Source organism: Bacteroidales bacterium (assembly GCA_013314715.1).
Taxonomy (GTDB): Bacteria; Bacteroidota; Bacteroidia; order Bacteroidales; family GWA2-32-17; genus Ch61.
Window position 1 is genome coordinate 1 of sequence record JABUFC010000029.1, and the last position, 42,121, is coordinate 42,121.

Annotated in this window: 31 protein-coding genes; 8 read left to right on the forward strand and 23 right to left on the reverse strand. The window is 36.0% G+C overall.

The genetic code is table 11. From position 1 onward, the window contains the following. Positions 1-294: 294 nt before the first annotated feature. The 9 genes from HPY79_07995 to HPY79_08035 all read right to left on the reverse strand — a co-directional run bounded on the left by HPY79_07995 (position 295) and on the right by HPY79_08035 (position 7,117). Positions 295-600 carry a hypothetical protein gene (locus HPY79_07995; protein NSW45738.1) on the reverse strand — a complete coding sequence of 102 codons (306 nt, stop codon included), beginning with the start codon at positions 598-600 and terminating at the stop codon, positions 295-297. A gap of 68 nt (positions 601-668) precedes the next feature. Beyond that, positions 669-1,730 (reverse strand): RHS repeat-associated core domain-containing protein, encoded by a 1,062-nt coding sequence (locus tag HPY79_08000; GenBank protein ID NSW45739.1) that lies wholly within the window; start codon positions 1,728-1,730, stop codon positions 669-671. Further along, positions 1,717-2,274 (reverse strand): hypothetical protein, encoded by a 558-nt coding sequence (locus HPY79_08005; protein NSW45740.1) that lies wholly within the window; start codon positions 2,272-2,274, stop codon positions 1,717-1,719. The genes HPY79_08000 and HPY79_08005 overlap by 14 nt, the downstream gene beginning before the upstream one ends. An 11-nt stretch (positions 2,275-2,285) precedes the next feature. Then, positions 2,286-3,284: an RHS repeat-associated core domain-containing protein gene (locus HPY79_08010; GenBank protein ID NSW45741.1), complete on the reverse strand. Its 999-nt coding sequence runs from the start codon at positions 3,282-3,284 to the stop codon at positions 2,286-2,288. A 153-nt stretch (positions 3,285-3,437) separates the two neighbouring features. After that, on the reverse strand, positions 3,438-3,635 hold the full coding sequence (locus HPY79_08015) for a hypothetical protein (protein ID NSW45742.1): 198 nt from the start codon (positions 3,633-3,635) through the stop codon (positions 3,438-3,440). 7 nt (positions 3,636-3,642) lie between these two features. Beyond that, on the reverse strand, positions 3,643-4,530 hold the full coding sequence (locus tag HPY79_08020; GenBank protein NSW45743.1) for an RHS repeat-associated core domain-containing protein: 888 nt from the start codon (positions 4,528-4,530) through the stop codon (positions 3,643-3,645). A gap of 202 nt (positions 4,531-4,732) precedes the next feature. Continuing rightward, positions 4,733-5,590: a deoxyribose-phosphate aldolase gene (gene deoC / locus HPY79_08025; protein NSW45744.1), complete on the reverse strand. Its 858-nt coding sequence runs from the start codon at positions 5,588-5,590 to the stop codon at positions 4,733-4,735. A 45-nt stretch (positions 5,591-5,635) separates the two neighbouring features. Further along, entirely contained in the window at positions 5,636-6,895 is a 1,260-nt protein-coding gene (locus HPY79_08030; protein ID NSW45745.1) for a mechanosensitive ion channel, read from the reverse strand. Between the two features lie 6 nt (positions 6,896-6,901). Beyond that, the gene (locus HPY79_08035) at positions 6,902-7,117 is read right to left on the reverse strand and encodes a hypothetical protein (protein ID NSW45746.1); all 216 of its coding nucleotides are present in this window, start codon (positions 7,115-7,117) and stop codon (positions 6,902-6,904) included. A 92-nt stretch (positions 7,118-7,209) separates the two neighbouring features. Here HPY79_08035 and HPY79_08040 point away from each other — a divergent pair, with 92 nt between their 5' ends. Genes HPY79_08040 through lnt form a run of 3 tightly spaced genes read left to right on the forward strand, consistent with a single transcriptional unit; the run spans position 7,210 to position 12,113 of the window. Continuing rightward, the gene (locus HPY79_08040) at positions 7,210-9,624 is read left to right on the forward strand and encodes a transketolase (protein ID NSW45747.1); all 2,415 of its coding nucleotides are present in this window, start codon (positions 7,210-7,212) and stop codon (positions 9,622-9,624) included. 7 nt (positions 9,625-9,631) lie between these two features. After that, positions 9,632-10,528: a DMT family transporter gene (locus HPY79_08045; protein NSW45748.1), complete on the forward strand. Its 897-nt coding sequence runs from the start codon at positions 9,632-9,634 to the stop codon at positions 10,526-10,528. Continuing rightward, a complete protein-coding gene (gene lnt, locus HPY79_08050; GenBank protein ID NSW45749.1) occupies positions 10,518-12,113 on the forward strand; it encodes an apolipoprotein N-acyltransferase in 1,596 nt (531 codons plus the stop codon). The genes HPY79_08045 and lnt overlap by 11 nt, the downstream gene beginning before the upstream one ends. Here lnt and HPY79_08055 read toward each other — a convergent pair. After that, a complete protein-coding gene (locus tag HPY79_08055) occupies positions 12,097-12,798 on the reverse strand; it encodes a Crp/Fnr family transcriptional regulator (protein NSW45750.1) in 702 nt (233 codons plus the stop codon). The genes lnt and HPY79_08055 overlap by 17 nt on opposite strands. Positions 12,799-12,978: 180 nt before the next feature. Here HPY79_08055 and HPY79_08060 point away from each other — a divergent pair, with 180 nt between their 5' ends. Next, positions 12,979-14,982, forward strand: coding sequence for a T9SS type A sorting domain-containing protein (locus HPY79_08060; GenBank protein ID NSW45751.1), 2,004 nt, complete (start codon positions 12,979-12,981; stop codon positions 14,980-14,982). Between the two features lie 52 nt (positions 14,983-15,034). Here the strand turns inward: HPY79_08060 and HPY79_08065 are convergent, their stop codons facing one another. The 5 genes from HPY79_08065 to HPY79_08085 are packed head-to-tail and all read right to left on the reverse strand — an operon-like array spanning position 15,035 to position 28,851. Then, the gene (locus tag HPY79_08065) at positions 15,035-16,165 is read right to left on the reverse strand and encodes an amidohydrolase family protein (GenBank protein ID NSW45752.1); all 1,131 of its coding nucleotides are present in this window, start codon (positions 16,163-16,165) and stop codon (positions 15,035-15,037) included. Then, entirely contained in the window at positions 16,162-16,491 is a 330-nt protein-coding gene (locus tag HPY79_08070) for a DUF4296 domain-containing protein (GenBank protein NSW45753.1), read from the reverse strand. The genes HPY79_08065 and HPY79_08070 overlap by 4 nt, the downstream gene beginning before the upstream one ends. Positions 16,492-16,511: 20 nt before the next feature. Then, positions 16,512-17,435, reverse strand: coding sequence for a type IX secretion system membrane protein PorP/SprF (locus HPY79_08075; GenBank protein ID NSW45754.1), 924 nt, complete (start codon positions 17,433-17,435; stop codon positions 16,512-16,514). Between the two features lie 3 nt (positions 17,436-17,438). Continuing rightward, complete coding sequence (locus tag HPY79_08080; GenBank protein NSW45755.1) at positions 17,439-28,079, reverse strand: gliding motility-associated C-terminal domain-containing protein; 10,641 nt, start codon at positions 28,077-28,079, stop codon at positions 17,439-17,441. 52 nt (positions 28,080-28,131) lie between these two features. After that, positions 28,132-28,851, reverse strand: a complete 720-nt coding sequence (locus tag HPY79_08085) for a Crp/Fnr family transcriptional regulator (GenBank protein NSW45756.1) — start codon at positions 28,849-28,851, stop codon at positions 28,132-28,134. 97 nt (positions 28,852-28,948) lie between these two features. On the opposite strand from HPY79_08085, the gene HPY79_08090 reads away from it, so the two are divergent. Genes HPY79_08090 through HPY79_08105 form a run of 4 tightly spaced genes read left to right on the forward strand, consistent with a single transcriptional unit; the run spans position 28,949 to position 31,622 of the window. Then, positions 28,949-30,184, forward strand: a complete 1,236-nt coding sequence (locus tag HPY79_08090; GenBank protein ID NSW45757.1) for an NAD(P)/FAD-dependent oxidoreductase — start codon at positions 28,949-28,951, stop codon at positions 30,182-30,184. Between the two features lie 3 nt (positions 30,185-30,187). Then, positions 30,188-30,763, forward strand: coding sequence for a DUF1641 domain-containing protein (locus tag HPY79_08095; GenBank protein NSW45758.1), 576 nt, complete (start codon positions 30,188-30,190; stop codon positions 30,761-30,763). Between the two features lie 29 nt (positions 30,764-30,792). Next, on the forward strand, positions 30,793-31,104 hold the full coding sequence (locus tag HPY79_08100; protein ID NSW45759.1) for a TusE/DsrC/DsvC family sulfur relay protein: 312 nt from the start codon (positions 30,793-30,795) through the stop codon (positions 31,102-31,104). A 17-nt stretch (positions 31,105-31,121) separates the two neighbouring features. Further along, positions 31,122-31,622, forward strand: a complete 501-nt coding sequence (locus HPY79_08105) for a DsrE/DsrF/DrsH-like family protein (protein NSW45760.1) — start codon at positions 31,122-31,124, stop codon at positions 31,620-31,622. 165 nt (positions 31,623-31,787) lie between these two features. On the opposite strand, the gene HPY79_08110 is transcribed toward HPY79_08105, so the two are convergent. From HPY79_08110 to HPY79_08145, 8 genes are all read right to left on the reverse strand, one after another. Further along, positions 31,788-32,549, reverse strand: a complete 762-nt coding sequence (locus HPY79_08110; protein NSW45761.1) for a DUF3108 domain-containing protein — start codon at positions 32,547-32,549, stop codon at positions 31,788-31,790. Between the two features lie 88 nt (positions 32,550-32,637). Continuing rightward, positions 32,638-33,336 carry a tRNA (adenosine(37)-N6)-threonylcarbamoyltransferase complex dimerization subunit type 1 TsaB gene (tsaB, locus tag HPY79_08115; protein NSW45762.1) on the reverse strand — a complete coding sequence of 233 codons (699 nt, stop codon included), beginning with the start codon at positions 33,334-33,336 and terminating at the stop codon, positions 32,638-32,640. After that, positions 33,333-34,670 (reverse strand): efflux RND transporter periplasmic adaptor subunit, encoded by a 1,338-nt coding sequence (locus HPY79_08120; protein ID NSW45763.1) that lies wholly within the window; start codon positions 34,668-34,670, stop codon positions 33,333-33,335. Before HPY79_08120 ends, tsaB begins: the two co-directional genes overlap by 4 nt. 3 nt (positions 34,671-34,673) lie before the next feature. Next, complete coding sequence (locus tag HPY79_08125) at positions 34,674-36,098, reverse strand: TolC family protein (protein ID NSW45764.1); 1,425 nt, start codon at positions 36,096-36,098, stop codon at positions 34,674-34,676. A 123-nt stretch (positions 36,099-36,221) separates the two neighbouring features. Then, entirely contained in the window at positions 36,222-38,774 is a 2,553-nt protein-coding gene (gene xdh / locus HPY79_08130; GenBank protein NSW45765.1) for a selenium-dependent xanthine dehydrogenase, read from the reverse strand. Positions 38,775-38,780: 6 nt separating this feature from the next. Then, positions 38,781-40,007, reverse strand: a complete 1,227-nt coding sequence (thrC, locus tag HPY79_08135; GenBank protein ID NSW45766.1) for a threonine synthase — start codon at positions 40,005-40,007, stop codon at positions 38,781-38,783. Between the two features lie 38 nt (positions 40,008-40,045). Continuing rightward, positions 40,046-40,855: a hypothetical protein gene (locus HPY79_08140; GenBank protein NSW45767.1), complete on the reverse strand. Its 810-nt coding sequence runs from the start codon at positions 40,853-40,855 to the stop codon at positions 40,046-40,048. Positions 40,856-40,924: 69 nt separating this feature from the next. Further along, on the reverse strand, positions 40,925-41,605 hold the full coding sequence (locus HPY79_08145) for a zinc metallopeptidase (GenBank protein NSW45768.1): 681 nt from the start codon (positions 41,603-41,605) through the stop codon (positions 40,925-40,927). Positions 41,606-42,121 lie beyond the last annotated feature (516 nt).

Sequence of the window (42,121 nt, forward strand, 5' to 3'; positions counted from 1 at the left end):
TAATAAAAAAGTAATATTTTTAGAAGAATAAACTCTACACCCACCGTCATACCGAGCCTGTCGAGGTATAACCATACGCAAAACAAAATGGGCAATGGGGTCATTCTTCGACAAGCTCAGAATGACGAGAGAAAGGTTGGACTCGACCAAAAAAGAAGTTTTGCAAAGGTCTCGATATTGAAAAACTCGACGATGAAACTAAAAATAAATTATTCTTCCTGATTGATAACGTAATTCAGAACTTTAAAAACAAACAGGCTTTCGCTAAATAAAGAATTAGGTGCACTTATTTGACTAATACATTTTACTTAAAGCCAATCCAAAAAATGATATTGTTGCTATCAAATAAATAACTATAAAAATTCCTTTCATCTGCCTTTTACTATTTTCTTCATTATCCCATTTTTGTTGATACTTCTTTAATTTCTTACGATTAAAAAAAAATATCCAGTTTAGTAGCATAAGAGGAACAGCCAAATAAATCCATGAATATGGTGTCATCTTTATTGAAAACAAAAAATATATAAGGGCTATAATATTAAAGCCCTGAAAAAGAGTAACTAACCCGCTTGCAAAAATGTCAGGTCTTTGTGTTTCCAAACCTGTTTTTACATAAATGCTACTTATTCTATAAAAAATATAATCAAATAGACACATAAATCGACAGGCTACTTAGTTGGCATTAGATTAATACTATGAAAACCCATTCCAAATTCGCTAAAACCAGATGTGGCTTGATTAACATACGGTGCTTGCAATTTAATAAGAGGCTTTGCGCCAAAGTACAAGCCAGATACAGCCGCACCTGGTAAACCTGCAAAACCAACAAGGCCCATTCCAAAATCAAAACCAGTTTCAAGTTTTACAGCAGGGTCATCCGACATCATAAATTGTGCAGCAGATACTCCAGTTCCCAAAATTGAAAATCCTGTACCTGCATACTTAAAACCAGGCCAACTTAAAACTTTCATCCCAGTTAAAAACCTAGATTTTTGCGCTGCGACTAATGTAGATGGTACTGATTTATTGCCATAGAAATTCATGCTCCATTCATAAGGATTCCCTTTATAATTTGCAAAAAATTTACCATCATTTAATAAGTTTGAACCATATTTATTTAATGACATTGCACTGCTTGTTCCTATTGATCCTGCACTTAAAGCATAACCTATATTATTCATGGTGTTGGAATATAAAAATGGGGTAGTATTTTTATTTGCAGAAATTGAAATTTCAGGTAAAGACATCGAAAGGTTACCTTTTGCGTCACCAGAAACTCCCCATCCGTTAGACATTGTGCCAGAAAATGTTTGACCAACATAAGAACCTTTTATTCCAGCAGAATTTAAATCTGCTTGGCTATTAATATTCGCGTCATAGGTAGTTGTACCGTTTTCATCATTATACCAACCATCTAAAGCCCCCGTTGGATCAATCCTTCCAATCGGGTTATTTTGGCAATAAGAGTATGGTGATACCCAACTTCTTTCACTTGCCATCGGGTCAACGCTCAGCCAAAAGCTCAAATCGCTGTCGTAGTAGCGGGCACCAAAGTAATCGTAGCCGGTTTCTTCGTCACGCTCTTTGCCGGTAAACTTGTAGCGGGCATCGTAGCCGTTTAAGCTCTGCGATACAAACAGCTCGCCGTAGGGGAGGTACTGCTCTTTTTCGAGATTTATACTTCTTTTAGTGATAATGAAATGCAAGTTACAAAATTTATTTTTCAACATCAGAGTAATTTATATTTACATGAATTATTACTCTACCAAAATATTCGTATTCCCTGCCTTTATCATCTATAACCAAAGGATGTATTTCTACTCTGAATTGTTTAGGTTTACTTATGGACGAAGATTTATTAATATAATAATTTATTTTAATAAAGTTTCTGTGTTCATTTCCTAAACAATTGCCTTTTTCCCAATAGCCTGGTGGTTCAAAATTATGTATTATAACGCCAACATCACTTATAACTAATTTTTTTACGTATTCAATTTTTTTTAAATCAAATAATTGGATTTTATCTATTATTATATTATCGTAATACACTGCTTTTCTATCTTTAAACTCTCTTGCAAAAAACATATTAATTGTGTCTATTTTAAATTCAACACATATATCATTATTCAACCAAGCTGTATCGTTAACAGTTAATTCACTTTGTCCATTAATTGTTGGATATACATATAATTTTGGTTGATATAAAGGTTGTACATATGATTCTTTACTAATTATTAAAATTACTATTATTAGAAAAAATTTTTTTAAAATCATAAATACATTTTTTAATAACTTGTTCGCAAATATGAAGGAATTTTCCAAAGATAATTACGGTCATTTTCGTTTAAACCATGAGAACCTATTCTTCCTTTAATGCCAGACCTCATTAAGGATGAATTTCCGTTATTTCTAATTCTATTATAAATATTTTCAGTTTGTATGATTTGTAAATCTGTTGCATGTTGAAAATCTTTATTACTATTTGAATATTTGAAGAAATCTCCGCTTAGTCCCTTAACTAATCCTTCTCCCAATACTTCATGAACAAAACGTTGGGTTCTTGTAGAATTAACTATTTCATTATTTATTGTTGAATATTGTGTATTATCACTTCCAATGTATGCGATTGCGTATGAACTATTAATAACTTTAAGGTTTGAATATGTCTCGTTAAAGTTTACTTCAATAGTAAAACCAGGAGCAGCAACTCCTTCATATCCAGCATTAAATACCTTTAATAATCCATTGGCTATTGCTATTTGGTCATTTGTAAATCCGTTCTTTCTATTGTTAATAAACTTATTATACTCATAAGTATTTATTTTTTCATAGGTATTATCAGCACCAAGCTTAAAAAAACTCATAAATGCATCTCGTATATCTTTATTCTTAAACTTACCCATAGAATTTTCAATTTCAGCTTGGGTTTCATCTTCATTACCAGGAGTAGGTTTCAATTTCCTCCCATCGGGGTCGACCAGAATTACCGGGTTCCACGCTGTATAGTTGTACGGGCTAAGGTTGGGATACTTATCGCTCATCGGGTCAACACTTAGCCAAAAGCTCAAATCGCTGTCGTAGTAACGGGCACCAAAGTAATCGTAGCCGGTTTCTTCGTCACGCTCTTTGCCGGTAAACTTGTAGCGGGCATCGTAGCCGTTTAAGCTCTGCGATACAAACAGCTCGCCATAGGGGAAATAAAGCAAATGCTGCTCTAAATTGCCATTGGTATTGGTTATAAAGCTGCTGCTGCCTAAGTGGTCGGGGTGGTAATCAAATTTCATGCAATAAAATTACAAATTTATTTTTTACAAACAACACGTCTTCGCTATCATTGATGCTTTTATCGTCAAAACAAAATTAAAAAGATTTTCGATTTATAAAACTTTTCGGAGCTTCTCTTATTAACAGCATTGCATAAAATAGATTTTTTTTAATTATATAAAAAAGAGTAAAATAATTATTGCTATAATGATGATAGCTGTAATTATTCCAATGATATAGTTTTCAATTTCGTAAGAACCGCCCCAAGTTGCATCGAAGTTGCCTTCTGTTTCGTCCTTTAGACTGGTTTTACAACCTTTTAATAACCAGCGGATAAAACCGCCTAACCATGCTGTTAATGCTGTTGACATATCAATATTATTTATCTAATTCTTTTTGAGTATTTGTAATTATTGTACCTATTTTTAAACCCATATTAAAATCTTTTAAAGCTTGCTGATTAACTTTATTTGACTTAAAAAGTTGACTTGCCCTTTGTTGCCATGTTGTACCAGTAGGTAAACCATTTGTTGTAGTAATTCTTGGTGTTCGTTTTATAAATTGATTAAATCCTTGCAAGCCTTTCTTTGTTGTATTTACTACTTCACCTGTCTTTGTTAAACCAAATGATAATAAGCCAGGCACAACATCTATGAATGCGTCCGTTTTTTCTTTTGAATTTAAAGGAGTACCGCCTATTGTTTTTCCGATAAGTAGAGAATACGGTGAGTTTGCCATGCTATAGACAATATTAGAAGCTATTTTTGCAGTTGCTTCGACTTTTGTTTCTGATGGAGCATTAAGCCACATTTCAAAAGTTGTTAAATTGTCTGTCTCTGTAATTTGTACCTGATTTGTTGTAGTAGGCATATTGTCTAACATTCCTGATTTAGCCATTTCAAAAATGGTTTTGTTATCAGATACCTTTGTCCAAAGCCTGTCGTCTTTCATTATTATATTACTATGTTCGCTGTCAAACCATTGATAATTGCCAAACAAATCTCTATAGCCATCATCCCAAGCTCCGTCAGGGTCAGTTTTTCCAACAGGGTTCCACGAACAATAATTGTAAGGCGACAAATCGGTATGAGCTCCAAACAATGGTTCGGATGAAATCCACGTGCTCCCGTCACTGTCGTAGTAGCGAAAACCAAAGTAATCGTAGCCGGTTTCTACATCACGCTCTTTGCCGGTAAACTTGTAGCGGGCATCGTAGCCGTTTAAGCTCTGCGATACAAACAGCTCGCCATAGGGCAAATATTGCAAGTACTGGATTTTATTGAAAAACACGCTAAACTATAAAATATGTGCAAGTTACTAAATATTTTTGAAAAATATAGAATAAAACATTTTTTTACTCTAATAATCAATATTCACTATTGATTAAATTTATTTTTATAGTAAAGAAATCTCTTAGATAAATTTAAATGGCGGTAAAAATGCGATATCTCCTGCGGATTCGTATCTATTAAAAATATTTAACTTCTTCTTTAATTCCTTTGAGCTCGTTCATACGAGTTAAAAGATTGTTGGCAAGGCGGCTGGCTCCAATTCTAAAATAATGATTATTCAACCACTTATCGCCTAAAATATGTTTAACAATAGCGTAATATACCAATGCCTGCTTAACAGTAACAATGCCTCCAGCAGGTTTAATTCCTACCATTCTTCCTGTTTTTTGGTAATAATCTTTTATAGCGTTTACCATAACAAATACAGCCTCGTAGGTAGCTGCTGGCTCTTGCTTACCGGTAGAGGTTTTAATAAAATCGGCACCGGCTTCCATGCTTAACATACTGGCATTGTATATGGCTTCTTCGTTGGGTAAAGCACCGGTTTCAAGTATAACTTTTAAGTGTGCATTGCCACAAACAGATTTAATCAACGATATTTCGTTAGCTACATCTTGGTATTCTTTATTAATAAATTTGCCAACTGACATTACAATATCAATATCGTTAGCTCCTTTTTCAACAGCTAAGTTTGTTTCAGCTAATTTAACAGCTAAAAAAGTCTGCGACGAAGGGAAACCTGCCGATACAGCTGCAATTCGAACATTTTTATCTTTTAAATGTTTTTTTACGGTGCTTACAAAATTAGGATATACACACAAAGCAGCTACATTGGGACAATCGGTATAGTGTTCGTTAACATGATTCACTTTTTCAACCATGGCAATTATTTTATCGTCATGGTCAACCGTATTTAACGAAGTAAGATCGATGAGATTAAAAATCTTTTTTATTACATCTATATTGGTTTCTTGTTCGGCAATTTTTGCCATTTGCATAATTTCAGCAGCAATAGTTTCTTTTGAGTAATCCATATGATTTATTTTTATACAAATTTATAATTTTTTACTATGAATACCTTATTTTGTATCAACATTTTTTAAAAGCTTCGCAAAATCATTACCCGTAGGGTTTTGATAAATTCTAAGATGAAACATGGGCAATACGGCCATTAAATGGTCGAAAATATCAGCTTGAACTTTCTCAAAATTTTCCCATTCTATAATACTACTAAATGCATAAATTTCTATGGGAATGCCATTTTGAGATGGCTCTAACTGTCTTGCCATGTGCGACAAGTCTTTTCGAATAAACGGCAGGCTTTTAATGTATTCAAAGGCATACATTCTAAAAGTTCCGATGTTGGTTAACCATCGTCCATTAATGGGGTGTTGAATATCAAAAGGTAAATTTTTGTTGTGTTCTTCTATTTCCTTCATTTTTTGCTCGATATAACCTCGTATCAGTTGAATGCTTTTTAACTGTTCAATTTCATCCAAAGTTAAAAACCGCACCGAATTTATATCAACAAACAACGAGCGTTTAATGCGTCTTGCTTTTGCCTCTTCCATTCCGCGGTAGTTGATAAACGACTCCGAAACCATGGCATACGATGGAATCATCGAAATGGTTTTATCCCAATTTTGAACTTTAACGGTATGCAGTGTAATTTCAGTTACAACTCCATCGGCATTTTTCGAGGGCATAACGACCCAATCGCCCAATTTAACCATATCGTTTGCCGATAGCTGGATACCGGCAACCAAGCCGAGAAGTGTGTCTTTGAAAACTAACAATAAAACGGCTGCAATAGCACCTAATCCTGTAAGAAAATAACTTGGGTCTTTATCTAGAACAATAGAAAGAATAAGAATACTTCCAATAGAGTAATTGAAAATATTGATAACTTGCAAAAATCCCCGAATAGGCCTGTCTTTCGACGAAGGCATAGACATGTATATCTCATTCAGCGATTTTAAAAATGCCGATATAATGAGCATGGCCATCACTATCATGTATATAAAAACCATGCTTTTTACTACCGAAATCCATTCTGGATAACCTTTCAATACAATATTAGATGAGTGATAAATAATTAATGCCGGCACAATGTGCGAAAAACGATGAAATACTTTATTCTTCAATAGTATATCATCCCATGTAAAAGTCGTTTTTTTGACAATACGACTTACAATAACCGATATAAACTTCTTTGTTAAAAAATTAGCAAGGTATGAAATGATAAAAACAACACCGATAACAATGACTAATTTTAAAATTTCTGCCCAAAAAACGGACAAACCTAAATCCATTAACCAATGTTTAACTTCTGTAATCATAGGCTATTATTCTTTTTCGTAATTATCGCATGAACTACAACCACAAGTATTACAACCTAAGTCTTCGTGCGAAGCACATTGTATTCCCTGCTTACGCAACGCTTTATTTTGACTGATGTGCGTATTAGGAAACTTGCCGTTTTTTTTAAGTAAAATGGTAATCGCCATTCCGGCAAAAGCCAAAGCCATTAAGCCAAGAGCTAAAAAAATAAGTTTAAGCATATATTAAATTTTGCTACAAAGTTACAAAATATTTTACGACTTCCTGCTTATTTAGAATTATTCTTATTAAATTTGCAAAAAAATGTTTTTTTATGGAACTCGATAGAAAGTTAAGTTTTGAAGACTTTAAAAAAGAAGTACTTCATGATTATTATATTTGTCATTTAAGCCGTAAACTCAGCGTACTAGGGCGTAAAGAAGTTTTAAGCGGCAAAGCTAAATTTGGCATTTTTGGCGATGGAAAAGAATTGGTTCAGGTAGTTATAGCAAAATTTTTTGAAAATGGCGACTGGCGTTCGGGCTATTATCGCGACCAAACATGGATGTTAGCATCCGGATTACTCACTGCCGAACAATTTTTTGCTCAATTATACGGCGATACCGATATCAAAAATAACCCCCATAATTCGGGAAGGGTTTTTAACAACCACTTTAGCACACCCAATACGAATCCCGATGGAAGTTGGAGAAATTTAATGGCACAAAAAAACTCTGCAGCCGACATTTCGCCAACAGCCGGACAAATGCCTCGTTTGTTGGGTTTGGCTTATGCATCCAAGTTATACCGTAATCTGCCCGAATTAGCTTCTTTTATTCAATTCTCAAATAAAGGAAACGAAGTTGCTTTCGGCTCCATTGGCGATGCAAGCACTTCCGAAGGACATTTTTGGGAAACCATCAATGCAGCAGCAGTACTCCAAGTTCCATTAGCCGTTTTTGTATACGACGATGGATACGGCATTTCTGTCCCTAAAAAGAACCAAACCGCCAAACAAAGCATTTCTGAAGCATTAAAAGGATTTGAAGACGAATATGGAAACGGAATAAAAATATTTAAAGCCAAAGGATGGGACTACCCCGAACTCGTTAAAACCATTAAAGAAGGCATTTCGTTATGCCGCACAAAACACAAACCCGTTGTGTTTCATATCGAAGAAGTAACCCAGCCCTTGGGACACAGTACCAGCGGTTCGCACGAACGATATAAAAGCCCTGAACGCTTGCAATGGGAAAAAGACTACGACCCCATCGCCCAATTTCAAAAATGGATCGAAAATAACCGCATAGCATCTAAAACAGAATTAGAAGAAATTGAAAATAAAGCCGATGCTGATGCCAAAAACGCTAAACAAAAAGCATGGGAAAATTTTACAGAACCCATAAAAAGAGAACGCGATGCGTTGCTTAAAATTATTGAAAACCGTTCGTGCCAATGTAAACGAGAACATATTGATAAAGTAGGTATTATAGCTAACGATTTAAAGCAAATATTAACTCCTATTCGAAAAGATATTTTTAGCGCTGCCAAAAAAATTTTAAGACACGTTTGTATGGATTGCTCCATTCGCAAACAATTACAAAGCGATTTACATCAATGGCTTGAGCGTAATTACGCCGATGCTCATCAACGCTATAGCTCCAATTTATATATCGAAACCGAAAAATCAGTACTCAAAGTAAAATCCAATCCTGCCCTATTTGCAAACCCTGAACAATTAGTTGCCGGCAGAGAAATTATTCGCGACAATTGGGATGTTCAACTCAAAAAGCATGCTAATTTAGTTATATTTGGCGAAGATGTGGGTTATATCGGAGGTGTAAATCAAACCTATGAAGGACTTCAAAAAAAATATGGAGAATTAAGAGTAAGCGATACCGGTATTCGCGAAGCTACCATTTTAGGACAAGGTATTGGTCTTGCTTTGCGTGGCATACGCCCTGTTGTCGAAATTCAATATTTCGATTATCTTTTGTATGCTTTACAAACACTGAGCGACGATTTAGCCACTTTATTGTATAGAACTAATGGTCAACAAAAAGCTCCCGTCATTATTACCACACGCGGACATCGCTTAGAAGGTATATGGCATTCGGGATCGCCATTAAGCATGGTCATTAACTCTATTCGCGGTGTATATGTGGCTGTTCCACGCAATATGACACAAGCTGCTGGTTTTTACAATACATTATTAGAATCAGACGATTCGGCTTTAGTTATTGAACCCCTTAATGGCTATCGATTAAAAGAAAATAAACCCATAAATATAGGTGAATATAAAGTTCCTTTTGGAGTTCCTGAAATCATGAAAACAGGCAACGATATTACGCTTGTTACTTACGGTTCCAATGTTCGAATTGCTCAAGAAGCCGTAAAACAACTCGAAGAATTTGGAGTATCGGTTGAGCTAATTGATGTTCAAACCTTATTGCCTTTTGATATAAACAAAATAATACTCGAATCTGTTAAAAAGACCAATAAAATTGCCTTTTTCGACGAAGATGTTCCAGGTGGTGCTACCGCCTTTATGATGCAAAAAGTATTAGAAGAACATGGTGGATTTGCCTATTTAGATGCTGAACCTATAACAATAACAGCAAAAGAACATCGCCCAGCCTACTCCACCGATGGCGACTATTTCTCGAACCCCAATGCCGAAGATGTATTTGAAAATATTTATTCGCTTATGCACCGATACAACCCTAAAAAATATCCACAAATTTTTTAATTCATAAATGGCATCATTACAAAATAAGCAGTTTCAAATTGCAATATTACTCTTTTTAGGCTTTATTTGGGGTTCATCGTTTATTTTAATGAAAAAAAGCCTTATACTCTTTTCTGATTTAGAGCTTGGGGCTATTAGAATATTTTGTGCTGGCTTGGTTTTATTACCATTTGCTATAAAAAGAATAAAAAACATCAATCGAAAACAATTTTATTTTATTGCCCTTTCTGGTTTTTTAGGCAGTGGTATTCCGGCTTTTCTATTTACAATAGCTCAAAAACACATTACCAGCACCGAAGCGTCTATTTATAACTCACTTACACCTTTATTTACTTTAATTGTTGCTGTTTTTTTGTTCAAGACAAAAATCAATCGCTTAAATATATTAGGTGTATTGATAGGATTAGCCGGCAGCATTTTTTTAATTACTCAGCGAAGCAAAGGAATTATTGGCACTTCCGATCATCCTGAATACGGCTTATTACTTGTCTTAGCCACCATTATGTATGGTTTCAACACCAACCACGTAAAAAATAATCTTAAAGAAGTAGAAGGTATAACCATTACTTCAATTGCGTTTATGTCTATGATGATTCCGGTTCTCCCTTTTTTCTTTCATCATGGTTTTATAGAAAAGTTTCAATCACCTATTTTTGGCATTTCGCTATTATATGCACTTATTCTTTCTGTTGTTGGAACCGCCTTTGCACTTATTATATGGAATAAACTTATCAAACATATAACGGCTATATATGCCAGCTCCGTAACGTATATTATTCCCATTTTTGCCTTTGGTTGGGGACTTTTAGATGGCGAAGTTTTTAACTTGAATCATATTATCGCAATTTTCTGTATTTTTACAGGCATTTATTTAGTTAATTTTAAAACCAAAAATGGAATTTAATCGCTTACAAAGATGGTTTCTTTCTATATCATCGGGCTTACTACTTTTTGGAGGTTGGGCAGGTGGTATATGGCAATGGCTAACCCTTGTGGGATTTGTGCCTTTATTGCTTAACGAACACTACTTCTACGTTCATAAAGAAAAATTTAAAAGTCATCACTTCTTTTTTCATGCTTTTATCGCTTTTTTCGTTTGGAATGCCTTTTCTACATGGTGGATTTTAAACGCAACTTGGGTGGGTGCATTTTTAGCCGTTTTCTTTAATACACTTTTTATGTCCATTGTAACCTGGACTTTTCATGTCGTTAAACGGAAAACAAGCTTTAGAATGGGTTACATTTTCCTCATTTTTTCTTGGATTGCCTTTGAATACCTACACTACAACTGGGAGCTATCGTGGACTTGGATGACGTTAGGGAATGCTTATTCTGAACAAGTTCCCTTTATTCAATGGTATGAATACACCGGTGTTTTAGGTGGCAGTTTATGGACCTTATTAATTTCTGTTGTAATTACGGTTATTAACATCGAATGGATTATTGATGCCTACGTAAAGCGACGTTTAATTGTATTTATCATTTTATTATTAGTCGTGCCTATCGTCTTTTCATTAATTCGCTATTACACCTATCAGGAAGAAGGGCAAGCAATAAATGTAACTGTTGTGCAACCCAATATAGACCCATACAACGATAAGTTTTCGGGCATGTCGGTCGATGAGCAATTAAATCGTATTTTGACGTTAGCTGAAAACGAAGTCAAAGCAAATACCGACTATGTTGTTGGTCCCGAGACTGCTTTACCACAAGGAATCTGGGAAGAAGACTTCGATGTGCATCCACATATTACTCGCATTAAAGACTTTTGTAAAAGGCATCATGTATCGTTTATTTTAGGTGCTTCTACTTACAAAATGTTTCAAAATAAAATTTCTCCTATTGCCCGACCTTATAACAATGGCGAATCGTTTTACGAAACGTATAATACCGCACTTCAAATCGATAGCCAACAAGTACAATCGTATCATAAATCACAGTTAGTTTTAGGTGTTGAGCGAATGCCCTTTCCAAAACTTTTAGGTTTTTTAGAAGACTTAGCTTTAGAATTAGGAGGCACTTCCGGAAGCTTAGGGGTGCAAGCAAGTCCTTCTGTGTTTAACGGGAAATCTTCAGTTGCTCCGGCCGTTTGCTATGAATCTATTTATGGCGAATACTTGTCAGAGTTTATCAATAAAGGAGCCCAATGGATAGCAGTAATTACCAATGATGGATGGTGGAAAGACACGCCCGGCTATAGACAACATTTATCTTTCAGCCGACTAAGAGCTATTGAACTTAGAAAAGACATAGCTCGATCTGCCAATACAGGTATTTCGGCTTTTATCAATCAGCGAGGAGATATTTTAGAACAAACATCATGGTGGGTTCCCGCGGCAATATCACTTACCGTAAAAGCCAATTCAAAAATCACATTTTATGCTGTTTGGGGAGATTATATAGGCAGAATAGCGTCTTTTATTAGCCTTTTGCTTCTACTTTGGACTATAAGCAAAAGCACTTACCAGCGACTTAACCCAAATCGCTAATACGTTCGAGTTTTGCCATATTCATAATTTTTATTCTTCGGCCTTCAATGGCAATAACATTTTCTTGCTCAAATTGACGTAATGTGCGAATGGCATTCGAATTGGTCATATTGCTCAAACTTGCAATATCTTCGCGCGATAAATAAGCACTGATAGTTTGTCCATCTTCTTCGAAACCATAGGTTTCTAAAAGCACTAATAACGACTCGGCTAAACGACCACGAACATGTTTTTGTGTTAAAGTAACACACCGACTATTCGAAAAACCTAATTCGGTTGCTAACGATTTAATAATTTGCATAGATAAATCGGCATTTTTTCGAAGTACTTCAAAAAATGCCTCACGTTCTATTACACAGATAACCGAATTTTCGAGAGCCATTGCCGACGCCAAGTAATTTTCTTCGGCAAACAAAGCCCTATAACCAATAAAACCCACCGGCTTAGCAAGGCGAACAATTTGCTCTCGTCCACCAAAACCTTCTTTGTATATTTTAACTTTTCCTTCAGATAAACATATTAATCCCGACGGACGTTCGCCTTCTTTATAAATAACCTCATTCTTTTTTACATGTAAACATGCGTGATGTTGCGATAAAAAATCTAATTCATCATCGCTCAACACAGTAAATAAGGTTCTAATATTGTCGAAACAGTTACAAATCTTTGCTCTATGGTCTCTCATATTTAAACAATCTGTTAAATAACATTGCTTTATAGCACAAAAATATACATTATTTAAATAACTACCACTATTTTTTTAATAGAATTTGCAACCAACGTATTTTTTTTTTCGTCATTAGTTTGTTAGTTTTAAAATAAATATCTAATTTTGCTTTATAATGTCTAACTAAAATTAAGTACTATGAAAAAAGTGTTACTAGTTCTTTCAGTTGCATGCTTTGTATTGAGTGTAAGCGCTCAAAAGTATGCTTTTAAAAACCTTCAAAACCTAAAATCTGCTTCTATTCATGCAAAAGCAGATAACGGCCTAAGTGGACCAATGCTACCCCTTAACAAACCAACCAATGCTCATAACAAATCCATTAATGCAGTAGTTATTGGTACCAGCGGAAATGCTTATAGTTTCATTTATGAACCCAACTATCAAGTAGATGCCAATCCCGAATTAAATGCAATTATGCACACTCATCGTGCTGGTGGTCCTTGGGGCGGTTCTAGCGGTGATATTCGTTGCAAAATCAGCTACGATTTGGGTCAAACATGGAATGACTCTGTTGTATTTACCGTACAAAATGGTAATCATTACTATCGTTATCCCAATGGTATTATTTACAATCCTGCTGGCAATACAACACCTGCCAATGCTTTCGCTTTAATCAATGGTCCTATTACCGATGGTAGTGGTTGGAATTTCATGTATTTTGACTCAAAAACTCTTGATGGCAACAATCCCGTTATCAATCATCCATCACCATTGTTCACCAACGCTTTAGAAAGAATTAACTTAAGCGGTGGCAATGGCAAATACTACACTATGACCCTCGAAGATGATGGAACCTGGTATATTGATGCTAAAGTTCGTCAAATTAATTTTGACTCACAAATTAACGGTTTTACTCCAAATCCTAATGTTTCTACTTTAACCCGCAACTGGTTAATGCGTGCATTTGGAAACGATACTGTACAATTTAATTCAAACTGGTACAATATTTTTGATAACGATGGTTTACATGGCTATGCATTTTGCTTAGGTGCTGAAGTAGAATTTGATCCTTACAACTTAACAGCTACTCCTTTAGTATGGGAAACTTGGGATGGTGGTCAAACATGGACTCAATATTTTGCAAGTGGTTGCTGGCATACTTTAAGCAACTTAACTGACCAAATTTGGCCTGTACGTCAATCACTAATTGATCATCCTAACAATCCTGAATTGTGGGAATATCGTCCTTTCTTCGAAGGTGGTTCAACTGTTGACGAAAACTTCAGCCCTGCTGTAATTGACTATCAAGGTAATCTTCATATTTTAACTACTGTAACCGGAAGATATTCAAATCATCCCGACTCATTGTATTATAGCTATGCTAATGAACCTGTTTTCTTATTCGATGTATATCAAACCGGACAAACCGATGCTAACGGTCAGCCTGCTTGGGATGTTCAATTTGTTGATACCCTTAGAACACAAGTTATGCAAGATGCCAATTCACCTTTCACCGATGGCAGCGATCCAATCGGTTGGGGACATATGTTAAATATTGCTACTAGCCCCGATAGAAAAGTAGTTGTTGCTGTATGGGCTGATACCGATCCAACTTTTGATACCGTTAATACAATGCCAGAATTAAAAGCTCGCGCTTTCAATTATGAAACTATGACAGCCACTCCAGTTATTAACTTTACTCCTGGTGAAGGTGGTATGTATTTCTTTGGAAACGTTTCGCACACTGTTTTAAAAGATGGCAACGATTTTATTATTCCTTTAGTTTATGTTGATGTTTTTGAAACAGGTAACCCTGTATCAGCACAAAAATATTATTTTGCACAAGATTTACGCATTACTCCAGCTATGTTTACAGAAACTATTACACCTTCTACAATTAACGGTACATGTGTTTTAGGTATGAACGAAACAAGCGTTAATAATAATTTCAGTGTATCACAAAACAATCCTAACCCTGCTAAAAACAACACCGAAATCGCTGTTAAATTAACTGAAAATTCTAATGTTAATATTGTAATTACTAACTTAATGGGTCAACGTGTAATGGAAATCAATAAAGGTATGTTAACCGCAGGTAAACATAATATTTCTATTAACACCAGCAACCTATCAAGTGGTATTTACTTCTATACTGTTACAGCTAACAACCATTCTGTAACCAAGAAAATGGTTATTGAATAATCAATAAATCATATTTTAGAAAAAGGCTGTCAATTTTTGACAGCCTTTTTTTTTATAATATTCGTTTTATATATGTTTCATCAGTCAATTTTAGATTAAGCAAGTCCATCTCCATTAATGCCAAAACCCCGGGATTTGTTCCATTTTTAAAAGATCCGAATTTATCCTGAATATTCAACGCCTTTGCTCCTTGAATCGTTGCCATCTTTAACCAATCTATTAATTCAATTTCTGGGAAATTGCTTGAAAGTAATTTTAATTCGTTTAATATAGACAATCGACGATTGGATGCATAACTATCTGTTCCGATGCAAATATTTTCCTTGTCTTTAATTAAAAGGTGAAGCGGCGGCATCGTGTTTTCAATAAACAAATTTGAAGATGGACAAAGCACCCATGCTCTTTGCTTAAAGCGATTGCAAATAAAATTAAATGATTTTTCGTCGATAAAGGTATTATGTACAAAAAGCACTCGATTTTCGTATGGAATTTGCTCTATAATAGTCCACGTTGGATGATGACTCCATTGCCAGTTACCGGACTGCCATTGTTGTAATAACTGTTCTTCGCGTTTGGATTCATAAAAGTGAATAGAACATAAATCGTTGCTAACATTATTAAACTCAGAAATTTTTTGAAATAAGGCATAAGAAACTGAATAAGGAGCATGATACGTTATACTTTTGCTATACTTCTCCCATAACTTATATAACTGCAATCCATGCTGAAACACTTCATCAGCTTTAGAATCAATTAGGGAATATAATTCAATAAAATTATGGTAAAAAATAGCAGACTTTTCTTTAATCGGTAACGTCAAGTCAGTATTAACAATATCACCACAAGCAACGATACCCTCGTCGAACATTTCACTATCGGCAAGTTTAGCTGCTTCTATCTTTTGTGAATCTACCGAGCGGTTAACCTGTTTCATTTGCTGTATAAAGTGTTCCAATCCTCCCGAAGGTTTAAGTTTCCCCTTCAGAAACGACAATTCCAGATGTGCATGCACATTAATAAAACCCGGACAAAGCACTCCATTAATAAACTCCACACCGGCTAATTCCTTTTGCGGAAGAAAAGGCTCTATGGAGCATATCTTTCCATCATCAGAAACGATAAGAACACTGTTTTTTATCAGTTTAAAACCATCGAAAATGTAATGAGCCGCAATTTTTCTCATTTTTTTTGCAAAGTATCGCTATAGCCCATGCTTTCAATAAGACTTAAACGCTCAATAACTTTATCATATAAAGAATCTAATAAGCGTGGATTTTCGGCATAAAAATTAATGCTTCTATTGAATCTTTCTCTTGTAATATTATACTTATCTAAAACCGTTTTATATAAACGATTGCTCGAAATATCAGATATCTTTGACTGTACATTAGTATTTAACAATATAGCATCGGCTAAATGTAAATCGGCAATTATAGAAACCATGCTATCTTTAGAAATGACATCGGTAGTTATTTTACTCGATGAACGATTGCATGATAGTAAAACCATTAAAATGAAAAATAAAACAATTATTCTACTTTCGCTCTCCATCGACTTTGTTTGATTTTGTTAAACCTAGCACCTATCATTAACTCATGGGTTCCAGAGCTGTATTTTCTTAAATCAGTAAAAGTAATATCGTATGAATAGCCAAATATCAATTGATCTTGATAATTATATCCCACTAAAATAGAGGCAGCATCCTTGGTTCTATAACCCAAACCAGCCCAAACCATATTGCGGTATATAACTCTCGCATTGATGTCGGCTTGAATTGGAGCAGGAGCAACAAACTTAAGCATAAGCATCGGTTCAACAGAAAAATCATCGTTGATATCAAAGATATACGAACCATGCAACATTATGTGGCGTTTAAGCTTGTTTATCCCTAATTGTTCTAATTCTTTAAATTTTATATTTGAACTAAATAACTGTGCAACCGATATTCCAACAGCATATTTCATAGCATAAAAATATATACCCATCGATGCATCGGGCATATAATCGGTGTACATATTACTTCCCAACGAAGGATCGCCTTCATCGTGCAAAGTAATTTTTGAACCATCGACTTTATATTGCAATAAACCCAAGCTTAGTCCCGATGAAAAACGCAAATCGTCTTTTATTCGAACATTGTACGCATACGAACCATATACTCCTAAACGAGAAGTGGGACCGGTAACATCGTTAAATACCATGCCACCGAAACCCATATCAAACTTTCGATGTGGTCCATACACACTAAGAATATAGGTACGAGGAGCATCGGTAATCCCAATCCACTGATAACGATTGTTCGATTTCGCCTGATAATATTCTTTTGTGCCGGCAATTGCGGGATTATATGCAAAATCATTCAACATATACTGAGTGTACATGGGAGTTTGCTGAGCTAACAATTCATTGAAAGCTAACAGCATTATGGCTATAATTAAAACTCTTGTTCTCATATCTTACCTCATTATAGTTATTGGTCCGGTAATGGGATCGGGATAAGCCTCATCATGTAAATTGATGATGTAGTAGTATGTTCCGCTAGGTAAATCTTTCCCTTTATATTTCCCGTTCCATCGTTCTGAAGGCGGATAACCTTTGCTGTAGTATAATTTTTCGCCCCAGCGATTATAGATATAAACTTCGCAATTGGGGAATAATTCTATTAAATCAATTACCCATTCATCATTTATACCATCACCATTAGGAGTAAAGCCCGAAGGTATTCGTATCTTTGGTATAACGGTAATTGTTACAGAATCTATTACTGTACAACCATTAACATTAGTAGCAAGTAAATAATACGTTGTGGTTTCTAACGGGTGAGCAATCGTAACTGCACTCGCAGAATCTTCTAATCCTGTAGATGGAACCCATAAGAAAGTAGCATTCGCATCTGAACATGTTCCATTTAATGTAGTAGTATGATCGTATAAAATAGTTTGATTTGGTCCTGCATCTACTGTTATTTGCGGATAAACACCAATAGTAACCGAATCTACATCGAAGCAAATACTATCAAATACAGTAAAGTAATAAGTAGTTGTTATTGTTGGTTTAGCAAATGGGTTAAATACCGTACTATCACTTAATCCTGTAGAAGGAGTCCAGAAATAAACAGCCCCCCCAAATCCGAATATTTGAACAGAATCGCCGTAGCAAATAGTGGTATCGGTCTTGGCAGTAGCATGAACTACAATCATGGGCTGAACATTAACTGAATCTTGTTTTATACATCCATGAGCATCGGTAATGGTGTAGTAATAAGTTCCAGAAGATAAGCTATCAAGCTGTGTAAGTGTATCGCCGGTATTCCATAAAACCTGATAAGGTGGTGTGCCTCCATTTATGGTGAGGGTTACTGAACCATCGTTGCTACCTTGAGCACATAAAGAGGTAATAACAGATGTCGAATCGTTAATAGCTGTTGGTTGCGATACAATATACTTAATGCTATCCGCGCAATTATGAGCATCAGTCAACGTTGCTGTGTATAAACCTGCACACAATCCAGTAGCAACGGTATCAATTTGAGCATTGCTCCATAAAAGAGTATAAGGCATGGTTCCGCCTATTGGCGAAACGGTAACACTTCCGTTGCAATCGCCATAGCAGCGTATTTGAGTGCTATCTACAACACGTAAATATAAACTGTCGGGTTGTGTAATGGTAACCATTCTAACACGCGAACATAAACTATCGTCCGTTACGGTAACTAAATATGTACCAGCACATAAGTCAACAGCTTGAGCATTGTATTGAGCTGGGACCGTATTCCATTCGTATGTATATGGTATATAGCCATTCTGTGCTTGAGCTAAAGCCCAACCATCGCAACGTCCATAGCAAGTTACCATGCTCGAATCGATAATATGCAATTCTAAGTGCGAGGTATCGGTAATTTCAAACATCGAAGTTAAGCTACAACCATTTTGATCGGTTACGGTTACAAAATATAAGTTTGCACAAAGTGAATCAATAGTAGGTGTAGTAGCATTACCGGCATTGGCATCCCATTGTATCGTATAAGGAGGAGTACCACCGGTTACTAAAGCTGTAACTCTTCCACTACAATCGCCTCCGCAAGCAACTTGTAAAACATTGGTAAACGTTAACTGTAACGAATCAGGGTTCATCAATGTAAAATTAGCAACTGCCGAACACCCTCCTACACCTGTTACGGTAACTTCATAGAAACCTGCACATAATCCTACTAAAACGGAATCGGTTATACCATTATTCCATTGATAGTTATAAGGACCTAATGCCCCGTTGACCGTTACACCCAAACTGCCATTGCAATCGTTATGACAAAGCAAATTCTGCAAAACATTAATACTTACAGTCATCGTTCCCGGATCAATAATAGTAACACTATCACTTACCACACAATTATTGGCATCGGTAACAGTATAATAATACGTTCCAGAACATAAACCTGAAGCAATCGAATCGGTTTCACCGATAATAGACCATTGATAAGAAATATAAGGTGGAGTTCCACCCGTAGGAGTTAAAATAATACTTGCATCGCATAATCCTGGACATGAAATCGGAACAATCGAATCGTTTACCGCTAATACATCCGCATCGGTAATATCTACCATAGCAACACGTGAACAAAGGCTATCATCGACTACTGTAACAAAGTAAGTCCCTACACATAAACTTGTTGCGATAGAATCTGTTTGAGCGGGTGTTGTACTCCACAAGAATGTATAGGGAGGATAACCACCCGTAACACTAGCCGTAGCAGACCCGTCACAAGATCCAGCACAACTAATATGATGAATATTAGTAATATTAATAACTAAATTCGATGTGTCTATTACGCTTACAGACCCCACCTTTGTACAACCATTTCCGTCAGTAACGGTTACAAAATAAATATTTACACCCAAAGAAGTTGCTGTAGCCGTAGTTTGATTTGCTGCGTTAGCATCCCATTGATAGGTATATGGAGCGGTACCTCCCGTAACTGTAACCGTTGCTGTTCCATTTGTTCCACCACACGATGCAGCTGTTGAACTAAACAACAAATTAAGAGAATCGGGTTGTATAAATTCAATGGAATCTACTACCTGACAAAGATTAGCATCGGTAACAGTTAAATAAACCCAACCGGCACATAAACTATCAGCCGTAGCAGCATTGTCGCCATTCGACCATGCAAACGAATAAGGCAAGGTTCCACCCGAAATAGTAGCAGTAGCCATTCCGTTGCATGTTCCATAACATGAAATCGCTTGTGTTATTGCCAACGATGATGTAAGTTGGGGAGGATTAACTAAACTTACTGAATCAGTTACAACACAACCATTAGCATCGGTAATAGTAACATGATAATTGCCGGCACATAACCATTGTAATGTATCATTATGCGAAAGGAACGAATCGTCCCAATCAAAAACATAAGGAGCTGTTCCGCCATAAGGGAAAGATGCTACAGCACCATTACAATCGTTAAAACAAGAAATTGACTGTAAAACATTAATCGAATCTTGTAAGGCAGGAGGATTAGTCAAAGTTATGGTTGCCCAACGTTTACACAAACTATCGTCAGTAAGCGTTACCGTATAACTTCCGGCACAAAGATTTATTTGATTGGCTTGTGATGGTAAACCATTATCCCAAGCATAAGTGTAAGGTGGATAACCTCCACTTCCACCAACCGTTATGGCACCATTGCATTGACCAAAACATAAAGGATTTTGTAGTAATAATGTATCGATTTTCAAGTTCGACGTATCTATAATAGAAGCAGTTCCTACCTTTATACAACCATTGGCATCGGTAACCGTAAACGAATAAATATTAGCACACAACGAATCAACAATTGGAGTGGTAGCATTACCTGCATTAGTATCCCATTGATATGAATAAGGAAGCGTTCCTCCAAGTACAAAAACAGAAGCAATACCCGAACAATTTCCACTACACGAAACAGGAACGGTATTTACAATAATGGATAAACTATCGGGCTGACTAAGTTCAATCGAATCCACACGAGTACAATTATACGCATCGGTAGTTGTTACAAATACCCATCCTGCACATAAGTTAGTTGCTAAATTGCCACTTGCACCACTCGACCATGCAAAAGAATAGGGAGATGTTCCACCACTCGTGCTCACCTGAACTTGACCATCGCAACTATTGTAACACGATATAGCTTGCGTTATAGATAAACTGCTCAATAAAACATCCGGTTCGGTAATGGTTACCGAATCAATTCGTACACAACCATTGGCATCGGTAATGGTTACGTAATAAGTAGCGGCACACAAACCAAAAATTGTTTGTGCTGTACTTCCTGTTTGCCACAATAATATATAAGGAGCAGTTCCTCCATATGGATATACTGTTACAACAGCATTACAATTACCATTGCAACTTATCGGATTATCAATTGTAATAGAATCTTGTAATATGGGAGGATCTACTAAAGTTATCATCATAGAATGAGAACATAAACTATCGTCATAAACGGTAACAGAATAAACGCCCGCGGGTAAATTTATACGAATAGAGTCAGTAGTAGCATCTTCCCAAATATAAGAATATGGAGGGAAGCCTCCTATTCCAGTTACTGTAATCGCTCCCGTTGAATCGCCATTACACAAGGGGTTGTTTTGCGATACAATTAGAACATTCAAATTCGATGTATCTGAAATTTGAACAGTATTAACATTAGAACATCCATTCGCATCGGTTACAGTTACATCGTGAAATCCGGCACAGAGGTTAGTAGCGGTCGCAGTTGTTTGACCACCAGCCGATACTGACCATTGATAAGAATAAACACCTGTTCCACCTATTACCTGAGCCGTTGCCTGACCTGAACAATCGCCATGACAATTAACTTGCGTTACATTAATAAAACTGATTTGAATACTATCGGGTTGTGTTATCTCTATTGAATCAATTGTAGAACAACTATTTGCATCTGAAATAGTAACATATAACCATCCAGCACAAACATTCGAAACTGTGCTTCCAGAGGCTAACCCAGCTGACCAAGTATAAGTATATGGAGCTGTTCCTCCCGAAATTACATCTTGTACCTGAGCGGTACATTGTCCGTAACATAAAATAGACTGAGTTTGAGTTAATGTACTTAGTATTTGACTCGGCTCAGTTATAGTAATGGAATCAGTTTTTGTACAACCATTTCCATCACTAATAGTAACATGATACGTTCCCGCACATAAATTATTAACGGTAGCCGTTGTAGAATTTGCAGGATCGTCCCATTGATAAGTATAAATTCCTACTCCATCATATGGGTGAACTGTTATTATTGCATTGCAAACACCAAAACACGATATAGATTGATCAAGAGTAATTGAATCATTCACAGGTGCCGGATTAACCAGTGTAAACGATGTAGAACGCGAACAAAGGCTATCATCATAAATAGTAACATTATATGTTCCGGCAGCTAGATTTATTTGATTTGCTTGTGGTGGCAAACCATTGTCCCATTGATAGGTATAAGGTGGAAAACCTCCACTCCCACCCACCGTGATGGCACCATTAGCTTGTCCAAAACATAGAGGATGCTGTAATAAAAGCGTATCAAGCTCTAAATTAGATGTATCTTTTATTTCAAATGTTCGAGTAGCCGTACAACCCAATTGGTCGGTAACTGTAGCAAAGTACAAACCAGCACAAAGGTTAGTCAAGCTATTACCAATTCCAACATTGGGATTCCATGTATAGGAATAAGGAGCCACACCGCCATTTCCTGTTACCTGCAAAGTTCCGGTACAAGCACCATTACAAGCCACATCGGTTTGAGAAACTAAATCAAGCGTCAGTAAAGATGGTTCGTTTATCGTAACAGGGTTTGCCACAATAGTACAACCAAGATTATCGGTAATAGTTACGGTATAAGTTCCTCCACTTAAACCATTGAATATATTAGAAGCCTGATTCCCAGAACCTATATCATACAAATAAGGAGCAACACCACCGGATACTGTAACCGTAATCGTTCCATTTGCACTTCCATTACAAGGAGTAACATCTGTTCCGCTCACGTTATCAATTACAAGTAACGAAGGCTCAGTAATAGTAATAGGTGCTCCTATCAATTGACAATTATTAGCATCGGTTATAGTTGGAGTATAAGTACCTGCTGCTAAGCCGCTAAACGTATTGCTTACCTGATTTCCAGTTCCAATATTATATTGATAGGGTGATGTTCCACCACTTACAAAAATAGTAATACTACCATTATTTGAAGCATTACAAGGTTGCTCATTTGTAACCTGAGTGGAATCAATAACTAATGCAGGAGGTGCACTAAAAGTAGTCGAACCTGTTGCTGTACAACCATTATTATCTGTAACAGTTACATTATATGTATCGGCACATTTATTCGAAATAATGGGACCATTATCACCTACATTAGGTGACCATGTATAGGAATAAGGAGCCTGCCCGTTTTGCACTAGTACAACAGCTCCACCTGTGCAATCACCATTACACAATATTGTGCTAGTTTGATTTATTGTAACAATCATGCTTATACCATTGTCAATAATAACTGAATCAACCGCTGTACAGCCATTATCCTCAGTTACAGTAACTTTATAAGTACCAGCACATAAATTGGTTATGGTTTGAGTAGTAGCACCATTAGACCAATTATAAAGAATTGGAGCAAAACCATTGGTTGTATGAACCGTAGCCGTTCCGTTGCAAACACCGCTACACGAAGCATCCGTTTTTGAAATAGAATCAATGGTTAAGTTAATATCTATAATCGTTACACAAGTAGAAGCTGTACAATTATTTGCATCAGTAATTGTTACGCAGTAATTTCCTGCACATAAGTCCGTTATGGTTTGCGAAGTAGCTCCATTTGACCACATGTAACTATAAGGAGCTTGTCCTCCTTGTGGACTAACGGTTGCCGTTCCATTGCAATATTGCGAAGGATATAAGCTTGCAGCAAAATTAACCTGCCACCAAAATACCCAACCATCATCAATTTGCCAATTATCACAAATTTCCATTTTCCATGTACCATTTAATGGGCAACCCACCAATGAAGTTAAAGCATTTTGAGGTGTTAAATAATTTAAATGATTCGTAACATCGGTAGGAGGTACCGGGCTTGTTTGTCCATCTAAAGTATTGAGTAATCCTTGCTGCGGATATATAGATGACCAACAATACGTCCATCCTGTACCTTGTCCACAGCCAGGTGGATTTGAAATACATGAATGACAATCTTGTTCATTTGCCAATCCAAGATAAGATCCTCCCGAATTGTCATAGCTATCAAGTACTACACTTTGACCATTGGGGCATATAATTTTAAACGATAAATCTCCGGCAAAAGAATGTTCCATATTTACACAAATAGACTCAAGCTGATTTGCATTTTGCAATGTTGCTGAGGGGGCAAATGCACTAATATCAACCGTAGTCTCATAACATTGTTGCGGACAAATAGGACCATCGGGCACATACATGCCACCCCCGAACACTCCGGTAGGAACACCTCCACATGACATCGAAGAGTCGGAAATAACTGCCGACAAAGCTGGAGGGGCTAATATTTCGGTAGAATCAACAGATGTACAACTATGAGCATCCGTAACGGTAACATAATTCCACCCAACACAAAGAGCTGTTGCGGTTGAAGTTGTTTCGCCATCACTCCACAAATACGAATAATTGGGTGTTCCTCCGCTTACCGAAACAGTGGCACTTCCCGAACATCCACCGCCGCAACTCATATTGGTTTGTGAAGTAATATCGGCAATTAATTGATTAGGCTGAGCAACAATTATGCTCAAAGCCGTTGAACAACTATTAGCATCGGTAACGGTTACATTATAGGTTCCTGCCGTTAAATTGCTCAAACTACTTCCATTACAAGGACAACTGGGACCTGTCCAAGTATAAGAATAAGGAGCGGTACCACCAGAAACGCTTAAATTAATAGTACCGTTATTCCCACCAAAGCACAAAACATCGGTATGGGATTCGGTTACACTTAAAGCATTGGCAGGTTGTGTTATTACAATGCTCAAGGTTGTAGTACAGCTATTAGCATCAGTAACTGTAACATTGTAATTTCCTGCTGTCAAATTACTTAAACTACTGCCACTACACGGGCAACTCGGACCTGTCCATGTGTAAGAATAAGGAGCTGTGCCACCCAATACAGTTAAAGTAATACTACCATTATTCCCACCATAACACGAAACATTCGTATGCGATTCGGTAACACTTAAGGCATTGGCAGGTTGCGTAATTACGATACTCAACGTTGTTGAACAACTATTAGCATCGGTAACCGTCACATCGTATGTCCCCGCCGTCAAGTTACTTAAACTACTTCCATTACATGGACAACTGGGACCTGTCCATGTGTAAGAATAAGGAGCTGTGCCACCCGATACAGTTAAAGTTATACTACCATTATTGCCTCCAAAACATGAAACATTGGTATGGGTTTCGCTTACAGCTAAAACCGATGGTTCTGTTATGGTTACTGAATAGGTTTGAGTACATAAACTAACATCGGTAACGGTAACGGTATAAACACCCGGTTGTAAATTTGTTAAATCTTCAGTATTGCATGGACAACTAGGACCCGACCACTGATACGTATAAGGCGGATTACCATCGCTCACCGTAATATCAATAGAACCATTGTTCAATCCATTACAAGTAACGTTTTGATGCACATCTGTAATAACAATAGGATAAGGTTGTGTTATTTCAAACGAAGTATCCTTTGTACATCCAAGTGCATCTGTTACAGTTAAATTATAAGTACCTAAACACAAATTTACAATATCTTCATTGGTTGAACTAAACGAGGGTCCTGTCCAATTATACGAATAAGGTGCAACACCTCCATTCACGGTAATATCAATAGAACCATCACAAGAACCGTTACACGATACATTTAATATAGAAGCAGTAAGTATAATATTTGAATTTTCGTTAATAACTACACTCAGCGTTTTTGAACAAGAGGATGCATCGGTTACAGTCACATTATAGTTACCAGCATACAAATTTGTAATATCTTCTGTAGTATTGGTATATCCATTTGGACCCGACCAATTGTATGTAAGTGGGCTTGTATAAGTGCCCCCCACCGTTAAATCGATGCTACCATTATTGAGACCATGACAAGTTACGTCAATATGGGTTTCGGTTAAATTCATTCCAGCTGGGTCGGTTAAGTTGAATGTTTGCGATTTGGTACACCCCCTAGAATCTGTAACCGTTACTGTATAACTTCCGGCACACAAATTTGAAATATTTTGCGTTGTTTGTCCACTACTCCAAGCGTAAGTATAAACAGGGGTGCCACCATTTACATTCAAATTGATAAAGCCATTACAATTTCCGCTACAAGTAGGATTTTGAACAAAAGCATTGATGTTAATATCAGGTGGAGAAACAATCTGAAAACTTCGGGTTCGTGTACAAGAATTACCATCTGTAACTGTAACATAGTAAAAACCCGCACAGAGATTGATTAAATCTTCACTATTACTTGTAAAACCTCCAGGACCTGTCCAATTATATGAATAAGGCGATACACCACCTGTAACTGTTAAATTAATAGTACCCGTACATTGACCATAACAATCAACATTGGTAAGAGCTCCCGTTATCACAATTGCATCTGGCTCTGTTATATCAATAGACAAAGTAGTTGTACATGCTGCATTATCTGTAATGGTTACCTGATAGGTTCCTGCCGTTAAATTTGATAAACTACTTCCACTACACGGACAACTTGGACCCGTCCAAGTGTAAGAATAAGGAGCCGTACCACCACTAACCGTAAGGGTAATCGTGCCATTATTTCCACCATTACAAGTAACATTGGTATGCGATTCGGTAACATTGATAGCTGCCGCAGAATTTATGGTTACTGATAATGTGGAAGTACACGAATAAGTATCGGTAACAGTTACAGCATAGTTCCCTGCTTCTAAATTAGTAATATCTTGTGTATTAGCGGTAAAGCCATTTGGACCTTGCCAATTATAACTATAAGGAGCGGTTCCTCCATTTACAGTTAAATCAATAGAACCGGTAGCTGTTCCAAAACAACCAACATCGACATGTGTTTCAGTTAAGACAATGGCTGAGTTTTCGGTTATAGTAACAGGTCCACCCGTTACCGTACAGCCATTATTATCCATAACAGTTACTCCGTAAGTACCTGCTGCTAATCCATTAAATGTATTCCCAACAAAATACCCCCCACCAATATCGTAAGCATAAGGAGGGTTGCCTCCTGAAGCATAAATGGTTAAACTACCAGAGCCTCCGTTACAAAAAACCGGGGTGTAAGAAATAGAATCAATAATCAAAGCTGGCGGAGCTGTTATATCAAAAGAAAAATCTTTTGTACAACCCATATCATCGGTTACGGTAACAGTATAGGTGCCTGCACATTTGTTTGTAATATTAGCTGTAGTTTCGCCCGACGACCAGCTATAATAGGTATTACCTTGGGCATTAGTAACATAATAAATGCTAATACCACCATCACATTTCCCGTTACAACTTTCGTTAAACACTTCATAATCGCCTTCTTCTATCGACATTTGAGCCGGAGCCAATATATATATATTTCCAACCGTAACCGTTGAATTATCGTTATCGCGAACTCTAATAGTATAAGGTGCTGATGAACCACACAAGCCCGAAATAGTATAAGGAAAATCACTTGCTTGAAGGTTATTAAAAAAAACGAAACCACCGCCTAAATCAGGTGGTTTGGTCAATCTAATATTTACAGGATAAGTTGGAGTACCCGTTAAGGAAATGGTTATGCTTCCATCGCAGTTACCAAAACAACTCACATTTGTAATATTATCGATAGAAACCCCAAAAGAACCTTTTGCATCTTTAAGAATATTTTCGTCAGTTGGGTCATTATATATAACCTGATAATCGTTTATGCTAACCTTTTGCTGACCTATTACCAACAAATTGCTTATTAGTAATAATGCGAAAAGAATTATTTTCCTCTTGTCCATATTGGCAAAAATTAAGTAAATGCTTTTACGGATATTATTAAAATATGTTACTTCTTTTATCTTCACGTTTCTTCATCTTTATAATTAGACGTAAATCGATTGTATTTGGTTGCCCTTACTATCCATAGAAAGCTATCTTTTTCAACCGTTCCTGTTCGACTATTTCTATCTCCTTACCATTTATTTTTATGAGTTTTTCTTTTCTAAATTCAGATAATGTACGTATTACATTTTCAGTTGTCATACCAATTATCTCACCTATTTCTTTTCGCGATACCGGTAGTTCAAAAACATTTTTTTTATAAATATTCTCAGCAAATTCTAAAAGTACATATGCTATACGACCTCTTAAATTCTTACTATTGATAATCATAAACCGCTCAATCAATTCATTCGATGCCTTCGTAAGTTTCGACACAAAATCATAAGCAAATTCACCGTTTGTAAGTATAAGTTTTTTAATTTCTTTTAGTGGAATAAAACAAATTTCAGAATCTTCAATCGCAGTTAAATTATACAATCCATTCTGCTCATTAAATATTGTCAATAAACTTATTTTATCAAAGGGTTTAGCAATGGATATAATTTGACTTTTACCATCGGGTAAAATAGTAAAATATTTTACCAATCCCGATTTTATATAGATTAAATCGGTAATAACATCGTTAGAAGTGAATATAACCTCACCTTTTTTAAAATGTCGTTCTTTCTTTATAACACAAAGACTTTCAACTTCTGATGGTTTAATATTTTCGAAATACAACGACCTTACGATACAATGCTCACATTCACAGCGTATTGAATTTGATATACCATCTTTTTTTTCAATTTCACTCATATGATAACTATCATAATATGTTCTGTATCATACTTAAATATAATAAGCAACGCAAAGATATAAACTAATTTTGCATAAACTAAAAACAGACGAAAATATGAAAAAAATAATCATTTTAGGTGGGGGTACCGCCGGAACTATGATGGCAAATAAATTAAGAAAAGCACTAGACCGCGAAGAATGGAAAATTACTATCATCGATAAACATAAAACACACTATTATCAACCTGGTTTTTTATTTATTCCGTTTGGTATTTATTCAAAACAAGACGTTATGAAGCCCAAAATGGATTTTTTCCCCGCCGGTGTTGAAGTATTATTTACAGATGTTCAAAAAATTGATGCCGATAACCATCAAATTATTTTGCCAGACGACACACATTTGAAATACGATATATTAATTATTGCTACAGGAACGCAAACACGTCCCGACCAAACGCCAGGTTTAAAAGAATCACTTTGGTATCAAAAAATATTCGATTTTTATACTATCGAAGGAGCATTGGCTTTACGCGAATTTTTAAAAAAATGGGAGGGTGGTACATTGCTCATAAACATAGCCGACATGCCCTACAAATGTCCCGTTGCTCCACTTGAGTTTGCCTTTTTAGCAGATGAGTATTTTACTAAAATCGGAATTCGAAATAAAGTAACCATTAAGTATGTAACCCCACTTTCGGGAGCTTTTACAAAACCACGTGCTACTAAAATGTTGAGCGAACTTTTAACAGAAAAAAACATTGAAGTAATTCCTGATTTTTACCTCGAGCGAGTAGATAACGAAAAACAATGCATTGTTTCGTACGATGGAAGAGAATTACCGTTCGATTTATTAACGATTGTACCGGTTAATATGGGTGACGAACTCATTGCCCGAAGCGGTTTAGGAGATGACTTAAACTATGTTCCAACCAACAAGTTCACCTTACAAAGCGAAAAATACGAAAACATATTTGTAATAGGCGATGCTTCTAATATTCCAACATCAAAAGCCGGCTCTGTTGCACATTTTTCGGGCGAAATACTCTTCGAAAACTTAATGTCGTATATCGAAGGTCGTCCCTTACATGCAAAATTCGATGGACATGCCAATTGCTACATCGAAACCGGTTTTGGCAAAGGCTCACTCATTGACTTTAATTACGAAACAGAACCACTTCCCGGCACATTCCCTTTACCAGGAGTGGGACCTTTTGGTTTATTAAAAAACACCAAAACCAATCACTACGGTAAAATTATTTTCCGTTGGATATACTGGCATATCTTGCTGCGTGGAAAAGAAATGCCTATCGAACCCCTTATGACCATGGCAGGTAAATGTAAAAAATGTTAAGCTATGAGTACAGAACTAATGCAACAACAGATAACCGAGCTCAATCAGAAAGTTGATTTGCTGCTCGAGTACATCAACGAACAACGCCAAAAACGTCAAGTTTTAGACGATTTAGCAGACGATTTATATCGAATAGGTAACGATGCATTCAAAACTGCCGTTAAAGAATTTGACGACCGAGGCATTGAACTAGATATGGATCAACTTAAAATGATGCTCTTTAAATTTATACGAAACATCGAAACCTTTAACACACTACTAACGATGCTCGAAAGCATTACCGATTTAGCCAAAGATGTCTCACCTATTGTAAAAGAAGTAATTATTGATCTTACCCACGAAATGGAACGCCTCGAAAATGCAGGAGTTTTCGATTCTCTTAAAACCATTTTCAATAACATTTCTAATCCACAATTTTTAGAAACCATGGCTCACCTTACAACCGTCTTAGCCAATACCAAGCCCGATCCTGAACTCGATAATAAATCACTCTTTAAAATAATGAAAGAAATGCGAAGTCCTGAGGTTCGCAGAGGCTTATCGTACGGACTTAGAATAGTAAAAGAATTATCAAAATAAATGTTTAACAAATAAAAAATCAAAAAATTATGGCAACAAAAGTTTTAGCAGGTATTACCGTCGAAGTTACCGACGAAGGTTACTTAACCGATGCAAGCAAATGGACGCCCGAAATAGCTCACGCTATTGCAAGCGAAGAGGGCTTAAACCTAACCCCCAAACACATGGATGTATTAAACTACATTCGCGAAAAAGCCCTAAAAGGCGAAACCCTTACCATACGTGCTATTGGTAAATCTGGCATCGTTGATATTAAAGGATTCTATGAATTATTTCCCGGAGCTCCTTTGAAATTAGCTTCGAAAATAGCCGGAATTTCTAAACCTACTTCATGTGTTTAACCTAAAATAAAGCAACTATGCAAAAAGAAGAATTCCCTTTAAAAAAAGTTTGTCTCATTTGCGCCAAAGGCACCATAGAAGACGTATATGCAACATTGGTCATGGCTAATGGAGCCGTTATGGAAGGCATTGAGACAAAGGTATTTTTTACCTTTTTTGGTTTAGATGCCATCACCAAAAAGCAAATTAAAAAGATTCATACGGCTACGGTTGGTAATCCGGCACTTCGTATGCCCGGCGGACTTCCATTCCCGACATTACTTGGCATGTTGCCCGGAGTAGAAGCCGGCGTTTCGGCAATGATGAAAAGTCAAATGGAAAAACTTGATATTCCAACCATTCCCGAATTTTTAGAAATGATAACAGCTGGTGGTGGCGAAATATATGCTTGTAAGCTTGCCATGGAAATGTTTAAATTGAAAAAAGAAGACCTTGTAGATGAAGTTAAAGCGGTATTAACCGTCGGCGATTTTTATAACATGTGTGGTGGCCAAGGAACACAAATTATTTTTACTTAACCCTACAACCCACCGTCATACCGAGCTTGTCGAGTATAACCATTCACAAACCAAAATTAACATTAAGGCCATTATTCGACAAGCTCAGAATGACAAGCAAACAAGTAGTTCGGCTCGTCTCGTTATTATTTTAAAAACGGTTGTTAAATTTTTTAATAACCGTTTTTATTTTTTATTTACAGCAAAATTGTACTTTAGGTTTTCATATTTAACTAAATCGGCTTTTATACTACCCACCAACAAATCAAACTGAATACGTACGGGTAAAAAATTATTATCATTCGATATCCATATCGTTACGTCGTCTTGTGTGTCAAATATACGACCGGGTTCAACAACAGGCGAGAACTTTAAGCAATTCACTTTACCAAAATCGGTTTTAATAGTTTCAATGCCTTTATATCTAATTTGTAAAGTAAACATACCATCATCAAAATAAGTATCAAGAGTAATGATATCTCCTTGTTTTAGATTTTTAAAGTTATGATTTCGGGCATAATAAAAAGCCGATAAAATATCCATTGTATTTTCGGGCACTGATACTTTACCTTTTCTTTTACTTATAACAGTATTATCTCTACGGTTAAATAAAACTTCATCATAGTACTTATAGGTATCTTCAGAGATATTACGAATAGCCTTTACAGGCAAATCGGTTTCTTTGTCAACAAATGTTTCGTACACATCTCTAACTTTAAATAATTTATCAGCAAGTCCAGTTGAATAACCCGAAGCAACAGCATGAAAATATTTTTTACCATTCATTTCGAAATCGGTTAATTTAAGCATGGCATAACCACCATCAATAAAACCATAATGAACTAAATATTTAAGTGTTTCGCCATCTTTAAAGGCGATATGTTTCTCTTGTGCCCAAAGACTAACTGAATAAACAAAAAACAACAGCCACAAATTAATATTCTTCATAAACAATTATTTTTTATTCGTTATTGCCTATATATTTATGGTCGATAATATAAACGTTATTCATAGCTGTTTCAAATTTAATACCATTTTATATTAGTTTATTCTTTACAGAAGTTCCGGCCATAAATTCTTTTAAATAAAAAGGTTCAAAATAGGCCACATCGACAAAATGTTGATTGTTGTATAAAGTATACGATAAAGAAGCCATCGCCGAAGCATAAGGTAATATATTCGAAACAAAATAATAATTAGGATATTTAGACTGTGCAAGTGTACGCCATTTTTCTAGTCCACTGCCAATAAAATAAATTTTTTGGTGTTTATACGACTCAAAAGAATTTTCGTTGAGTATCAAAGATGTAACAGACATAATTGGTTTTAGAGAAGAATCGTATATCGCTGTATAAACTTCCATTCTACGAGCGTCAATCATAGGACAAATAAGTGCATCATTATCAATACTCTGATTTTGAAGGAACTGCATTCCATATATCATTAAAGTATCAACTGCTAATAGAGGAATATGATTAGCATAACACAAGCCCTTTGCAAATGCAACTCCTATTCTTAAGCCCGTATATGAACCAGGACCTTGACTAACAGCAATTGCTTTTAATTGAGATGGCTTTATAGAAGTTTCTTTGAGAATTTGATCGGTTAATATTGCTAATTTTGTAGAATGACTATTTTTCTCACTACTTTCTTTGTATGCAATTATCTCCTTATTTTTAGATAGTGATACAGAACAAATTTCGCCCGATGTTTCAATATTTAATATAAAGGTCATTTCTTTTTAAAATCAAATTTATTTTCAACAACTTTCACTTTGTCATTATGCTTTAACTTTTTACTTAAAATATTAAAAGGACCGGTAACAATTTTATCTCCTTCTTTTAAGCCTTTAATAATGTGAATCCATTCATCATCCTGAATTCCAGTTTCGACAGGAACTAATTCAACCGTACCTTCTGATTTTAAACGGAAAACACATTCTATTTGCTTTTTCTTTTCTGTATTAGGTTTATAATTAGAATCTATTTTGCTGATTATAGAATCTAAACGTGTTGTAACAGCTTGAACCGGAACTGCTAAAACATTTGATTGAATTTTAGTCCGAATATCAACTGTTGCAGACATTCCGGGTCTAAATGGATATTTGTTTTCGACAGTTAAAGCCTGATATGATTCTGGTAATATTCTAATTTTAACTTCATAATTGGCTACTTGATCGGTATTAACACTTGTAGTTAAAGACGAAGAACTATTAGATGAAGAATTTGCAATAGAGGTTACAATGCCTTTAAAAATCTTATTAGGATAAGCATCTACATCAATAAATGAAGTATCTCCCATATGTAGTCGTACAATATCATTTTCGTTAACATTAACAACTACCTCCATAACATTAAGATCGGCAATCCGCAACATTTCAGTACCAGCCATCTGCATAGTACCAACAACACGTTCGCCAAGCTTAACATTTAGCTTTGACACGGTGCCATTAGTGGGAGCATAAATGTTAGTTTTTACTAAATTAGCATTGGCTTCGTTTAGTGAAGCTTCTGTACTTTTTACCGTAAACTCAGCTGCCATAACATTTTGGCGTGCTGCCTCAACGTCGGCTTTTCCCATTTTATATGCAGCAAAGGCATTATCGTATTCTGCTTGAGAAATGGCACCTTGTTCAAATAATTTTTTATTACGCTGAAAAGTTAACTCTGTTTGAGCAAATTGAGCCTCCACTTGAGCTAAACGTGCTTTGGCATTCCCTAAATTTGCTTTAGCCGATTCGAGCGAAGCTTCCATTCGTTGTAGCGACGACAAATATACATCGGGTTTAATTTTTGCCAATAATTGACCTTTTTTTACTTCGTCGCCCTCTTTTACATTGAGTTCTACTATTTCGCCCGAAACATCAGAGCTAATTTTTACTTCCATTTCGGGTTGAATTTTACCACTTGCTGTTATTAACTCTACAATAGTTTTACGCTCTACTTTACCAATGGTAACTTCTAATGAATCATTTCGATTTACTAATCCAATTTTTGGACCCAATACGGCAAGCAAAATTAAAATTATAAAAATAATAGTTGTCCATCGCCATATTTTTTTTATCTTCATAACCTAAAGTTTAAAAGGTTTTCCACTATAAAAATCAATAATTTTCAATTTAAAGATGTACTCATATTTCGATTTTATTACTTCTGATTGAGCACGAATTAAGTTTGTTTTTGCAAGATTATAATCGTATGTGTTGGCTAACCCAACATTAAATTTTTGTTCGGTATATTTAAAAGTCTCTGTTGAAGCACGTTCAGCTTTTTTTGCTGCCATATATTTTTTATATGCAGCAACGGCATCATAATATACTTGACGAATGTCTTTTATCAGTTGCTTATCGGCCATCTCGTATTGATATTTGGCATTTAAAGCATTTATTTTGGCTGAGCTAATAGTATAATTGGCTTGCCAATTATTAAATATCGGAATCGTTAAATTTATAGTTAAAGATTTGCTTACATTGTCTTTTAGTTGTTGATTAAAATCGGTTGTTTTATAATTATATTTCATATTGTATGAATATACAGGGTACTGATTACCACTACCATCAATCGTATAGCCTGATACATATGGATTATCTAATGAAATGTCAGTAATACTTTTACGTTGCGATGAATAGCCCGTAGCATAAGAACCGCCCAAGCTTATTCGCGGACTTCGATAGCCACGAGCAGCAGCTAATCCTTTTTCGGCAGCTAGCATTTTGTACTCAAAGCTTTTAATATTAGGTAAATTGCGTTTAGCTTCTTCGTAAATTTGTTGAGGACTTATAACAGAAAATAATGTATCTGGCTCTGGTAATAGTGGTTTTTCGATATCGATAGAATCAGCGATCCCTAAGTCTAGCATTTGAACTAAATTTAATTTTGCTAAATCAAGTGCATTTTTTGCCGACACACATTGCATTTCGTCTGATGCCAACTGCGACTCCATTTCGAGGTAAGTACTTTGTGCTAATGAACCCGCATGAAATAGCTTTTTTGTCCTTTCGACCTGTATTTGCGATAATTCCTTTTGTTTTATTGCTACTTGATACAATTCATCTGATAATAAAATTTGCAAATACAAGGAAGCAACATTTAAAACTATATCGTTTCTAACTTTTTCATAATCCATTAAACTAGCCTGAAGATTAAAATAACTCTGTTTTAAATTATTAACATTTTGAAAACCACTAAATAAATTCCAATTGGCTGAGATGGAAAAATTATTAGATTGCACATTGCTTTCAGCAAATTCATTAGTAAGTGGATCTATTGAATGTCCAACCGTATAACCCTGATTGGCATTAGCATTTAATGTTGGAAAAAACATGGTTTTATTTTTTAAATACCCGGCCTCGTTCGATTTTTTAGAAAGCTCTTGCATTTTTATTTGCAAGTTATTTTCTATTGCATATAAAATACATCGCTCCAATGTCCATTTTTCCTGAGCATAAAAAAATTTAAAGCTAAGAATAAATAAGAACAGCAAAATAATTTGCTTCATATATTCAAAATTTTGTGCATAAAGGTAACGAATAAATGAACAATGTGTATTAATTTAAAAAAAATACACTTGAATTTACTTAGAATCCATTACGAAAATATAAAGATTCGAAAGAGAAGTATTTTATTTTCTATCAAGTGGTAATGAATAACGACGTATTCCGTCGAATTGGCAAAAAGCATTAGCTACGGCAGCTGCGGTTGGTACTAAACCTATTTCGCCCAATCCTTTGGCTCCATAGGGACCCACAGGATCGGTTACCTCAACGCCAATTACTTTTATTTCGGGTGTTTCGTGTGCTCTTAACACACCACAATCACGTAGTTTATAGCTTAATGGATAGCCGTCTTTCATTGGAAAATCTTCGGTCAAGGCATAACCTAAACCCATATGCACAGCGCCTTCTATCTGTCCTTCGAACAACACAGGGTTAATTATTTTACCCGCATCGTGGGCTGCCACTACTTTGCTAATTTTTCCTTGTTCGTCGAGCAAAACAATCTGTGCTGCATAGCCATAAGAATAATGTGTTGCAGGATTCTCAACCGGGGTGCCGGGTTTAACCGTCCATGTACATTCCCAACGAGCCTGATAACGATGTCCAACGATGTTGTTTAACGATTTTCCATTTAAATCGGCTCGAATGGTTTTGGCAACTTCGCGAATAGCATTACCCAAAAGCACCGTTGCTCTCGACGAAGTAGTCATACCGGTTTTAATATTAGCAGCCGTATCTACTCTTACTTCAACGATAGAAGAATCGATTCCTGTTTCCTCACAAAGTATTTGAGCTGCTACCGTATGTATGCCTTGTCCCATTTCGGTCCAACCATGATGTAATACAACTTTTTCGGGCGATACAATTTCTACTATAACATCGGAATAATCAACCATACCATTGCCAATACCACTATTCTTTATAGCAGTTGCAATACCACAATATTTTGCTTCTTGGTAAAAAGGTTTTATGGCTTCGAGGCAAGCACGAATACCTACTCCTCTAACTTTATCTCCAGTTGCTGTTGACAAACCATCTATGAGTGCATTATCGTAACGAAACTGCCAACGATCGAATCCACCCTGCTTGCAAAGCTCATCTACACAAGCCTCTAAGGCAAAAGCCACTTGATTCGCACCAAATCCCCTCATTGCTCCACATGGAACATTGTTGGTATAAACTGTTTTAGATTCTAAATCAATTACCGGCACATAATAACCACCGGTTGCATGACCGGCAATACGTTCCATTACCTTATTCCCAACAGAAGCATAAGCACCCGTATCGCCCACAGCTCTGAGCTTCATGGCGGTTAACTTGCCTTTTTCGTCGCAAGCCAGGGTCATATCCATCCAAACCGGATGGCGTTTGGGGTGCATGCGCATGCTTTCTTCGCGAGTTAAGGTAAGTTTAACCGGTTTTTGCAATTTATACGCAAAAAGCGAAACATGCCCCTGAACCGTGATGTCTTCTTTGCCACCAAAGCCACCTCCATTCGGCACTAAAACAACTCGCACTTTTTCTTCGGGCAAATTTAATAGTTGAGCTACCTGCCGACGGTCTTCGTAAACTCCTTGTCCTGATGAATACAATAAAATACCATCTTCTTGTGGCAATGCCAAAGCCGATTCTGTTTCGAGAAAAGCATGCTCAATACGTTGTGTCTGAAAAATACCATGAAATTTATACGGAGACTTAGCTATAACCTCATCAGCATTTCCTTGTTTTAAAATACAATTATCTAATAAATTCGATTTTCCTTCGTGCACTTGTGGAGCATTTTCTTTCAATGCTTCGTGAACATCGGTTACAGGTGTCAAAACATCGTAGGTTACCTTTATTTTACTTGCTGCTTGCTGAGCATGTTCTCTGGTATCAGCCACTACTCCTGCTAATACATCGCCAATATAATGCGTAGTTTCACCTTCGTCTATCATCAATGGCCAGTCGTTAAAAATAAGCCCTGTGATTTTATTTCCTGGAATATCTTTAGCCGTAAAAACTTTAATAACGCCCTCGGATTTTTCTGCTTGCGAAACATCGATTTTCAAAACTTTGGCTCTAGGATAATCGGAAAATCGCAATGCTCCATATAGCATTCCCTCTATATACATATCGTTAACAAAAGGACGCTTGCCAATAGCCGTTTCGTAAGCTTCGTATTTGGGCAAGAATTTTCCAACACCCTTTTGTTTAAAATTCAAATGAGGTTCTTCGCCTTTTTGTATAAGTTCTGCCGAATAACTGATGGCTTGTTCTATTTTTTTATATCCGGTACAGCGACAAAGATGCCATTTCAATGCCTGACGAATTTCGTCAATGGTAGGATTAGGGTTTTCTTGCAACAACAATTTAGTACGCATTATAAAACCGGGCGTACAAAAACCACACTGAACGGCACCTTTCTCAACAAAGGCTTTTGCAATCAGGTCGCGAACATTTTCGGGTATTCCTTCGAGCGTATAAACATGGGCTCCCTCTAAACTTGCTATTTTGGTTACACAACTTAATTTTGCCTTTCCGTCAATCTCGACCAAACAAGCCCCACAAGCCGATTGACCGTTACAGCCGTCTTTAACAGATGTAATATGTTGGTCGTTTCGCAAATAATTCAATAACGTTTTATTGGCATCATCAGTAAATTCAATAAGTTTATCGTTTAAATAAAAGCGTATCATAACCGTTTATTTTAGTTGTAAAAAATGTTCAACAGCAGTCATTGTTGCTTCGACAGGCGAAGGCATTTGCAAAAGAGACTGTACAGCATTCAAATCTTTTAATCCCGAACCTGTAAGCAAGACCAAGACTTTTTCGCCCTTTTTTATCATTCCTTGGTTTTGCAGCCTTAAAAAACCTGCATAGGCTGTGCTTGCAGCAGGTTCAGAAAATATTCCAAACAACGAACTAAGTGCTTTAGATGCTTGTAATATTTCTTCATCGCTAACCTTTATTGCTAAACCGTTATACGTTTTAATAAACTTTCTAGCCATATAGAAATTACGTGGAATATCAACCGATATAGAATCGGCAATAGTTTTACTCGGTTTTGATAAAAAGGACTCTGAATTTAAATTATCAACTAAATTACTACTCCCTTCTGCTTGTACTGCAATAATTTGAGGCATTTGTGAAATAACCCCTAAAATAAGTAAATCTTCGAAGCCTTTATATACGCCCGAAATAATAACTCCATCTCCCACCGGAACCAATATTTTATCGGGAATTTCGCCATTCATCTGTTGAACTACTTCGAACGAAACCGTCTTTTTCCCTTCAATTGTTAATGGATTAAAGGCTGTATTTCGGTTGTAAAAGCCATATTTTTCGGTAACTGCGATACTTAAATCGAAAGCCTGATCGTAATTTCCTGCAACAGGTACAATTTGTGCACCATACATGATTATTTGTGTCAACTTAGCTTTGGGAGCCGCTGCCGGAACAAATATAATTGCTTTTTGCTTTTGAGCAGCGCAAATTCCTGCTAAAGACGAACCAGCATTTCCGGTGGAAGCAGCTACAATGGTTTGAATGTTGTTTTCTTTAGCATAAGCTGACACTATTGCCGATGCTCTATCTTTAAACGAAAAAGTTGGATTGAGGCTATCGTCTTTAATCATCAATTCACATTCAGCCAAGCGATGACGATATAAAGGTGTTTTCCCTACCCGTAAAACAGGCAAGCTTTTGTTCGATTGTATAGGAAGTAATGACAAGAAATCTTCTTCAATCAGCGAATTTAAAAGTTGGTCTCCCTTTTTTTTAATCGTATTATAATCATATAAAACTTTTAACACACCCAAGGGAGGTAAATCAGGCTTATTTTTAGGAGAACAATAAGGGCATAAATATTCAGTTTTTTCGGACTCAAATGTAAATCCACAATCGTTGCATTGATAAGTTAAACGAAGCATACCTTTTTTTAACAAAGGTAATACTTTTTACAAAACGTTTAACCTTGTTTTATCACTCCGGTTGTAAAATCGAGTTCAGAACCAAACAAACTATGAGGAATTAAATAAATAGCAAAGGTTATTAGCGATGCAAACAAAAACCAGCGTAAATTTTTATTTCTTCTATACATAAAAAAAGCAATAACCCACGCTAAAACACTTAATAAAACCTTATTATCGGTTAAATCGTAGCCAAATGGGAAGCCTGTCCAAAAAGCACCAAAAGCATATTTTTGAACCAATGGTCCAAAAACAAATCCACCAATAATTAAAAAAATAAGGGTAATTTTTGCCCAAAACATGGTATTGGCTTTTTTGGACAAAGATAAAATGCCCGTATAGTTTGAGAACAACATTGCACTAAAAATAAATAAAATATGTAAAATAAGAATCCACGCGGGCACCTCACCTTTAAAACGAATAACAATATCTTTATCCGATAAAACAAGCCACTGATTGTCATTTTGCAAATGCTTATAGTGAATATTATAAACATATTTACCGGCAGCCGGCAAGGAAGGTAACGTCCCAACCCATTGTTGGTGTTCAAATTTCATAGGTTGATAGGTAAGACTATCGTTCGTTTTATATTTTTTGAACACTAAATAGGCTTGATAGCCTTCTATAATAGGAGCTGTAATTTCGACATCACGAACTGTTTCGGCCGATCGAGTAAGTTTATATTTTACTTTTTGACCCGCAATTTCTTTTGTCCCTTTTAATGGATAAGTAGGTCTCGTCATTCGTTGAAAAACAGCTGCAGCCACCGTAATGATGGCTGCCAATATCCAAATCTTATATGGTTTCATCTGTAATTTTTTTTTTTAATAAATATCAGAATTTGTCTCGTCAAAATAACAAGATGACTATTTCATAACTTAATCTCTTCTCCCTAAAAAAATGGCGATATAGTAAAGCAAAGTAGCCAACGATGCCAATGCTGCAACTACATACGTGTAAGCAGCCCATTTCAAAGCGTCTTTTGCTTTGGGATATGTTTGCGAAGTGGTTATGCCACTATCGGTTAACCAAGCCAATGCACGCTGACTAGCATTTATCTCAACCGGAAGCGTTATAAAACTAAATAATGTAGTTGTAGCAAATAAAACAATACCTATCAACAATAAATATGGAAACGATTCTAATAATATTATACCTATTAATAAAACCCATTGAACCCATTGTGAAGCAAAGCTTACAACAGGAACTAAGGCCGATCGCATTTCGAGAAAAGCATAAGCACGAGCATGCTGAACGGCATGTCCACATTCATGAGCAGCTACAGCTGCCGCCGCAACATTACGTCCATTGTAAACATCGGGACTTAGGTTTACCGTTTTCGTTGCAGGATTGTAATGATCTGTAAGCTGTCCGGGTACTGAAACAACTTTAACATCGGAAATACCATTGTCGCGTAACATTTTTTCGGCGACTTCTTTACCACTTAAACCATAATTTACCGGAATGGTTGAATATTCGCGGAAACGGCTTTTAAGTTGAGCTCCTATGAGCCAACTAATGAGCATAAATACTCCAAATATAATCCAAATAGGTCCTATCATCATAGCTGTAAAATTTTTAGTTCAAAGATAAATCAAAAGTACGACCAAAAAAAGAATTATGACATTTTGTCAATAAATTTTGGCATTTTTTTAAATTTTTAAGATTTCGCATACTCTAATTCATTTTTTAAGATTGGGGGTATTTTACCCAAATTACGCAGTTTCAACTGCGTAATCAATTAAGAATTTGTAATTCAATTATTTTTACAATAATTGAAAAAAATTCTAAATCAGGATTTACCCAACTAAATCATATAGTTCGTCTCTTTCTAACTAATAACGAGACTCCTAATGAGAGTTCTTTGCAAGGCTATTAACATGCAAATATGTGATTGTTAATAACTTATTGATATTTATTATTATATTCCAGAAATAATGCTTATTTTGAGACCTTTGCAAAATTATATTATTTTTTTGATATATCAAAAATATTTGCCTAAAATTGAATTTTTAAGGTAATGATTCAAATTGCAGGACGATTTTATTCAAAAAAACATCTTTTTTAAAGCCAAA

Bases quoted from the DNA above. Each gene is read 5' to 3' on its own strand.
- HPY79_08000 (NSW45739.1), bottom strand. From the start codon at position 1,730: ATGTTGAAAAATAAATTTTGTAACTTGCATTTCATTATCACTAAAAGA.
- HPY79_08005 (NSW45740.1), bottom strand. From the start codon at position 2,274: ATGATTTTAAAAAAATTTTTTCTAATAATAGTAATTTTAATAATTAGT.
- HPY79_08010 (NSW45741.1), bottom strand. From the start codon at position 3,284: ATGAAATTTGATTACCACCCCGACCACTTAGGCAGCAGCAGCTTTATA.
- HPY79_08015 (NSW45742.1), bottom strand. From the start codon at position 3,635: ATGTCAACAGCATTAACAGCATGGTTAGGCGGTTTTATCCGCTGGTTA.
- deoC (NSW45744.1), bottom strand. From the start codon at position 5,590: ATGGATTACTCAAAAGAAACTATTGCTGCTGAAATTATGCAAATGGCA.
- HPY79_08030 (NSW45745.1), bottom strand. From the start codon at position 6,895: ATGATTACAGAAGTTAAACATTGGTTAATGGATTTAGGTTTGTCCGTT.
- HPY79_08035 (NSW45746.1), bottom strand. From the start codon at position 7,117: ATGCTTAAACTTATTTTTTTAGCTCTTGGCTTAATGGCTTTGGCTTTT.
- HPY79_08040 (NSW45747.1), top strand. From the start codon at position 7,210: ATGGAACTCGATAGAAAGTTAAGTTTTGAAGACTTTAAAAAAGAAGTA.
- HPY79_08045 (NSW45748.1), top strand. From the start codon at position 9,632: ATGGCATCATTACAAAATAAGCAGTTTCAAATTGCAATATTACTCTTT.
- lnt (NSW45749.1), top strand. From the start codon at position 10,518: ATGGAATTTAATCGCTTACAAAGATGGTTTCTTTCTATATCATCGGGC.
- HPY79_08055 (NSW45750.1), bottom strand. From the start codon at position 12,798: ATGAGAGACCATAGAGCAAAGATTTGTAACTGTTTCGACAATATTAGA.
- HPY79_08060 (NSW45751.1), top strand. From the start codon at position 12,979: ATGAAAAAAGTGTTACTAGTTCTTTCAGTTGCATGCTTTGTATTGAGT.
- HPY79_08065 (NSW45752.1), bottom strand. From the start codon at position 16,165: ATGAGAAAAATTGCGGCTCATTACATTTTCGATGGTTTTAAACTGATA.
- HPY79_08070 (NSW45753.1), bottom strand. From the start codon at position 16,491: ATGGTTTTACTATCATGCAATCGTTCATCGAGTAAAATAACTACCGAT.
- HPY79_08075 (NSW45754.1), bottom strand. From the start codon at position 17,435: ATGAGAACAAGAGTTTTAATTATAGCCATAATGCTGTTAGCTTTCAAT.
- HPY79_08085 (NSW45756.1), bottom strand. From the start codon at position 28,851: ATGAGTGAAATTGAAAAAAAAGATGGTATATCAAATTCAATACGCTGT.
- HPY79_08090 (NSW45757.1), top strand. From the start codon at position 28,949: ATGAAAAAAATAATCATTTTAGGTGGGGGTACCGCCGGAACTATGATG.
- HPY79_08095 (NSW45758.1), top strand. From the start codon at position 30,188: ATGAGTACAGAACTAATGCAACAACAGATAACCGAGCTCAATCAGAAA.
- HPY79_08100 (NSW45759.1), top strand. From the start codon at position 30,793: ATGGCAACAAAAGTTTTAGCAGGTATTACCGTCGAAGTTACCGACGAA.
- HPY79_08105 (NSW45760.1), top strand. From the start codon at position 31,122: ATGCAAAAAGAAGAATTCCCTTTAAAAAAAGTTTGTCTCATTTGCGCC.
- HPY79_08110 (NSW45761.1), bottom strand. From the start codon at position 32,549: ATGAAGAATATTAATTTGTGGCTGTTGTTTTTTGTTTATTCAGTTAGT.
- tsaB (NSW45762.1), bottom strand. From the start codon at position 33,336: ATGACCTTTATATTAAATATTGAAACATCGGGCGAAATTTGTTCTGTA.
- HPY79_08120 (NSW45763.1), bottom strand. From the start codon at position 34,670: ATGAAGATAAAAAAAATATGGCGATGGACAACTATTATTTTTATAATT.
- HPY79_08125 (NSW45764.1), bottom strand. From the start codon at position 36,098: ATGAAGCAAATTATTTTGCTGTTCTTATTTATTCTTAGCTTTAAATTT.
- xdh (NSW45765.1), bottom strand. From the start codon at position 38,774: ATGATACGCTTTTATTTAAACGATAAACTTATTGAATTTACTGATGAT.
- thrC (NSW45766.1), bottom strand. From the start codon at position 40,007: ATGCTTCGTTTAACTTATCAATGCAACGATTGTGGATTTACATTTGAG.
- HPY79_08140 (NSW45767.1), bottom strand. From the start codon at position 40,855: ATGAAACCATATAAGATTTGGATATTGGCAGCCATCATTACGGTGGCT.